Source organism: Pantoea leporis (genome assembly GCF_028048155.1).
In the GTDB taxonomy this organism is placed as follows: Bacteria; Pseudomonadota; Gammaproteobacteria; order Enterobacterales; family Enterobacteriaceae; genus Pantoea; species Pantoea leporis.
In genome coordinates this window covers 56,108-113,778 of record NZ_JALMEU010000003.1, presented here as the reverse complement: position 1 = coordinate 113,778, position 57,671 = coordinate 56,108, and the positions used below count along the sequence as shown (strand labels likewise).

Genomic DNA, 57,671 nt, shown 5'->3' with positions numbered 1-57,671 from the left:
ATCCACACACATTACGGTGGTGCCGTCTTCCAGCTCCAGCTCTTCTGGCTCGCTCACTTCGTAGCCCAGCTTGAAGGCATCAACCGCGACCTTCTCCAGCGAGTCGAAGTTGTTGCAGGAGAGATGATGCTCAATAGTGTAAAGCGCATCTGGATCGCTGCCGTCTTCCAGCAACTCTTCAATGATCAGTCGCGTCTCTTCGCGCTGTTCTTCCAGCAATGCTTCATATGCCATGGGTGTGTCCTCAAATATTCGGCTGAATTCAATTATTTTCCCACACTGCCTCGCGCGCCACTACACAAAACAACAAGTTTCTTAGCGCTGGGGTTGAAAATGCATATTCATACGGTTAGATTGAATTTTAATTCATTTAATGTAGGCATCCGGAGCGCTGTATGAGTCAGCTACATCAAAGACATTTCCTGAGATTGCTGGATTTCACCCCAGCCGAAATCGATTCTCTGCTGAGTCTGGCAGGTGAATTAAAACACGCAAAGAAAAATGCCAGCGAAACGCAGTACCTGAAAGGCAAAAACATCGCGCTCATCTTCGAAAAAGACTCGACTCGTACCCGATGCTCTTTCGAAGTTGCCGCTTACGATCAGGGCGCTAACGTCACCTATCTCGGCCCAAGCGGCAGCCAAATTGGCCATAAAGAGTCGATGAAAGACACCGCGCGCGTGCTGGGACGCATGTATGACGGTATTCAATATCGCGGCTACGGCCAGGAACTGGTGGAAACCTTAGCGGAATTCGCTGGCGTGCCAGTGTGGAACGGCCTGACCACCGAATTCCATCCCACGCAACTGCTGGCCGATCTGCTGACAATGCAGGAGCATCTGCCGGGTAAATCGCTGAATGAAATGACGCTGGTTTACGTCGGCGATGCACGCAACAACATGGGCAACAGCATGCTGGAAGCCGCTGCGCTGGTCGGCATGGATCTGCGTCTGGTGGCGCCAAAAGGCTGCTGGCCGGAAGCGGAACTGGTGGAGCAATGCCGCGTGGCCGCACAGCAAACCGGTGGCAAAATCACCCTGACTGAAGATATCGCTGAAGGGGTGCAAGGTGCCGACTTCATCTACACGGATGTGTGGGTGTCGATGGGCGAAGCCAAATCGGTGTGGGAAGATCGCATCGCCCTGCTGCGTCCTTATCAGGTTAATAGCGCGATGCTGGCGCTGACCGGCAATCCGCAGGTGAAGTTCCTGCACTGCTTACCGGCCTTCCATGACGACAAAACCACGCTGGGCCGTCAAATGGCCGAGCAGCACGGTTTGCACGATGGCATGGAAGTGAGTAATGAGGTGTTTGAATCTGCGCACAGCATCGTGTTCGATCAGGCTGAAAACCGCATGCACACCATTAAAGCGGTGATGGTCGCGACGCTCGGCAAGCTATGATTGGTGGCGCCGCAAACGTTTACCTCGCGCGCGATATTTGCTTGATGCAAATCAGTGAATGCGTATAATGCGGCCCAATTTGCCGGAGGAAACATGCAACAGCGCAGCGCACAATTTGACGCTCAACGACGCCTGACAGCGGGCGGCGCATCTGTTTCTTTCCGTCATCAATCGATCGTAAAAAAAGCCCCTTAAGCAGGGGCTTTTTTTTTGTCCGCAATCCGGCAGCGCAGAGGAGAACGCTATGGCCAACCCGCTATATCGCAAGCACATTATTTCCATCAACGATCTCAACCGCGACGAGCTGGAGCTGGTGCTGCATACCGCTGCCCAGCTGAAAGCCAATCCCCAGCCGGAGCTGCTGAAACACAATGTGATCGCCAGCTGCTTCTTTGAGGCTTCAACGCGTACGCGTTTGTCGTTTGAAACCGCGATGCATCGTCTCGGTGCGTCAGTGGTGGGCTTCGCCGACGGTAGCAACACCTCGCTCGGCAAGAAAGGCGAAACCCTCGCCGATACCATTTCGGTGATTGGGACTTACGTTGATGCCATCGTGATGCGTCATCCGCAGGAAGGCGCAGCGCGTCTGGCGACGGAATTCTCCGGCGGCATTCCGATTCTCAACGCCGGTGATGGCGCTAACCAGCATCCAACGCAAACGCTGCTCGATCTCTTCACCATCCGCGAAACGCAAAATCGCCTGGATAACCTGAATGTGGCAATGGTCGGCGACCTGAAATATGGCCGCACCGTGCATTCACTGACGCAGGCGCTGGCGAAGTTCGATGGCAATCGCTTCTTCTTTATCGCGCCGGATGCGCTGGCGATGCCGGCGTACATCACCGATATGCTGGATGAGCAGAACATTGCCTGGTCACGCCACGACACCATCGAAGAAGTGATGCCAGAACTCGATATTCTGTATATGACGCGCGTGCAGAAAGAGCGCCTCGATCCGTCGGAATACGCCAACGTTAAAGCACAGTTCATTCTGCGTGCCGCTGATTTAGCCGGTGCGCGCGACAACATGAAAGTGCTGCATCCGCTGCCGCGTATCGACGAGATCACCACCGACGTGGATAGCACGCCGCACGCCTGGTATTTTCAGCAGGCTGGAAATGGCATCTTCGCTCGCCAGGCGCTGCTGGCGCTGGTACTGAATCGCGAACTGGCACTGTAAGGAGAAAGCGATGACTCACGATAATAAATTGCAGGTTGAAGCCATCAAACGCGGCACGGTGATTGACCATATCCCGGCGCAGGTCGGCTTTAAGTTACTTTCGCTGTTTCGTCTGACCGAAACCGATCAGCGCATCACCATCGGCCTCAACTTGCCGTCGGGCGAGATGGGCCGTAAAGATCTGATCAAGATCGAAAATACCTTCCTGACCGATGATCAGATCAATCAGTTGGCGGTGTATGCGCCGCTCGCCACGGTAAACCGCATTGACGAATACGAAGTGGTGGCGAAGATCGCCCCCACCTTGCCGGATCGTATTGACCGCGTGCTGACCTGCCCGAACAGCAACTGTATCAGCCGTAACGAGCCGGTGTTCACCAGTTTTGCGGTGAAAAAGCGTGAAGATGATGTGCATCTGAAGTGCAAATATTGCGAGAAAGAGTTCGCGCGCCACGTGGTGCTCGGTCACTGGTAATCGCCCGCGTCGTCCCTATAATGGGACGATTCATTTCGCGGCGGACATCGGTCGGCCGCGCACTTTCAAGGAGAAACAATGTCTCGCGAAATCATTACTTCAAACGCACCCGCAGCGATTGGCCCTTACGTGCAGGGCGTGGATCTCGGCAGCATGATCATCACTTCAGGCCAGATCCCGGTTGATCCGGCCACCGGCGCCGTTGCCGACGATGTTTCCGCGCAGGCACGTCAATCACTGGAAAATGTGAAGGCGATTGTCGAAGCCGCCGGCCTGAAAGTGGGCGATATCGTGAAAACCACCGTGTTTGTGAAGGATTTGAATGACTTCGCCACCGTGAACGCGACCTATGAAGCGTTCTTCACCGAGCACAACGCCAGCTTCCCGGCGCGTTCGTGCGTGGAAGTGGCGCGCCTGCCGAAAGATGTGAAGATTGAGATCGAGGCGATTGCGGTACGTCGTTGATTTGGTTAGTGCTGGCTGTCCCCCTCCTCGGTCCTCCCCCATAAATGGGGGAGGAAGATGCTGCCACATGTCAGTATTGAAGCTGCATGTGGCAGCATCTCCTTCCCCCGCTTGCGGGGGAAGGCCGGGATGGGGGACAGCCAGCACAATATTTATTTAAACGATCGCAACAACTTCTCCAGCGGCCGCACCAGCGCCAGCACTGTTTCATCCTGCACCTGCGCTGCCGCATCCAGTTGCGTATGCATCTGCGCCACCTCACCTGCGCCATACGCCTGATTACGTTCCAGCGCATTGACCAAATCCAGTCCCATTCGGCTCAACTCTGCTACTTGCTGTACTTGCTGCTGCAGCGGCTTGAGCTGATAGCTGCCCAGAATTAGCGGCATCACCGCATCGCTGTTGTTCTGCCAGCGCTGCAATTGCTGACGGATGGCATGCGCCGCCGCATGATCGGCGCGATTGGCGATCAAGCGATCCACCTGCTTATCCAGCACACGCACCGCATTGCTCTCGGCCGGCAACACATCCGCCAAACGATTGAGCGGTTCAAAATAGTCGTAATGTCCCGCCTGAAATTTCAGATGCTGGCGCGTGTAGTATTGCGCTGGCTCCAGCACTTCGGCCAATATGCGCAGCGGCGTGATGTCACTGCTGTTCGCCAGTCGCATCATCTGCACTTCAGCCTGCTGATGCTGCTGCAAGCCGACAGAAACAGTGCTCCAGCGATCCACCGCGCTCAGGCGCTGATACATGTTATCGCTGTCGGTGACATCCTGCGCCGACCATAAACGCTCCGCCACCACAAAGGCGCGCGGCCACAGGCGTGTGTCGATTACCCGGCTGTTAACGTTCTCCGCCCACAGTGCCGCTTCGCCGCCAATCAGGTTGTTCTGCATCTGTTGCGGCGTCGGCAGCGATGGCGTAATGCCGGTTGGCACCTGAGGCAACTTGCTGCCTTCTGCGGGATAGCGCACGTTGCCCACCAGCATATAACCGGTCAGCTTGTCTTGCGTTAGCGTCACCATCGGCTGGAATGGCCCCATCCACGTATCGACGCTGAACGTCAGCTGTGTGGGCGACAGCCAGCGGATATCACTGACCATGCGACGCGCTTTGCCGCTGAAATCGATAAAGCCGCGCCAGCCGTTTTTCCCTTCTATCAGGGTAAAGCTGCCTTTCAGCGCGCTGCCTTTCAAACGCGGCATGGTGAATTGCCAGCTCTGCGCCTGCTCACCTGCCTGCACCTGATCCGCGCCGTTAAGCCCCTGCGGCCAGGGTTCATTGCGATAGTGATAGGCGGCGGTTTGCGGCTGATCGAGATAGAAACCGGTGGAGAGAATGCCGCGAAAGTCGTTTTTCGCCACCGTGCCCAACGCATCCTGTCCTTGCCACGATTGAATCAGAATGCTTTTAGGCAGATCAGGATGGTAAACCTCATCCCAGCCGATCATGCGGCGCTGATGCGCTTCGAGGATTTTCTCAACGCGCTGATTAAACCAGGCTTGCAGCGCATGCGTATCCTTTAAACCGTGGTCGCGCATAAACTGCTGAATGCGTGTGGAATCATTCCACTGGGTTGGATCAACCTCATCACCGCCAATGTGGATGTAGGGATCGGGGAAGATCGCCGTCACTTCGCCCATTAAGGTGTCGATAAAGCGAAATACCGCTTCGTTGCTGGGATCGAGCAGCGGCTTAAACACGCCCCAGCCGCGCTCCATCTGATACGGTCCCGGCGCGCTCATTAACTCCGGCATCGCTACTGCTATCGCCGACGCATGACCGGGCAGATCGATTTCCGGTACCACGCGTACGCCGCGCTGCGTGGCGTAGCGCACCACATCGCGCATCTGCTGCTGCGTGTAGTACAAGCCGTCACTGGCTTTCTCCTGCAGCTGCGGATAGTGGCTGGAGGCAAATCGCCAACCTTGATCGTCGGTTAAGTGCCAGTGAAACACGTTCATACGCGCGGCGGCGATGCCGTCGATTTGTCGTTTCACGGTTTCAATTGGCAGGAAGTGGCGCGCCGAATCGATCAGCACGCCGCGCCACGGAAAGCGCGGTTTGTCATCAATGGTGACGTAGGGAATTTCGGTGCCGTTTTCGGTGTTTTCAATCAGCTGCAGCACGGTTTCCATGCCGCGCATCGCGCCAAAGCGCGTGTTGGCTTCCAGCAAGACGCCATCGCTGTTAACCAGCAGATGATAACTTTCGTCGCTGTCTGGTTGGGGAAGCGGATCAACCGCCTGCGCGATTTGTACCTGAATGCTGGGATGATCGCTGGATGCGCTGGCCGGCAGCAGCGGCCAGCCGGTTTGCCGCGCAATGCGCGCGCGCCAGCGCGATTCAGCACCTTCCAGATGATCGCCCGAGATATGCAACGTGAGGTGCGGTGTTAACGCATACGCCCCGCCGCCGCCTGGCTGGACAACGCTTTGTGGCCACGGCATCAGCGGTAAATCTCCAGCCGGCGCGGCGAAGGCGGAAAAAGTCATGGATAAACAACAGGCAAGCAGAGTTCTTTGCAATGGCATCTGGGCATCCTTGTAAATGAAACAACGGACCAAAATGGGCAAAAGGCCCATTAAACCTGTTTCGCATTGCAAAGCAAGTGGCCGCAAACTGAAATCAAGGCGGGTTAATACTTTTGTATTTTAGCCAGATTAACCATTGCGCGGCTTTCATTCCTGGTTGTGGCTTCTTTGTTGTAGGTCAAACCGCCGGCGATTAATCTCAGCGCAAACACCACATATAGCGATTAAACTCCTTAAAATTATCTACATATAGTTTCATGGAGAAGAAATGGCGACGGTGGTGATTAAGCGTGACGGCTGCAGAGTGCCGTTTGATGCGCAGCGGATCGAGGCGGCAGTCAACGCGGCTGCAGTTGCGGCACAAATCGATGATACGGCGTGGTGCGCGCAAGTGGCGGCGCAGGTCAGCCAGCAGCTGGCTGAACAGGCTGAAGTGGATATCCGCGACATCCAGTGTGCGGTGGAAGAGACGCTAATGAGCGGACGCTGGCCGCAGTTGGCGCGTGCCTACATCGAATATCGCCATGACCGCGATTTAGCACGCGAGCAGCGCGGTAAACTGCATCACGCTATTCGCGGTTTAGTGGAGCAAACCAACGCCGCGCTGCTCAATGAAAACGCCAATAAAGACAGCAAAGTGATTCCCACCCAGCGCGATCTGCTGGCTGGCATCGTCGCCAAACATTACGCTCAGCAGCAACTCTTGCCACGCGATGTGGTGCTGGCGCATGAACGTGGTGACATCCACTATCACGATCTCGACTATTCTCCGTTCTTCCCGATGTTTAACTGCATGCTAATCGATCTGCACGGCATGCTGACCCACGGTTTTAAGATGGGCAACGCCGAGATCGAGCCGCCCAAATCAATCGCCACCGCCACGGCGGTGACCGCACAGATCATCGCGCAGGTCGCCAGCCACATTTACGGCGGCACCACCATCAATCGCATTGATGAAGTGCTGGCACCGTTCGTTACGCTCAGTCTGGAAAAACACCGCGCGGTGGCGCTGGAATGGCAGATTCCAAATGCCGAAGCCTATGCGCGCCTTCGCACCGAGAAAGAGTGCTACGACGCGTTTCAGTCGCTGGAGTATGAAGTGAATACGCTGCACACCGCCAATGGCCAGACGCCGTTTGTCACCTTTGGCTTTGGCCTCGGCACCGACTGGGCCGCGCGCCTGATCCAGCAATCCATTCTACGCAACCGCATTGCCGGGCTCGGCAAAAATCATAAAACCGCGGTGTTCCCGAAACTGGTGTTTGCTATCCGCGAAGGCGTGAATCGTCGGCCTGGCGATGTTAATTACGATATCAAGCAGCTGGCGTTAGAGTGCGCCAGCAAGCGCATGTATCCGGATATCCTCAACTACGAAAAAGTGGTGGAAGTGACCGGCTCGTTTAAAACGCCGATGGGCTGCCGTAGCTTCCTTGGCGTCTACGAGGAGAACGGCGAGCAGATTCACGAAGGCCGCAACAATATTGGCGTCATTAGCCTCAATCTGCCACGTATCGCGCTGCAAGCCAAAGGCGATGAAGCGCAGTTCTGGCGCTTGCTCGATGAACGTCTGGCGCTGGCGAAACGTGCCTTAATGACGCGTATAGCCCGGTTGGAAAAAACCAAAGCGCGCGTAGCGCCGATTCTCTATATGGAAGGTGCCTGCGGCGTGCGCCTGAAAGCGGATGACGAAGTGGGCGCCATTTTCCGCAACGGCCGCGCCTCAATTTCCCTTGGCTACATCGGCTTGCATGAAACGCTGAATGCGCTGAGCGGCAACCAAGTGCATCCGTATGACGCCGATTACCTGCGGGAAAAAGGCGTGGCGATTGTCACGCACCTGCGCCGCGCGGTGGATGCGTGGAAAGCGGAAACCGGCTACGGCTTCAGCTTGTACAGCACGCCGAGCGAGAATCTGTGCGACCGCTTCTGTCGCCTCGATGCCGCCGAATTTGGCGTGGTGGCCGGCGTTACCGACAAAGGGTATTACACCAATAGCTTCCATCTCGACGTGGAGAAGAAGGTCAATCCGTACGACAAGATCGACTTTGAAGCGCCCTATCCCGCCATCGCTAACGGCGGATTCATCTGTTACGGCGAATATCCCAATATCCAGCACAACCTCAAAGCGCTCGAAGATGTCTGGGATTACAGCTATCACCGCGTGCCCTATTACGGCACCAATACGCCGATTGATGAGTGCTACGAATGCGGCTTTAGCGGCGAGTTTAGCTGCACCAGCAAAGGGTTTACCTGCCCATGCTGTGGTAATCACGATCCGGCGCGCGTGTCGGTGACGCGCCGCGTGTGCGGCTATCTCGGCAGCCCGGATGCGCGTCCGTTTAACGCCGGTAAGCAGCAAGAAGTACAGCGGCGCGTTAAACATCTGGAGACAGGAAAACTGGGATGATGCGCATCCACGGCTATTATCCGGTTGATATCGTTAACGGGCCCGGCACGCGCTGCACGCTGTTTGTCGCGGGCTGCGAACATCAGTGTCGCGGCTGCTACAACCAAAGCACGTGGCGGCTGGATTCCGGCGTGCCGTTTACGCTGGAGATGGAAGAGCAGCTGATCGCCGATCTTAACGATCGGCGCATTGCGCGCCAGGGCTTGTCGCTGAGCGGCGGCGATCCGCTGCATCCGCACAACGTGCCGCATATACGTCGTCTGGTGAAACGCGTGCGGCGTGAGTGTCCGGATAAGGATATCTGGCTGTGGACCGGATATGAAATGGCGGAACTCAGCGCGGCGCAGCGCGAAGTGGTGGAGGAAATTGATGTGCTGATTGATGGACGCTTTATCGAAGCGGAGAAAGATGCGCGGCTGCTGTGGCGTGGCAGCCGCAATCAGAAGATTTGGTGGTTACGCCAGCCACAAGGCGAGCACGCCGAGCAGCATGCCGCTGCCTGCCACGCCGATCAGCGCGATCCACAGCGCCCGTGCGGGAAAGGCGCGATGCAGCATCAATAACGACGGCACACTCACGGCGGGCAGCGTGACTAATAACGCCAGCGCGGGCGCAATGCCCATGCCCGCCAGCATCATGGTCTGCACAATCGGGATTTCCGCGGCGGTAGGAATCACAAACAGGCAGCCGGCGATTGCCATCAACATCACCCAAAACAGCGTATTACCCACCGCGCCATCCGCGTGCGGGAACAGCCACACGCGCGCGGCGCCGAGCAATAATACCGCGACGATATACAGCGGAATGGTGTTGCAGAACAGTCGCCACATCACCCGCAGCCAGCGTGACAGAAACGGCTGCTCATCGCGGGCCGGGATAACGGGCGCGGTAACGGCTTGATCCGGCACGCTGCACTGCACCAGCCACGCGATGCCCAACACCATCATCAAACCTGCCACCAGCCGAATCGCCGCAAAATGCCAGCCGAGCACAAAGCCCATAAAAATCAGCGTGGCAGGATTGAGCAGCGGATTCGCCAGCCAGAACGCCATCGCCGCACCGCTGGAAACCTGTGACTGACGTAAGCCAGCGGTCACTGGTGCCGCACAGCAGCTGCACATCATGCCCGGCAAACCTAATCCAGTGCCCATCAGCGTCGAGCCAAAGCGTGAGCTGCCCATCAGACGCAGCAGCCAGGCGCGCGGAATCAGCACCTGCACCAACGATCCGAGGATCACCCCGAGCACGGCCGCTTTCCACACGGCGAGGAAATAGACCATGGCGTAATCAAGCGCCGCGCGCCACGGTGAGTCCGCCGCATTGGCCAGAATCGATTTACCGATCGAATGCGTTTCGGCAGCAGTAAAGGCTTTGCCGTAATAAGGCTGCCATTTGACATACCACAGGCCGATTACTACCACGGCGAGGAACAGCAGCGGTTTCCACCAGGCGAAGCGTGTCGCCGGGGCATGAGAAGTGAGTTGGGTCATCACGGAATTCCGTATTCAACTGAATAACGATGCCGCGTTAGGATACGCGGCGGAAAGGCCTTAGTGTCATTCAGGTCATTTCATTGCGCCATGTGGAAATCGCCTAAACTTGATCCGGCGCGGAAATTTACCTCCCGGAAGAATTGCCGGCTGGCTTGCTTTTTGCGACATGGCTACCAGGCTTGTTGGGTTAGAAGTGCAACGAACATAAGGTTCGTGATCAACAAGGAGGAAAAAGATGAGCAAGAAAATAGCGGTACTGATTACCAATGAATTTGAAGACTCAGAGTTTACCTCACCAGCAGAGGCTTACACTCAGGCGGGCCATGAAGTGGTTACCATCGAGTTTAAGGCCGGCAACATCGTTAAAGGGAAGCAGGGTAAAGCTGAGGTCAACATCGACAAGGCTATTGATGATGTGAATGCAGCCGAGTTCGATGCGCTGCTGCTGCCCGGCGGACACTCTCCCGATGCCCTGCGCGGTGACGATCGTTTCGTCAACTTCACCAGGGAGTTTGTCGCCAGCGGCAAGCCGGTGTTTGCCATTTGCCATGGCCCGCAGCTGCTGATCAGCGCGAACGGCGTGCGCGGCCGCAAAATGACCAGCGTAAAAGCCATCGCCATCGATCTGCGTAATGCCGGTGCGGATTTTTACGATAAAGAAGTGGTGGTGGATGATGACAAGTTAGTTACCAGCCGCACGCCTGAAGACCTGCCCGCGTTTAATCGCGAGTCGCTGCGGATTTTGAACGCGGCCTGATAGTTTTTCCTGCATTGGGGTCGCCGTGAATGGCGGCCCTAAGGCCGGGTCCAGTTAATCTTTTTGCCAAAGCCCAGCGCATTGTCGGTCATCTTCACTTCGTCGAGCACGATTTCCCACAATGGTGCGGTGACCTTCTTTGCCACTGGAAAACGCTTCTGATAGGCGTGACGCGCAATAACTTCCCTGTCTCCGCTTAGCAGCTGAATCACGCCGCGATACTGCACGCCTTTAATCAGCAGCACACTTTTGGGCTGGCCGTTCACCGTGCCCGCCACGCGCGGATTTGACTGGATTAATGCGCCATGGCGCGTGTCTGGTTCAGTCATCAGCCAGAACGCCATGTTCGCGGCATCAAATACATAAAAGCAGTTGGCACACCACAGATCGTCGCCATGGCTGGCAGATAAAGACAGCACGTGCTGTTTTTTTAAGTAGCGAATCAGATGAGCATGGTCGGACAAAATTGGACTCCGTGCGGCGAATAGCGATGCAGCCTGAAGCGCGCTACACTGCCTGCCAGCTAATTTTCGGGATAAGTATGATGGAACAAGGCTGGCAGCTTTATCTGCTACAAACCGCCGCAGGCATGCTGTATACCGGCATCACCACCGATGTTAATCGTCGGCTGCAACAGCATCAGCAGGGACGCGGCGCGCGTTCGCTGCGTGGCAAGGGCCCGCTGACGCTGGTGTTTCACTGCGATGCGGGCGATCGGGCGGCGGCGTCACGCCTGGAATATCAGGTGAAGCAGCTGAGCCGCGCGCAAAAGCTGCTGCTGGTTGCACAGCAGCCGCCCTGCTTAGTGGCCTGGTTTAGTCGAAACGGTTAAACGGCAGCGCGAATTCGATCAGCCCTTCTGCACCGACAAACGCATCGTCGGCCAGTTTGTAAACCTGAAAGGCCGCTTCACTGCCTAACCAGCGACAGTGCAAACCATGACGTGCCGCCGGTTCAAAGCCGAGTGGATTGTAGAACTCAGGATCGCCCAGCACCACCACGGCGCTGTAGCTGAACTCATTCAGTGAATCCAACCCTTCATACACCAGCCGTTTAGCAAGGCCCTGTTTGCGCACCGATTCATCCACGGCGAGCGGCGCCAAAGCGACCCAGTTGCGGTCTTCTCCCTGCAGGGTCACCGGACTGAAAGCGGCATAACCCAGCACCTGACCTTCATCATCTGTGGCAACTACACCGAGAGTCAGCAAGCCATCTTCGCGCAGTTGCTGTATCAGTTCCGCTTCGGCAGCGGTAGCAAAACTGCGCTTTAACAGGCTATCGATGCCTGCTGCATCAACGCCAATTTCAGTACGAATCAACATGAGATCCCCGCGCGCGCCTCAGCGGCCTTCGCGTCCTGTTTCATTCCTGCCTCAATAAAAGCAGCGAGCTGCTGCAATCCCGTGCGTAATGGCGTGGGCATGGCATCCAGTTCAATGGCATCCATCAGGTTTTTCACCTCAAGTCCTAGCTCAGTGTCACCTTCAATCACCAGACGGCGTTGAAAGAACAACATATCGGGATCCGCTTTGCGTGCTGCCACCAGCAACAGATCGTTGGCTTCACCGCGAAACCAGACATCAGCCTCGGTGTCGCGCGAAACGGTCAGGCGCCCTGCTTGCAGGGTGGTGATCCAGCGCAGATTCACATCGGCAACCTCAATCCCCAGATAACGCCCTTCCAGAAAGTCTAACTCACCTTCAGACAAAGCATGACGAAATTGCCAGTTTAGGAGTTGTTGCAGAATAGCTTTTTTTAGCGGGAAAGGGGTAATGGAAACAGGTAAAGCAAGGAATTCTGGCCCTTTTTCAACAATCAGACCGCGTAAGCGCGCAAACATCATCGTCATTCCCTTCAGAAAATTTCATCTATTTTGCCACATCTGACCGGCTTCGCCTCCACTGAGATCAAGGAAATCGCCGCCTGGCTGGACGAAAAATCTTCACTCCCGATCATCAATGCCGCTTTCACTGCCTTAAATCAACATTGCTGTCGGGTCAGTTATTTACACTCTTCGGCTTCAGAATCCGGGGAGGAAAATGTATGGAACTGCTGTGTCCGGCGGGGAATTTGCCTGCGCTGAAATCGGCGGTGGAGCATGGTGCTGACGCGGTGTATGTCGGCCTGAAAGACGATACCAATGCCCGCCACTTTGCTGGCCTCAATTTTACCGATAAGAAACTGGCTGAAGCCGCACGCTATCTGCATCAGCATCGGCGCAAACTGCATGTGGCAATCAACACCTTCGCCCATCCTGATGGCATCAATCGCTGGCAAAGCGCGATTGATGTTGCCGCTCAGAACGGCGCGGATGCGTTGATTCTGGCCGATATTGCCACGCTGGAGTACGCGGCAAAACACTATCCGCAGGTTGAGCGTCACCTTTCGGTACAGGCCTCCGCCACCAATCTGCAGGCCATCCATTTTTACCATCGTCATTTTCAACTCAGCCGCGTGGTGCTGCCGCGCGTGCTGTCGATGCATCAGGTCAAACAGCTGGCGCGTGAAACGCCGGTACCGCTGGAAGTGTTCGCTTTCGGTAGCCTGTGCATTATGGCTGAAGGCCGCTGCTACCTCTCTTCCTGGCTGACCGGCGAGTCGCCTAATAGCGCGGGAGCCTGCTCGCCGGCGAAATTTGTGCGTTGGCAGCAGACGCCAAAAGGCATGGAATCGCGCCTGAATGAGGTGCTGATTGACCGTTACGCGCCCGACGAGAGCGCTGGCTATCCCACCTTGTGCAAAGGCCGTTACGAAGTGGATAACCAGCTCTATCACGTACTGGAAGAACCTACCAGCCTGAACACCTTGTCGCTGCTGCCTGAACTGCTGCGCGCCAACATTGCCTCGGTGAAAATTGAAGGACGCCAGCGCAGCCCGGCCTATGTGGCGCAGGTAGCGAAAGTTTGGCGTCAGGCCATTGATCGCTGCATGGCATCGCCGGAACAGTATGCCGTGCAGGAACCCTGGATGCAGGTGTTGGGCGAGTTATCAGAAGGCAGCCAAACCACGCTCGGTGCTTATCACCGTGACTGGCAATAAGGAGATCACATGAAATACGCCATCGGGCCGGTGCTGTGGTACTGGCCAACTGCAACGCTGGAAACCTTTTATCAACGCGCCGCCGAGAGCAGCGCCGAGATCATTTATCTCGGCGAAGCCGTCTGCAGTAAAAGACGCGCCACCTCGTTCCATCAATGGATGGACATCGCGCGCATGCTGGCGCTGCAGGGCAAGCAAGTGGTGCTGAGTACGTTGGCACTGCTGCAGTCGCCATCGGAAGTCAAAGAGCTGCGCCGCTATGTCGAGAACGGTGAGTTCCTGCTGGAAGCCAATGATATCGGCACCGTGAATATGGCGGCGGAGCGCAAATTGCCGTTTGTCGCCGGCCCAACGCTGAATGTGTATAACGCGCAGACGCTGCAACTGTTGCTGAAAGAAGGCATGACGCGCTGGTGCATTCCGGTGGAGATGTCCCGCGACTGGCTGATTCAGTTGCTGCAACAGTGCGATGCGGCGGGTGTGCGCGAACAATTTGAGGTGGAAGTGCTTGGCTATGGTCATCTGCCGCTGGCGCTGTCAGCACGCTGCTTTACCGCACGCGCCGAGAATCGTGGCAAAGATGATTGCCAAACCTGCTGCATCAATTACCCAACCGGCCGTCGCGTGCTCTCGCAGGAAGGCCAGCAGGTGTTTGTGCTCAACGGCATTCAGACCATGAGCGGCTATTGCTACAACCTCGGCAATGACCTGAGCGGCATGCATAACTGGATCGACATTGTGCGTTTGTCGCCCCAGGGCGAAAGTACGCTCGCCGAAGTGGATCGCTTCCGCGCCAACGAAGCCGGTCAGGCACCGCTAATGATGGCGCGCGGCAGTGATTGTAATGGTTATTGGCGTCGCCTGGCGGGAATGGCACTGGAAGGCGGCAGGTAAAGGCACATTCCGGCTATATTCCTGCTGTTATTAGCAGTTTTAATATAGGTAACGATGAGTAATACTCACAAGCGCAGGTCCGACTAAACACCTGCGCCATCCCTATTTGGAGTGCCCATGTCTGAGAAAAAAACTGTTCGCCTGTCCGTGTTGGATCTGGCCCCTATTCCACAAGGTTCCACTGCACGCGACGCGTTCCATAATTCGCTGGCACTGGCCCGTCAGTCCGAAGCATTGGGCTTTCACCGCTACTGGCTGGCGGAACACCATAATATGACGGGGATTGCCAGCGCCGCGACGTCAGTGCTGATTGGCTATTTAGCGGCTAATACCGAAACGCTGCGCCTCGGTTCAGGCGGCATTATGCTGCCCAATCATGCGCCGCTGGTGATCGCCGAACAGTTTGGTACCCTCGAGTCACTCTATCCTGGGCGCATCGATTTGGGACTGGGCCGCGCGCCGGGTTCCGACCAACGCACCATGCTGGCGTTGCGTCGTCATCTTTCCAGCGGCCAGGCAGATAGTTTTCCGGAAGATGTCTCTGAACTGATTCGCTGGTTTGACGCCGAAGAGGGAGAACATCCGCCAGTACAACCGGTTCCAGGTTTAGGATTGAAAATTCCGGTGTGGCTGCTCGGTTCCAGCCTGTACAGCGCGCAACTGGCCGCTCAGCTGGGTTTGCCGTTTGCATTTGCCTCGCATTTCGCGCCGGATCTGCTGTTCCAGGCGCTGCATCTTTATCGTGAGAAATTCAAACCTTCCGCGCGTCTGGCGAAGCCGTATGCGATGGTGTGCGTCAACGTTGTCGCAGCCGATAGCGAACGTGACGCCCGCTTCCTGTTCACCTCGATGCAGCAGCAGTTTATTAACCTGCGTCGCGGCAAACCGGGTCCGCTACCTGCGCCGGTGGAGAACATGGATAATCTGTGGTCGCCGTCAGAGCAATATGGCGTGCAGCAGGCACTCAGCATGTCGATTGTCGGCGATAGCGATAAAGTCCGCAGCGGCCTCGCCGCGCTGATGCGTGAAACCCAGGCGGATGAAATTATGGTTAACGGCCAGATTTACGATTCGCAGGCGCGTCTGCGCTCCTTCGCGCTGGCAATGGAAGCAGCGCGCACGCTGTAAACCTCATTGCGGTGGGTTTAACCACTCTGGGCCCACCGCAAGGGTTCGCACGTCTCGCGCCGGTGACTGACCGTGAAAACGGCTGTATTCACGACTGAACTGTGAAGCACTTTGGTAACCCACCCGATAACCCGCCGTGCCGGCATCCAGCTTCTCAATCAACATCAAACGCCGCGCCTCGTTGAGCCGCAGCTGCTTTTGATACTGCATCGGCGTCATCGCCGTTACCGCTTTAAAGTGATGATGCAGCGACGAAATACTCATCCCTACGCTGCTCGCCAGAAAATCCATTTTCAACGGCTGATGAAAGTTTTCGCGTAGCCAACGCGCGGCGCGCGCCACTTTGTTGCCTGGCCGTTCCGTCAACGCCATGTTGAGAATGCGCGGCCCTTCGGGTCCAGTCAGCAAACGATAGAAAATCTCCTGCTCAATCAACGGTGCCAGCGCAGCAATGTCCTGCGGGTGATCCAGCAACTCGACCAAACGCATCACCGCATCCACCAACGGGGGCGCGACTTTATGCACGGCGATACCGCGCTCGCTCACCGCCGTGCTGCCGAGTTGATGGTGCGGAAAGTGTTCCAGATAACGCATCAGACGCGTTTCGTTGATGGTGATGCCCACACCAAGATTCGGTTTCTCTGGCGCTGCCATGACCACGCAGGATTGCACCGGCATATCAAGTGTCACCAACAGCAAATCGCCCGGCCCGTATTGCATCACTTCATCACCCATGCGCAGCGCTTTTTGCCCCTGCGCGATCAGGGCAAAGCTCGCCCAGGTCGCCACATGCGCCAAACTGGTGGGCTGAGAACTGCGGCCGAAAGAGAGAAAGTCGATTGGGCAATAGTGACGACCATCCTGCGGTGCGTGGCGAGCAATAATTGCCACCAACTGCTGCCATTGTTCCTGATGAATCATGCGCTCGGTGCTCCGCGGTAAGAAATCACTGAGTGGATATTCTCGCTTGTGGTTGGCGCTGCGACTAGTCCTTGAACAGCAGATTTGCAGGATCGTGCAAGAAGCTTGCAGGATTGCGCTACCACCCGATTGTATGGACAGCGCATGCTTTATTTTCCCCGAAATCTCAGGTGGAGAGACACGATGAAAACACTTGAAGGCAAAATTGCGCTGGTGACGGGCGCTTCGAAAGGCATTGGTGCCGCCATCGCCATGACTTTCGCGGCGGCCGGTGCTCGGGTGGTGGTGAATTATCTTCAGGACGAAGTGGGTGCGGCGGATGTGGTGACCGACATTCAGGCGCTGGGTAGCGACGCCATCGCCGTACAGGCTGATATTTCACGCGAGGCCGATGTGCAGCGCTTGTTCGCTAGCAGCATTGAGCAGTTTGGCGCGCCCGATATTGTGGTGAATAACGCCGGGATTTTTCACCACGGTGACTTTGCCGAGCTTAGCCTCAGCGAGATGCAGCAGCAGCTGAATGTGAATCTGCTGGGCACCTTGCTGGTGTGTCAGCAGGCGGCAAAACATTTCCCCGCACGCGGCGGTTCCATCATCAACCTTAGCGCTTTAAATAGCCAACGCAGCACGCCCGGCTCGGTGCTTTGGGCAGCAACCAAAGGCGCGATCGATACCTTAACGCAGGGCCTCGCACGCGAGCTTGGGCCACGTAATATTCGCGTCAATGCGTTAGCACCCGGCATTATTTTGACTGAAGGTTTACTGGCGGCGAAGAAGATGCACCCGGAGTTGAAAGCACAGCTGATAGCGGCAACGCCGCTCGGACGCTTTGGCTTGCCGGAAGATGTGGCGCAGGTGGCGCTGTTTCTGGCGTCAGAAGAGTCAGCTTACGTCAGCGGTGAACGCGTGCTGATTGCTGGTGGCGTGTAAAATTTACTTTCCACAGGCATAAAAAAAGGGACGCGTTAGCGTCCCTTTTTACTTTTCGCGTTTATCGCTTATGCGTCACGACGACGTGGTGCAGCAGCGCCTTCTGGACGCGGGCCACGACCACCTTCACGGCTGAAGCGTCCGCCTTCACGGCCACCTTCACGACGTTCGGAGAAGCGACGTGGAGCGCCTTCGCCACGTGGAGCACCATCACCGCGCGGTGCGCCATTGCCACGACGTTCGCCGCCAGCAGATGGACGACGTTCGCTACGCTCGTGCACTGGCGCATCACCCATCAGCTGCATATTCATCGGTTTGTTCAGAATACGCGTACGAGTAAAGTGCTGCAGCACTTCGCCCGGCATGCCTTTCGGCAGCTCGATGGTTGAGTGAGTACCAAACAGCTTGATGTTACCGATGTAACGGCTGCTGATGTCACCTTCGTTAGCGATCGCGCCAACGATGTGACGAACTTCAACACCATCATCACGGCCCACTTCAATGCGGTACAGCTGCATTTCGCCAACGTCACGACGTTCACGACGTGGACGATCGCCATCGCGGCTGTCACGGCTTTCGCGTGGACCACGAGAATCACGTGAATCGCGACGCTCACCACGGTCAGGACGATCGCTGAACTCGCGACGTGCTGGACGCGGTGCTTCTGGTGGCAGAATCAGTGGACGTTCGCCTTGAGCCATTTTCAGCAGTGCTGCGGCCAGCGTTTCGATATCCAGATCTTCGCCCGGCTGCATTTTGCTCAGCAGTGCGCGGTACTGATCCAGATCGCTGCTTTCCAGCTGCTGCTGTACTTTAGCCGCGAACTTAGCCAGACGACGCTCACCCAGCAGTTCTGCGTTCGGCAGCTCAACTTCTGGAATAGTCAGCTTCATGGTGCGTTCGATGTTGCGCAGCAGACGACGCTCGCGGTTCTCAACGAACAGCAACGCACGACCTGCACGACCAGCACGGCCGGTACGACCGATACGGTGAACGTAAGACTCTGCATCCATTGGGATATCAAAGTTTACAACCAGGCTGATACGCTCAACGTCCAGACCACGTGCTGCAACGTCGGTCGCGATCAGGATGTCGAGACGACCATCTTTCAAACGTTCCAGCGTCTGCTCACGCAGTGCCTGGTTCATGTCGCCGTTCAGTGCTGCGCTGTTATAACCGCTGCGCTCCAGCGCTTCGGCCACTTCCAGCGTGGCATTTTTGGTACGCACGAAGATGATGGCTGCATCGAAATCTTCCGCTTCCAGGAAACGAACCAGCGCATCAGTTTTACGGCCGTAAGCGGTCCAGTAAGACTGAGAAATGTCCGGGCGCGTAGTCAGGCTTGACTGGATGCGCACTTCCTGTGGATCTTTCATGAAACGCTTGGTAATACGACGAATCGCTTCTGGCATGGTGGCTGAGAACAGCGCGGTCTGATGACCGTCTGGAATCTGCGCCATAATGGTTTCAACGTCTTCGATGAAGCCCATACGCAGCATTTCATCCGCTTCGTCCAGCACCAGACCGCGCAGGTTAGACAGATCTAACGTGCCACGCTTCAGGTGATCCAGCAGACGACCAGGGGTACCGACAACAACTTGTGGTCCCTGACGCAGTGCGCGCAGCTGTACGTCATAACGTTGGCCGCCGTACAGGGCTACCACGTTAATGCCACGCATGTGTTTAGAGAATTCTGTGACGGCTTCAGCAACCTGTACCGCCAATTCGCGGGTAGGTGCCAGCACCAAAATTTGCGGTGCTTTAACAGTAGCATCAATGTTGTTTAGCAGCGGCAGTGAGAATGCCGCAGTTTTACCACTACCGGTCTGCGCCATACCCAACACGTCACGGCCAGCCAGCAGATGAGGAATACACTCAGCCTGGATTGGAGAAGGCTTTACGTAGCCCATACCGTTCAGTGATTCGAGGATGTCGGCGTTCAGGCCAAGGTCAGCAAAAGTGGTTTGAATATCAGTCATGTAGTACACGTGCCTCTTAGATTGCGGCGGCCAGTCTACATAACTCGTCGTGAAAACTTTCAGTCATTTTCATCAAAAAGTGTGAACCGGCTCAAATTAGAAGTTTTGACGAACAGAAAAGCCCTCATCTCTGAAGATGATGACTTTACAGGTATTCAGGCAATAAAAGTTCGTCAGCTATTGCTGGTCAGATTCTGATAAATCGTCTTGTGTCTGGCCGAGTTGCGCCAGTTCCAACAATGCGTATCGGTGCTCAACAAAGTTATTTACGTTGTTGGCCACCGCCAGTTTGAACAACGCTTTCGCGTCGTCCTTCTCCCCCAGACTTAGGTAATACTTACCTAAATAGAAGTTGGTTTCACTGAGATGTTCAGCGAGCGAGGTGTTATCCGTTGCGTCCGCCTTGAGACGTTCCATCAGCGTTTTTTCACTGATGTCGCCAAGGTAGAACTCGACAATATTCCATCCCCATTGATCGCGAACCGCTTTGTCATGACGCTGTCTCAGCGTAACTTTTGCCTTGTCGGCATCCATATCGCTTTCAACGAGATAGAGCCAAAGGCTGCGGAATGGATCGTTAGGATCGTCTTGATAAAACGCCAGCAGATCATCTTGCGCTAACTTGTATCGACCGCCGTAATAGAGGGCGATACCACGGTTTAAATGCGCATAGTTGTAAGTTGGATCAAGCTCAAGTACAGAATCAAACGCTTCATAGGCAGCATCAAAGTTGCCTGCCTGCGTTAAGTATATACCGAGATAGTTAAATACCTCAGGCATATCTGGTCTTATAGACAGCGCTTGCGAAAAATCGTTCCGCGCTAATGCCCTCAGACCCAAACTATCATACAACACTCCGCGCTCATATAATAGCTGTGCGCGTTCATCATCGGTCAGGGCACGACTGGCAAGAATTTGTTCCATTCGCGCCAGGATCACCTCTTGCTGCAGTGTGGGCTGCAAAGGTACTGCCAGAACTTCGTTCTTACGCCAATTGGAGTTGCTGCATCCTGCCAGCGTGATAGCTGTCGCAACAAAACACCAGCGCAAAAAAGGCTTCATTTCCCACTCCCGAATACAAACATTGGGACAACCATCCTGTCATCCTCCTGCTGTGCACAAGGATTCCCGCCCTCGCGATGATCTAAACACCTCTCCCCGCAAAGCAGGGAGAGGTAAATCGGTAAACGCTTACTCGGCGTCAGATGCATCAGATGCAGCGGTAGCAACTTCTTCCGCTGGTTTCTGCTCTGTCGCTTCTTTGATGCTCAGGCGTACACGGCCCTGACGGTCCACTTCCATGACTTTCACTGGAACTTCCTGGCCCATCTGCAGGTAATCGGTCACTTTCTCTACGCGCTTGTCGGCGATCTGAGAGATGTGCACCAAACCTTCTTTACCGCCGCCGATTGCCACGAAGGCACCGAAATCAACGATACGTGTCACTTTACCAGAGTAAACGCGACCAACTTCGATCTCAGCAGTGATCTCTTCGATACGACGAATGGCTTCTTTGGCTTTCAGGCCATCAGTAGCAGCAATCTTCACGGTACCGTCATCTTCGATTTCGATGGTGGTGCCGGTTTCTTCGGTCAGCGCACGGATCACTGAGCCGCCTTTACCGATGACATCTTTGATCTTGTCTGAACTGATTTTGATGGTGTAAATGCGCGGCGCGAACTCAGAAATTTCCTGACGCGGCGTGCTGATTGCCTGTTCCATCACGCTCAGAATGTGCAGACGCGCACCCTTCGCTTGGTTCAGAGCAACCTGCATGATTTCGCGGGTGATGCCTTCGATTTTGATATCCATCTGCAGCGCAGTGATACCATCGCGGCTACCCGCTACTTTAAAGTCCATATCGCCGAGGTGATCTTCGTCACCCAGGATGTCAGACAGAACCACAAAGTTGTCGGCTTCTTTAACCAGACCCATCGCAATACCGGCTACGGCAGCTTTGATCGGTACGCCAGCGTCCATCAGTGCCAGAGATGCACCGCACACGGAAGCCATCGAAGAAGAACCGTTAGATTCTGTGATCTCTGAAACCACACGCACGGTGTAGGGGAAATCAGCTTGCTTAGGCATTACTGCCAGCACGCCGCGCTTCGCCAGACGACCGTGACCAATTTCACGACGCTTCGGTGAGCCAACCATACCGGTTTCGCCCACGCAGTATGGAGGGAAGTTGTAGTGGAACAGGAAGCTATCGGTACGCTCGCCCATTAACTCATCCAGATTCTGCGCATCACGTGCGGTACCCAATGTTGCGGTAACCAGCGCTTGCGTTTCACCACGGGTAAACAGTGAAGAACCGTGCGTGCGTGGCAGTACGCCAGTGCGCACATCCAGGCCACGAATCATATCTTTCTCACGGCCATCGATACGCGGTTCGCCACGGATGATGCGGCTTCGAACAACACTCTTCTCAAGGTCGTGCACGATGTCAGCGATATCGCCAGCATCCAGCGTTTCATCTTCAGCCTGCAGTGCAGCGATGGTCGCGTCTTTCACTGCGCCAACCTGAGTGTAGCGCTCTTGCTTATCAGTGATGCGATAGGCGTCGCTGATGCCCGCTTCTGCCAATGCAGTAACGCGTGCGATCAATGCATCGTTAGTTGGCAGTGGCTGCCAATCCCAACGTGGTTTACCGGCTTCGGCAACCAACGCATTGATGTTTTCGATAACGATCTGCTGCTGGTCGTGGCCGTATACCACAGCGCCCAACATCTGCTCTTCAGTCAGGATGTCAGCTTCTGATTCCACCATCAGCACCGCGTTCTGGGTACCGGCAACAACCAGGTTCAGACGTGATTCATTGATTTCATCAGCAGTTGGGTTCAGTACGTACTGATCGTTGATATAACCCACGCGCGCTGCGCCGATTGGGCCATTGAACGGCAGACCTGACAGAGCCAGCGCAGCAGATGCGCCGATCATCGCAACGATGTCTGGGTTAACCTGTGGGTTAACAGAAACAACGGTCGCAATAACCTGGACTTCGTTAATGAAGCCTTCCGGGAACAGCGGACGAACTGGACGGTCAATCAGGCGTGAGATCAGGGTTTCGCCTTCGCTTGGACGGCCTTCACGACGGAAGAAGCTACCCGGGATACGACCAGCAGCGTAAGTACGCTCCTGATAGTTAACCGTCAGCGGGAAGAAATCCTGACCTGGTTTAGTTTTTTTCTGGCCAACAACGGTAACGAATACAGCAGTGTCATCCATGCTCACCATTACTGCAGCGGTAGCCTGGCGCGCCATCATGCCGGTTTCCAGCGTGACGGTATGCTGACCATATTGGAATTTGCGTACGATCGGGTTCAGCAAAATTTAAGTCCTTAAATTCAGAGGCGCAGCCATTCTGGCGCGCCGGGGATTACCGATCTTCAGTTGCATCCTCGCGACTAATGACAACCTTAACCGCCCATGCGGTAAAGCCTCTCATTAGCCGCGCGAACCTCTGCAAGCAAAGATCACTCTCTGCAACAATACATGAGTTTGGTCCGGATTGCTGCGGATTGCTCGAAAAAAGGGGCCATAAAGGCCCCCTTTTCGCGAAACTCGCACAAATCTGATCGTCAGATGCGTTTTTTTGCATGGTGCATGCGCTACATCCTTGATCAGATTCTTCAGACTTAGCGACGCAGACCCAGGCTTTCGATCAGACCGGTGTAGCGAGCAACGTCTTTACGCTTCAGGTAGTCCAGCAGCTTACGACGCTGGGATACCATGCGCAGCAGACCGCGACGGCTGTGGTGATCTTTCTTGTGCTCAGAGAAGTGACCCTGCAGGTGGTTAATCTGAGCAGTCAGCAGAGCAACCTGAACTTCAGTTGAACCGCTGTCGTTGGTACCACGACCGTATTTAGCAACGATCTCTGCTTTAGCTTCTACGCTTAGAGACATAATAAACTCCGTTGGATAATGAATGTATGGGTGCCGATCTCTAATTCAGCAGCCCGCTTTTAAAGCCGCGCCATTCTACTCTTCGCCTGATAGCAACGCAAATGCGCCGTTAGGTCAAATGCGGGAGGCTTGATTACGCAGGAAATTCTACCACCAGACGACGCGGCGCCACGCGTCCATCGTCGGCGATTTCGGCCATACCAATGAATTTTTGCTCATCACCTTCCGTCACGCGCACCAATCCCTGTTCCGGCGCATCCGCCACCTGAACCGGCATACCTTGTTTGAAATAAGCCGCCACCGTAGGCAGCAAATTCACCATCGGGAACTCTTCTGCCGGACTATCCATCGGCAGCAATAACGCATCGAGCGCACTGTAATCCGGCGTTTCCGCCATGTTGACGGTGGCCGCCACTTCCTGCAGCTGCTCCAGCGTCACCATTCTTTCGATCGGATAACGCGCCACCTGCAGACGACGCAGCATGATAACGTGCGCACCGCAGCCAAGCCGTTCACCGAGATCGTCGATGATAGTGCGGATGTAAGTGCCTTTAGAGACGTGAATCTCCAGCTCCAGTTCATCACCTTCCCAGCGAATAAACTGCAGCTCAAACACTTTGATCGGGCGCGCTTCACGCGGCACAGTTATGCCTTCACGTGCGTACTCGTATAGCTTGCGTCCCTGATACTTCAGCGCGGAGAACATGGTCGGCACCTGCATGGTGTCGCCACGAAAATAGTCCAGCGCTGCATTCAGTGCCGCCTGATCAAAAGTAATTGCACGCGTCTCAACAATATTACCGTCGGCATCAGACGTATCGGTGCGTTCACCCAGGCGAGCAATGACGCGATAACGCTTGTCCGAATCGAGCAGATACTGCGAAAACTTGGTGGCTTCGCCGAGGCAAATCGGCAGCATGCCGGTCGCCAGGGGATCGAGGGCGCCGGTGTGGCCCGCTTTGTTCGCGTTGAACAGACGTTTTACTTTCTGCAGCACATCATTGGAAGATGCGCCTTGGTGCTTATCCAGCAGAAACACACCGTGGACGTCGCGACCGCGACGACGAGGACGACTCATTAGTCCTCCTTGTCATCTTCCGCCGGGCTATCGCCACGACGCTCAACATCGCTCTTAATAACGTTGCTGACCAGGTTCGACATGCGCATACCTTCGATCAGCGAGTTGTCGTAGAAGAAGGTTAGCTCCGGCACGATGCGCAGGCGCATCGCTTTACCTACCAGCGTGCGGATATAGCCAGAGGCTTCTTTCAGCGCCTTCAGGCCGTTTTGCACTGCTTCTTCATCTTTATCATTCAAAAAGGTCACAAACACCTTGGCATAGGCAAGATCGCGCGACACTTCGACGCCCGAAACCGTCACCATCATACCGAGACGTGGATCTTTAATTTCGCGCTGCAGGATAATTGCGATCTCTTTCTGCAACTCCTGAGAAACGCGCTGTTGGCGGCCAAATTCTTTTGCCATTATTCTTTCTCCCAAATAATTCGGGAGGCCAGAGGCCTCCCAAATTGCAACACATCAAATGATGATCAATCGATGGTGCGTTTAATTTCAATCACTTCGAACACTTCGATCATATCGCCAACGCGAACGTCGTTATAGTTCTTCACGCCAATACCACATTCCATGCCGTTACGAACTTCGTTAACGTCATCTTTGAAGCGACGCAGTGATTCCAGTTCGCCTTCATAGATAACCACGTTGTCACGCAGTACACGGATTGGGTTGTGACGTTTGATGATACCTTCAGTGACCATACAGCCCGCGATGGCACCAAACTTCGGTGATTTGAACACGTCACGTACCGCAGCCAGACCGATAATCTGCTGTTTGAACTCTGGAGCCAGCATACCGCTCATCGCAGCTTTCACTTCGTCGATCAGATTATAGATGACGGAGTAATAACGCAGGTCAACGTTTTCAGCGTCAATCACGCGGCGAGCAGATGCATCAGCACGCACGTTGAAGCCGAGAATGATGGCGTTGGATGCTGCAGCCAGCGTGGCGTCGGTTTCGGTGATACCACCCACGCCTGAACCGATAATGCGTACTTTCACTTCGTCGGTAGAGAGTTTCAGCAGCGAATCAGAGATGGCTTCGACAGAACCCTGTACGTCAGATTTCAGCACGATGTTCAGCTCAGACACTTCGCCTTCAGTCATGTTGGCGAACATGTTCTCCAACTTAGACTTCTGCTGACGCGCCAGCTTAACTTCACGGAATTTGCCCTGACGATACAGTGCAACTTCACGCGCTTTCTTCTCATCACGTACTACAGTCGCTTCATCACCCGCAGCCGGCACACCGGACAGACCGAGGATTTCGACTGGAATGGATGGACCCGCTTCCATTACTTCACGACCCAGTTCGTCACGCATCGCACGTACACGGCCATATTCGAAGCCGCACAGTACGATATCGCCTTTATTCAGCGTTCCTTCACGTACCAGCACGGTAGCAACCGGGCCACGACCTTTGTCGAGGAACGATTCAATCACTACGCCGCTGGCCATACCTTCACGGATAGCAGACAGTTCCAGAACTTCAGCTTGCAGCAGAATCGCATTCAGCAGGTCGTCGATACCGGTACCGGCTTTCGCAGAGACGTTAACGAACATGTTCTCACCGCCCCACTCTTCCGGAAGAATTCCGTATTGGGTCAGTTCGTTCTTAACGCGGTCTGGATCAGCATCTGGCTTATCAATTTTGTTAACCGCAACAACCACTGGCACACCGGCTGCTTTCGCATGCTGGATAGCTTCAACGGTCTGAGGCATCACGCCATCGTCAGCAGCCACAACCAGGATAACGATATCCGTGGCCTGCGCACCACGAGCACGCATTGCGGTAAACGCGGCGTGTCCAGGGGTATCGAGGAAGGTGATCATACCGTTGTCAGTTTCAACGTGGTAAGCACCAATATGCTGGGTAATACCGCCCGCTTCGCCTGATGCCACTTTCGTTGAACGAATGTAGTCAAGCAGCGAGGTTTTACCGTGGTCAACATGACCCATGATGGTGACGACTGGCGCACGGCTTTCCTGCGCAGCATCGGTGTCACGATCGTCCATTACCGCTTCTTCCAGCTCATTCTCACGGCGCAGGATCACTTTGTGACCCATCTCTTCCGCAACCATCTGAGCGGTTTCTTGATCGATAACCTGGTTGATGGTCGCCATGGCGCCCATCTTCATCATCGCTTTAACGACCAGAGAACCTTTGATCGCCATTTTGTTAGCCAGTTCAGCAACGGTGATGGTTTCACCGATTACAACATCGCGGTTAACCGCCTGAGCTGGCTTGTTAAAGCCCTGCTGCAGGGTGCTTGGCTTACGATGCTTACCGCCTTTGCCGCCACGCACCTGAGCACGCGCTTCTTCGCGATCGGTTTTAGCTTCAGAGTGCTTGTTGCCTTTCTTAACCGGACGAGCCGCTTTGGTGGTGCGGGCACGTGCACGGCCAGCTTCTACCTGGCGATCGTTCTCGTCTTCTGCCTGGCGGGCGTGAGTAGAGGTAGTGACGTGATAATCGCCTTTATCCTCTTCTTCAGGTTTTGCCCATTCAGCGCCTTTCTCTTCAGCCAGGCGGCGGGCTTCTTCAGCCACGCGGCGCGCATCTTCTTCCAGCTTACGGCGTGCTTCTTCTTCTGCTTTACGTTTCAGTTCGGCAGCTTCTGCTTCACGACGGGCTTTATCAGATTGCGCAGCCTTGGCTACTACATCGGTAGGTTGATTAGTCAATTTCTCTTTTTCCGCTGCTTCACGTTTAGCCTTGTCAGCGGCTTCGCGCTTGGCTTTGTCTTCGGCTTCACGTTGCGCTTTCTGTTCAGCTTCGCGACGGGCTTGTTCTTCCGCCTCGCGACGCGCCTGCTCTTCCGCTTCACGCTGCGCCTCGGCTTCCGCTTCTGCCTGAGCTTGCTCAGACTCTGCATCGCCTTTCACGTATGTGCGCTTTTTGCGGACTTCGATTTGTACCGACTTACTTTTACCCCCGGTGACGGGAATATTCAAGGTGCTGCGCGTCTTGCGCTGCAAAGTCAGCTTGCTTGAACCGGTCTGACCGTGCTCACGATTCAGGTGAGACAGTAAGGTTTCTTTCTCTTGCTGGGATACCGCATCGTTTTCAGACTTACGAATCCCTGCATCAGCAAATTGCTGTACCAGGCGATCGACCGGGGTCTGAATTTCGGCGGCCAGCGATTTTACGGTTACATCTGTCATGCTGTTCCTTCCTGTTATTACGCGTCATCGCCGAACCAGCAGATATTACGTGCAGCCATAATCAGCGCACCGGCTTTCTCGTCATCCAGCCCTTCAATATCTGTCAGATCGTCAACACCTTGCTCAGCGAGATCTTCCAGCGTGCAAACGCCTTTCGACGCCAGGCGATACGCCAGCGCACGATCCAAGCCCTCAAGATTCAGAAGATCCTCAGCGGGCTCCTGATTACCAAGGCTCTCTTCTTTCGCTAATGCCAGGGTGGTTAACGCATTTTTTGCTCGTTCACGCAGGGCTTCAATGGTCTCTTCATCGAGGCCGTCGATTTCCAGCAGCTCGTTGATTGGCACATAAGCCAATTCTTCCAGCGAAGAGAAGCCCTCTTCCACCAGAATGGTGGCGAACTCTTCGTCGATGTCGAGATGTTTGGTGAACATATCGATCGCTGCATGGGCTTCAGCTTGGTGCTTAGCCTGCAGATCATCGACGGTCATCACGTTTAGTTCCCAACCGCTCAGTTGGGAAGCCAGACGCACGTTTTGGCCGTTACGGCCGATCGCCTGAGCCAGATTGCCGGCTTCAACAGCGATATCCATGGTGTGATTGTCTTCATCCACCACAATTGACGCCACATCGGCTGGCGCCATAGCGTTGATAACGAACTGCGCCGGGTTGTCGTCCCACAGCACAATGTCGATACGCTCGCCACCCAGCTCGCTCGAAACCGCCTGGACACGCGCACCGCGCATACCGACGCAAGCGCCCACTGGATCAATACGTTTATCGTTGGTCTTCACCGCGATTTTGGCGCGTGAACCCGGATCGCGCGCTGCCGCTTTGATCTCGATAACTTCTTCGCCAATTTCTGGCACCTCAATGCGGAACAACTCGATCAGCATTTCTGGTTTAGAACGGGTGACGAACAGCTGCGCGCCACGCGCTTCAGGGCGAACGGCATACAGCACACCGCGGATACGGTCACCTGGACGGAAGTTTTCACGCGGCAGCATGTCTTCACGCAAAATCACCGCTTCAGCATTGCTGCCGAGGTCCAGTGAAATGTTGTCACGGTTCACTTTCTTCACCACGCCGGTGATGATTTCGCCTTCGTGTTGACGGAACTGATCAACCACCATTGCACGCTCAGCTTCACGTACTTTTTGTACGATAACCTGCTTAGCAGTTTGGGTGGTGATACGGTCGAAGGTGACAGATTCAATCTGATCTTCGACAAATTCGCCCAGATTGAACGCTTCGTCTTCATAACGGGCTGCATCCAGCGTGATCTCGCGAGTCGGCTGCGTGACTTCTTCTACAATCTGCCAGCGACGGAAGGTGTCGAAATCGCCGCTGCGGCGATCGATGCTGACACGCACTTCGATCTCTTGCTCATACTTCTTTTTGGTCGCAGTGGCCAAAGCGCTCTCCAGCGCTTCGAAGATTTTCTCACGCGGCAGGGCTTTTTCGTTAGAAACGGCTTCTACTACAGCTAAGATCTCTTTGTTCATCCTGGTTAGCCTCAATCCGGACTTTTAAAAGTGGGGGACCAGGTTCGCTTTCTGAATGTTGCTCAGCGCGAACACTTCATCGTTACCCTCAACGGTCACCGTGATCATCTCGCCTTCAACAGACTTAATGATACCCTGCCATTTACGGCGGTTTTGTACGGCCATGCGTAGTACCAGGCTCACCTCGTCACCGACAAAACGTGCATAGTGTTCAGCAGTGAAAAGAGGACGTTCGAGACCCGGCGAGGAAACTTCAAGGTTGTAAGCCACGGTAATTGGATCTTCCACATCCATTACTGCGCTAACCTGGTGGCTAACATCGGCGCAATCATCAACATTGATACCCTCTTCACTATCAATATAGATGCGCAGGGTTGATGTGCGACCACGAATAAACTCAATACCCACTAATTCGTAGCCAAGCGCTTCTACTGGAGCAGAGATCAACTCTGTCAATTTTTGCTCTAATGTGGACAAGCCCACCCCCAAGACATAAAAAAAGGGCCTATAGCCCAGTGTTTCGATTTCCTGATAACAAAAAACCCCGAATATTCGGGGCTTTTTGTGACTGGACCCTGTACGCCGCATAGCGGCTTCGGAGCACAATCCAAAAGAATTTTTTTCAAAAATCACTGAGATTGCGTCCGTCGATGCATACAGTATATTTGAAAAAGAACTCTAAGGGAAAGTGGTTGCGGGGGCCGGATTTGAACCGACGACCTTCGGGTTATGAGCCCGACGAGCTACCAGGCTGCTCCACCCCGCGTCCGAAAACGTGGCGAATAATACGCCGACCTTGCAAAAAATGCAAGTTAAACTGAGATTTGGTACCGAGGACGGGACTTGAACCCGTAAGCCCTTTCGAGCACTACCACCTCAAGGTAGCGTGTCTACCAATTTCACCACCTCGGTACATCACTAGACTGCGACGTTGTTTTATCGCACTACAGCGTTGACGATCTTACTGCGGGATATCATTGCCCGGTGTTGCCGGTTTAGCTGGCTGAGTCTGCTGTTCAGACTGCGCCGGCGCAGTGAGGTTATCCCACTCGCTACCTTTGGCTGTTTTATTACTGTTCAGGTTACCCAGAACCAGGCTGATGATGAAGAACAGCGTAGCCAGTACCGCGGTCATACGAGTCATAAAGTTGCCAGACCCATTTGAACCAAACAGCGTACCAGAAGCGCCTGCACCGAATGAGGCTCCCATATCAGCGCCTTTGCCTTGCTGCAGCATGATCAAACCCACGAGGCCAATCGCTACAATAAGGAAAACAACTAACAGAGCTTCGTACATAATCAACCTGTTTCCTTGCGCGTATCTGCACAGTTAAAGCTTCAACCAATATCGATGGGGAGTCTCGTCATCACCCATCAGAAGCGGGTGTGAATACTAACCAAAGGCACATACCTCTGCAAGTGCAATTTTCACCATCGCTTTCGATTGCGGAAAAAAGCACCATCCCGGTGATTTTGCAGGCGGAAAGTTTAAAAACTCCCCGCCTGAAAACTTACACCGCTTTTACTGCATCCGCGATTTTATGCGCCAGCGCACTGACCTGCGCCTCATCTTCACCTTCCACCATCACACGAATCAGGGGTTCAGTGCCGGATTTGCGCAGCAACACGCGACCGCGTCCCGCCAGCGTTTTTTCAGCTTCCGAAGTCACAGCTTTCACGCTTTCGCTTTCCAGCGGATCGTGCTCGCCAGCGAAGCGCACATTGACCAGAATCTGCGGCAGCATTTTCATGCCGCTGCACAGGTCATGTAGCGTCATATGGTTGCGTACGATTGCAGTGAGCACTTGCAAACTTGCTACGATGCCGTCGCCGGTGGTGGTTTTATCAAGCAGAATGACGTGACCGGAGTTTTCGGCTCCTAGACGCCAGCCCTTCTCCTGCATTTTTTCCAGCACATAGCGGTCACCCACTTTCGCACGGGTAAACGGAATACCCAGCTGTTTCAGTGCCAGTTCCAGACCCATGTTGCTCATTAACGTGCCCACCACGCCACCGCGCAGCTGGCCCTGACGCAGCCCTTCACGCGCAATGATGTAGAGAATTTGATCGCCATCGACTTTGTGACCTAAATGGTCAACCATCATGATGCGGTCGCCATCACCGTCGTACGCCAGTCCGAGATCGGCCTTCTCTTCCAATACGCGATGCTGCAGCAAACGCAGATCGGTCGCACCGCAATCTTTGTTGATGTTCATGCCATCCGGCTGCACGCCGATAGCAATCACATTCGCACCCAGCTCACGCAGCACATTAGGCGCAATGTGATACGTCGCGCCATTCGCACAATCGACCACAATCTTTAGCCCATTCAGGCTCAGCTCGCTTGGGAAAGTCCCTTTGCAGAATTCGATGTAACGACCAGCAGCATCGACAATGCGACTGGCGCGGCCCAGTTCAGCCGACTCTACGCAGGTGATCGGCTTTTCCATCTCCAGTTCGATGGCTTCTTCAACTTCGTCCGGCAGCTTGGTACCTTCAGCCGAGAAGAATTTAATGCCATTGTCGTCAAAGGGATTGTGAGAAGCTGAAATCACAATGCCCGCTTCCGCGCGGAAAGTACGGGTCAGATAAGCAATTGCAGGTGTCGGCATCGGGCCGGTGAAAGCCGCCGACAATCCCGCCGCCGCCAGGCCCGCTTCCAGTGCCGATTCCAGCATATAGCCTGAAATACGCGTATCTTTACCAATCAATACTTTGCGTGAACCCTGGCGCGCCAGCACCTTACCGGCCGCCCAGCCTAACTTGAGGACAAAATCAGGGGTAATCGGTGCTTCACCGACTTTGCCGCGAATCCCATCTGTACCGAAATATTTACGATTACTCATGCTTTATCCTTTTGCTCTCCGTGTCGCTTCGACGACGCGCATTGCTTCGACAGTCTCTTTCACATCATGCACGCGAATAATTTGCGCCCCTTGCATGGCGGCAATCACCGCACAGCTGAGGCTTCCGGTCAGACGCTGGGCCGGACCGACATTTAACAACTGTCCAACCATCGACTTGCGCGACATTCCTACCAACAGCGGTAAGCCGTAGTGGTGGAAATGGCTGAGGTTGGCCAGCAGTTCATAGTTGTGGCTGAGATTCTTACCGAAACCGAAGCCAGGATCGAGCATCAGATTATCTTTTTTGATGCCGGCGGCTTCACATCGCGCAATCTGTGCAGCGAAGTAAGCGTCCACTTCGCTCACGATGTGGCTATATTCCGGTGCCTGCTGCATGGTGCGCGGTTCACCTTGCATATGCATCAGACACACCGGCAAGCCTGTTTCTGCCGCCGCCGCCAGCGCGCCCGGTTCGGACAAAGAACGAATGTCATTGATAATGTGAGCACCCACTCGCGCCGCTTCACGGATCACTTCTGGCTTGGAAGTATCGACCGAAATCCACACCTCAAAACGCTGCGCGATGGCTTCCACCACCGGAATAACGCGTGCCAGCTCCTCTTCCACGCTAACTTCATCAGCGCCCGGACGCGTTGATTCACCGCCCACATCAATAATGGTGGCACCGGCATTCACCATTTCATTGGTGTGCGTCAGCGCATCGACCAGCGTGTTGTGACTTCCACCATCAGAGAAAGAGTCCGGCGTGACATTCAAAATACCCATCACATGGGGAAAAGAGAGATCGAGATGGGAATCACGGGCGAACAACTTCATGGCGAGAATCTCCTTGAGGAATCACTGAATCGCGGAATGTAAAAAACCCCGGACTGGCCGGGGTTTGCATTGTAACAAGTATTGCGGGAGAGAGAACTGGCGGTGAGCAACGCATCCCGCCAGAGTGCCATCACATGATCTTGTCTGAACCCGGTGTTTTCGGGTCATCAACAGGACGTGGAGCCTGCGTAGAGTCGCCGTTACCCACAGCAACTTTCGCCTCTTCCCAACCTGCTGGTGGACGCACTTCGCGGCGTGCCATCAGATCGCTGATCTGCGGTGCATCGATGGTCTCATACTTCATCAGCGCGTCTTTCATCGCGTGAAGGATGTCCATGTTTTCATTCAGAATACGGCGTGCACGCTGGTAGTTGGTATCGATAAGGTGTTTAACTTCCTGATCGATAATGCGCGCCGTTTCATCTGACATGTGTTTTGCTTTCGCCACTGAGCGACCGAGGAACACTTCGCCCTCTTCTTCAGCGTAAAGCAATGGACCCAGCTTCTCAGAGAAGCCCCACTGCGTAACCATGTTGCGTGCTACGCTGGTCGCCATTTTGATGTCAGATGAAGCACCGGTAGAAACATAGTCCGGACCATAAATGATCTCTTCCGCCAGACGTCCGCCGTAAGCCACAGAAATACGGCTTTCCAGCTTCTGACGGTTGGCGCTGATCTCATCGCCTACTGGCAAGAAGAAAGCCACACCCAGAGCACGACCACGCGGAATGATGGTGACCTTGTGCACCGGATCGTAACCCGGAACCAGCGTACCCACGATCGCGTGACCCGCTTCATGATAAGCCGTCGATTCTTTCTGCTCTTCGGTCATCACCATGGAGCGACGTTCCGCACCCATCATGATTTTGTCTTTGGCTTTTTCAAACTCAACCATTGAAACAACACGCTTGTTGCCGCGAGCAGCAAACAGCGCAGCTTCGTTGACCAGGTTAGCCAAATCCGCACCGGAGAAACCAGGCGTACCACGTGCGATAACTGATGGATCCATATCGGTTGCCAGCGGCACACGACGCATATGGACTTTCAGAATCTGCTCACGACCACGCACGTCTGGCAGACCCACCACAACCTGACGGTCGAAGCGGCCTGGACGCAGCAGCGCCGGGTCAAGAACATCTGGACGGTTAGTTGCCGCGATAACGATGATGCCTTCATTACCTTCAAAGCCATCCATCTCAACCAGCATCTGGTTCAGCGTTTGTTCACGTTCATCGTGACCACCGCCTAAACCGGCGCCACGCTGACGGCCAACCGCATCGATTTCATCGATAAAGATGATGCACGGTGCCGCTTTCTTCGCTTGTTCGAACATGTCACGCACACGAGATGCACCGACACCGACAAACATTTCCACGAAGTCAGAACCGGAAATGGTAAAGAACGGGACTTTGGCTTCACCAGCAATCGCTTTCGCCAGCAGCGTTTTACCGGTACCCGGAGGGCCGACCATCAGGACGCCTTTCGGAATTTTACCGCCCAGCTTCTGGAAACGGCTCGGCTCACGTAGATACTCAACCAGCTCACCAACTTCTTCTTTGGCCTCATCACAACCGGCCACGTCAGCAAAAGTGGTTTTGATCTGATCTTCGGTCAGCATGCGGGCTTTGCTCTTGCCGAAGGACATCGCGCCCTTGCCGCCGCCGCCCTGCATCTGCCGCATAAAGAAGATCCACACGCCAATTAGCAGCAGCATTGGGAACCATGAGATGAAGATGGAAGCCAGCAGGCTTGGTTCTTCAGGCGGTTCGCCAACGACTTTGACGTTTTTGGTCAACAGGTTATCGAGTAACTTAGGATCGTTGACGGGGATATAGGTGGTGTATTTATTGCTGTCTTTTTTGACAACGTTAATCTCACGCCCGTTAATTCGTGCCTCGCGGACCTGATCTTGGTTCACTTCCGATAGGAAAGTTGAATAATCAACCCTACGGCCATTCGACTCGCTGGGCCCAAAGCTCTGGAATACAGACATCAGCACGACCGCGATGACTAACCAGAGAATCAGGTTTTTCGCCATGTCACTCAAGGGATTAACCTCATATTACAACGATGTTAACAGACAGCGTAGGGTACTATAGATCCTTCATACCTGGAATCGCAGTGCGGATGATTTTGCTTGTTTATCCTGAAACTCAGAATTACACATCAGAGTAAACGCATTGGTCGTCTTGCTTTGATTCCGGCAATTCGGGCTAAAGTTTGCGCCCCGTCGCCACAATGTACACTTCGCGCGAACGTAATCGCGAAGCGTCCGGCTTACGAATTTTTACTTTCGTAAACAGGGAGCGAATTTCCCGCAGGTATTCATCGAAGCCATCTCCCTGAAACACTTTCACGACAAAACTGCCGCCTGGGGCCAGGATATCCCGACACATTTCCAGCGCCAATTCTACCAAATACATCGAACGTGGAATATCAACCGCAGGTGTACCGCTCATGTTGGGTGCCATATCAGACATCACCACCTGCACCTTTTGGTCGCCAACGCGCTCCAGTAAGGCGTTAAGTACCGCCTCATCACGAAAGTCGCCCTGCAAAAAATCAACGCCGACAATCGGATCCATTGGTAACAGATCGCAGGCGATGATACGACCACTTGATCCGATAAGCTGAACCACATATTGCGACCAGCCGCCGGGTGCCGCACCGAGATCAACAACCGTCATCCCGGGTTTGAAAATCTTGTCACCCTGCTGAATTTCTTCAAGTTTAAACCAGGCACGCGAACGTAACCCTTTTTTCTGTGCCTGCAGCACATATTTATCGCTAAAGTGTTCCTGTAGCCAGCGACTGGAACTGGCCGAACGCTTTTTACCCGTCATAATTTTTCCAATTAAATCGTCATCGTAGCGATAAATCAGCACGCAATGGTCGCGTTGATTTGGCGATATACCCGAGATGGCGGTAGAATGAACCGTTTTCAATCCCTGAGTAAGCAAAAAATACGATGAATCTGAGTACCAAACAAAAACAGCACCTGAAAGGCCTTGCCCATCCGCTTAAGCCGGTTGTCATGCTGGGCGGAAATGGCCTGACCGAAGGCGTGCTTGCCGAAATCGAACTGGCGCTCGAGCATCACGAATTGATCAAGGTAAAAATTGCCTCGGAAGATCGTGAAACTAAGCAGCTGATCGTGGACGCTATCGTGCGTGAAACTAAAGCAGGCAACGTACAGGTAATCGGCAACACGCTGGTGCTGTATCGCCCTGCCAAAGAGCGTAAAATTACTCTTCCGCGTTAATCATGCCTTTAAAGGCGGCGACGGGCAAAGAAAGTGCCACGCTCGTGCATGTGATAAAAGGCCGCAATGCGGCCTTTTTCCTTTCTTTACAAAATGCAGCGACATATTGCAAAGCGTAGCAATATCTTAAAGGTATTCCACCTTCAGGACTTCATATTCCACATCCCCGCCTGGGGTTTTCACAATCGCGACATCGTCGGCTGATTTTCCAACCAATCCACGCGCCATCGGCGAATTCACTGAAATCAGGTTTTGCTTGAAGTCAGCTTCATCGTCACCCACGATGCGGTAGGTGAATTCTTCATCCGTATCCATATTGAGAATGGTCACGGTAGCGCCAAAAATCACGCGACCGGTTTTCGGCATGGCAGTCACATCAATGACTTGCGCATTAGAAAGCTTGGCTTCAATCTCCTGGATACGCCCCTCGCAGAAACCCTGTTCTTCGCGAGCCGCATGATATTCGGCATTCTCTTTCAAATCGCCGTGCTCACGGGCCGTGGCGATGGAGGCGATGATGCGCGGACGCTTCACAGTTTTCAGTTCGTTCAGCTCTTCGCGCAGCTTCTCAGCGCCTTTCAACGTCATCGGAATCTGATTCATTTTGGCTCCTCGTCATCTATCCTGGTTAACGGCGTCATCCTGACCGGTGACAGCAGAAAACAGCTTCTGCAGCGCGTTACCTCTTTTCACAAGCAAAAGAAGCCTGACCCGGAAAGCTTTCCGGGTCAGGTTCGGTTTTGCATTTTGATACGTATTTTACCCCAGAGTTCCCTGTGGGTCATCGTTTACTTTGCACCGTCCGGGGACGTAGTATTGACGCCCTCACCCGTCAGTTACCGCGAGATTATGCGATTTTCACGACTTGTTACCGGATTAACCTGTGCGTTTATGCTGCAGGCACAAGCAGCTCCCGTTGAAGAATACATGCAGTATTTGCCAGACGGCGCAAACCTGGCGCTGATGGTACAAAAAGTGGGCGCATCCACCCCGATAATCGATTATCACGGCAAACAGATGGCGTTACCGGCCAGCACCATGAAAGTGGTGACAGCGCTGGCGGCTTTATTAGAGCTCGGGCCCGATTTTCGTTTCCAGACCACAATGGAAACCAAAGGAGCGGTCAATGATGGCACCCTGAATGGCGATTTAGTGGCACGATTTGGCGGCGATCCTACGCTGAGCCGCCAGGATCTGCGCAACATGGTCACGGCGCTGAAAAAGCAGGGCATCACCCATATTAAGGGCAATCTGGTGATCGACACCTCGGTGTTCGCCAGCCACGATATGGCGCCAGGCTGGCCGTGGAACGATTTGACGCAGTGCTTCAGTGCGCCACCGGCAGCGGCCATCGTCGATAAAAACTGTTTCTCAGTATCGCTGTATAGCGCCAATACGCCGGGCGAAAACGCCTTTGTGCGTATCGCCTCCTATTATCCGGCCCACATGTTCAGTCAGGTGCGCACCATTGGCCGCAACAGCGGTGACGGACAATATTGCGAGCTGGATGTGGTGCCAGGCGAGCTCAATCGTTACACCTTAACCGGCTGCATGCGTCAACGTTCAGAGCCGCTACCGCTGGCCTTTGCCGTGCAGGATGGTGCTGCGTGGGCCGGTGAGATACTTAAAGCCGAGCTGCGCGCCGCCGATATTGATTACAGCGGTCATCTGGTTCGCCAGGCGCAAGTGACGTCGCCGGGTACCGTGTTGGCTTCAACGCAATCAGCGCCGCTGCACACGCTGCTGCACACTATGCTGAAGAAGTCGGACAACATGATTGCCGACACCGTGTTCCGCACCATCGGCCATCATTACTTCAATGTGCCGGGCACCTTCCGCGCGGGTTCAGATGCGGTACGTCGCATTCTGCGCGAAAAAGCCGGGGTCGATCTGGGCAACAGCATTCAGGTTGATGGTTCCGGACTGTCGCGTCATGACCTGATCGCGCCAGAGACCATGATGCAAGTGCTGCAATACATTGCGAAAAATGATTCGACGCTGAATTACATTTCGATGCTGCCGCTGGCCGGTTACGACGGCACGCTGCAATATCGCGGCGGTCTGCATGAAGCAGGCCTGGATGGCAAAGTCTCGGCGAAAACCGGTTCGCTGCAGGGCGTCTATAATCTGGCAGGATTCATCACCACCTCCAGCGGCGCGCGCGTCGCCTTTGTCCAGTTCCTGTCCGGTTACGCGGTACCGCCGGAAAATCAGAAAACGCGCCGCATTCCGCTGGTACGTTTTGAGAGCCGCCTCTATACGGATATCAACAAGAACAACTGATGAAACTGCTAATCGTTGAAGATGATGCGCTGTTGCAATCGGGCCTCGCGCAGGCATTAAGCTCGCAAGGCTACGCCATCGACTGCGCCAGTACCGCCGCAGAGAGCAACGCGCTGCTGCGTAGCGGTCAGTACAGCCTGATCGTGCTCGATCTCGGCTTGCCGGATCGCGATGGCGCATCACTGCTGCGACAATGGCGACGCGACGGCATTGCGGTGCCGGTACTGATCCTCACGGCGCGCGATGCGCTGGAGGATCGCGTTGATGGTCTGGATGCCGGCGCTGACGATTATCTGGTGAAGCCGTTTGCATTGGTTGAACTGCAGGCACGCGTGCGGGCGCTCATCCGCCGTTATCAGGGCCACAGCGATAACCTGCTGCAACAGGGCGATCTGACACTCAATCTCAGTTCACAACAGGTTCTGCTGGAAGATCAGCCGCTGGAGATCACGCCCAAAGAGTTCGCACTGCTCACCCGCTTACTGATGCGCGTGGGGCAAAACGTACACCGCGAAACGCTGCAACAGGATCTCTACAGCTGGAATGACGATCCCGGCTCCAACACTCTCGAAGTTCACATCCACAATTTGCGTCGCAAGCTCGGAAAAGATCGCATCAAAACCGTGCGCGGCGTCGGTTACCGTCTGGAAATCCGCGAATGAACAGCATGCGTCAGCGGTTATTGATTATGCTGGCGCTGATTCTCCTCACCTGTCAGGTGATGAGCGCCATCTGGCTGTGGCATGAAAGCCGCGAGCAGATCAGTTTTTTAGTCAACGAAACGCTCTCTGCGCAGGCGCGCAACGATCGGGTAGAAAACGAGATCCGTGAAGCCATTGCCTCGTTGCTGCTGCCTTCCTTAGTCATGGTCGCCCTCACCTTGCTGCTGTCGTTTTGGGCGATTAACTGGATTATTCGTCCGCTGAAATCGCTGCAGGACAGCCTTGCGCATCGTTCAGCGGATAATCTGACACCGTTGCCGATCTACTCCGAAATGGATGAGATCGTGGCGGTAACCACCTCGATCAACCAACTGTTTTCACGCCTCGATCACACGTTGCAGCAGGAACGCCTGTTCACTGCCGATGCGGCGCACGAGCTGCGCACGCCGCTGGCCGGATTGCGCCTGCATCTCGAGCTGCTCCACCAGCAGAACGTGCCGCAGAGCGAGATGCTAATTGAACGTATCGATCAGTTGATGCACACCGTGGAACAGCTGTTGATGTTATCGCGCGCCGGGCAAGCGCTGGCGGGCGGTCACTATCAGCAGTTGCAGTGGCAACAGGACATCATGCAGCCGCTGGAGCCAGAAATGACCGAGCTGTATCAACAGCGTCAGCAAATCCTGCACTGGCCGCAGAACGACGATGTGCCGCAGCAAGGTGAAGCGGTACTGCTGCGCCTGATGCTGCGCAATCTGCTGGAAAACGCCTCGCGCTACAGCCCGGAAGGCAGCGAAGTCATGGTGAAGATGCAGCAGGACCAGCAGCAGGTGATTATCGAAGTGTGGGATCAAGGCCCGGGTATTGAAGCCGCCGCTGCGGAAGAGCTAACACAGGCGTTTCGTCGTCGCGATCAGCGTTATGGCGGCAGCGGTTTGGGTTTGAATATCGTGCTGCGCATCGTGCAGATGCATCGCGGCAGGCTGGAGCTGGTGAACCGTGAAGATCGCAGCGGGCTGATTGCCCGCTGCTATTTACCGCATCAACTGATTGGCTAAGCGCCGTTAGAAGTGGGTATTCAGGCTCATAAAGTAAGTACGACCAGATTCGTTGTAGGTATTCGCACCCGCTCCATACAGATAAGAGTTGGTGTTGGCGTTACCGGTGGTTTGCGCATTACCTTCGCGATAGTGACGTTTATCGAACAGGTTATCGATGCCCACCGTGACGCTGGCGTACTTGTTGATATCGTAGGTACCGCTCATACCGATAATTGAGTAAGGACTCACTTTATCCGTTGCGCTGCCGGTCGAAAGATTCCCTTTGTAATCATACTTCTTCGGCGTCTGCGTGCCGTACCAGGTCAGCGTGGTTTGCAGCGACAGATCCTGCGTCGCCTGCCAGCTCAGCGTCGAATTCAGCGTGTATTCCGGAATCACCGATAAACGATCGCCGGTCTCTTTGTTCTTACTCTGCAGCATATAGGTGAAGTTGTTATTCCACATCACGCTGTCGGAGAACGGCACGTTGACGGTGCCTTCCAGCCCTTCCACCACCGCTTTCGGTACGTTTTCCCACTTATAAATATCCGTGGTGCCATTGGATGCTTTGCTCACAGGCGAGTAACCAGCTTCGATCTTGTTGCGATAATCGTTGCGGAACCAGGTTAAACCGGCCTGATAACCTTCGTGTTTCCACTCCAGACCAATCTCTTTGTTGATGCTGTTTTCCGCTTTCAGGTCGCTGTTACCCTGCAGATAACAGGCGCCGGTGCTGGCCGCACAACCCTGACCGTTGCTGTACAACAAGTAGTTCGGGTTGGTCTGATACAGGCTCGGCGCTTTATAGGCGCGACCAATCCCCATCTTCAGCGTGAAGTCATCGCCCAAACCTTGTGACAGGTTGAGCGACGGGCTCCAGTTATTGCCAACAATCGAGTGATGATCGAAACGCAGGCTTGGCGTCAGCATGGTGCTATCGGTCAGCTCCATGTTGTCTTCCGCAAACAGCGAGAAAATCTCTGCCTGGGAATACGGGCTGCGACCGGTGTTATCGATGCCCGGCACCGCACCGTAGCTCGCCGCCTGCGTGTTGGAAGAGCCATCCTTCATGCGCTGCTGGTTCCATTCGGTACCCAGCGTCGCCGTTTGGTTAAACAGCAGCTCAAACGGAATGCTGACTTCGCTATGCAGCAGCACGTCATCCAGCTGAATGGTGTTGAAACCGCTGTTAGAGAAGATGCCTTCGGTGCCGCCAGCCAAACCTTCATTGATACGCGAGTTGCGGGTTTTCTCATAGCGCGCGTAGGTATTGGTGCTGACGCCGTTATCCCATGCGCCGGTCCATTTTAATGAGACGTTCTGGCGATACAGGCGGTTAGTTTCATCACCGTACAGACTTTTCACCAGCGCGCTGGTGTTGGTATTCTGCGTATCACCCGCATACAGGTTGCCCTGACGGCTGTAACCGGCCTGCAGCTCCAGCGTCTGCATCGGTGCAAACGCCCAGCTCAGCAAGGCATTGATATCTTTATTCACCGAACCTTCACGACCCGCCGGATAGCTGCCCGCATAGCTGCCGGTGCGCGCCGCCGCATGCCCTTCGTTGATGTCATAGGCATCGGCCTGGGTTTTGGCTAAACCACCGTACAAACGGAAGTTAAAATCATCGCCCAGCGGCCCTTCGAGACTGAAGTTAGTGCGTTTGGTGGCGCCTTCCGCTTTATGTTCCGGCACGTTGTAGTAGGTATTCCAGGAACCGTGCCACTGCTGGTCGGTCTGTTTTTTGGTGATGATATTCACCACACCGCCCGCTGCGCCGTTACCGTAACGCACCGCCGCCGGTCCGCGAATCACGTCGATGTGATCGATCATCTCCGGCGGCACCCAGTTGGTGTCGCCACGCGTATCACGCTCGCCACGCCAGCCAAGGCGCACCGAGTTGCGGCTGGTGATCGGCATACCGTCCACCATGATCAAGGTGTTTTCCGGGCCCATACCACGAATATCGATCTGGCGATTGTTACCGCGCTGGCCGCTGGTGGAGTTGCCGGTCAGGTTAACGCCAGGCATGGTACGGATAATTTCAGACACATCACGCGCGGGCGGATGTTTTTTGATTTCGTCGGCGGTAATGGTTGAGACGCCCGGCGCTTGCAGGTTCTGCTGCTGCGCGGTGACCATCAAGGTGCCGCCGTCCATTGATTGTGCGTCAGTCGTGCTGGCAGAGGTTTTGCTGGAGGAAGTCTCTGCTGCCCAGGCGCTGCTGGAAAGCAGTGAGGCGCTGAGCCCCAGTTCAATCAGAATGGCTAACGATAACCGTGAGTAATTTTTCATTTTATACGTTCCTGGATGGCCAGCAAAAAGCCGTTGAATGCTTAACTGGCGAGCCGGTGAGAAGATCCCTGTCCATATCGCGCCCAGTTCCAGACCCTTCAAACCATCCGTAGCGCAACCTTACCGAACGGTAAGCCTCTGGCGGAACAGGCGTGCTCATTTTTGAGCGCAGTCACCCTATTGCAAATGCAAATTATTATCAATAGTATTATTCATCAGGCTTATGTAAATCTCCGCGTAAACACCGACTGGCAGCCCTATGACCTGGCGAAATGATGTAACCGGCAGTGCGGCCTGGTGGCAGGCGCAACAATCCCAAGGCATTCCCCGCATTGAGTTAGTAGACGATGGCCAATGTCAGGTCACTTTCTTCTGGCGTGATCCGCAAGGCGATGAGACGCAATCGTCGACCCAGCGCGTGTGGATTAACATTACCGGCGTGACCGATCACCACCAGCGCCGCCCGCCGCAGTCGTTAATGCGTGTGGCGGGCACCAACGTCTGGTATTGGCAGACCTCGCTGCCCGCCAACTGGCGCGGCAGTTACTGTTTGATGCCCGATGAACAGGCCACGGACTTCACTGGCGTTGCCGACATGTCCACGCTGCGCAACTGGTGGCGCGACAAATTTCCGACGGCGCAGGCCGATCCTTTGAACAGCTTACGTGGCTGGTCCGGTGGTCGCGGCATGGGCGTCTCGCCGCTGCATCTGCCTCACGCGCCCGATCAACAGCTGTGGCAAGCGGTGGATAACGGCACAGCGCCAACCATTGAACTGCAACAGCAGCAATGGGATAGCGCGCTATTAGGCAACAGCCGCAAGGTGTGGATTTACGCCACCGGCGCAGCCAATCCCGCACAGCGTCCGCTGGCCATCATGCTTGACGGGCAATTCTGGGCGCACAGCATGCCGATTGCCGGACCGCTGCAGCAGCTCACTGATGCCGGTTCTTTGCCGCCAGCGGTGTATCTGTTTATCGACATCATTGACCGCGAACACCGCAGCCGCGAGCTGCCGTGTAACGCGCAGTTTTGGCAAGCCATTCAGCAAGAACTGTTACCGCAAGTTGCACAATCAACGCCTTATCGCCAGCAGGCGGACAGTACCATCGTCGCCGGACAAAGCTTTGGCGGCCTGGCGTCGGTGTTTGCCGCGCTGCACTGGCCGGAAACCTTTGGCAACGCGCTCAGCTTATCGGGCTCCTTCTGGTGGCCGGAACGCGGCAATCCGCACGGCTGGCTGCTGCAGGCGCTGGATAACGGTCTTGCACCGCGTCAACCGCTGCGTTTCTGGCTCGAAGCGGGCAAACGCGAAGGCTTGATTCTGCAAGCTAATCAACAACTTCAACAGCAGCTTAGCGCTGCCGGCTATCAGGTGAATTACCTGCCGGTGGAAGGCGGCCATGACGCGCTCTGTTGGCGCGGCGGCCTGCTGAATGGCCTGCAAGCGCTGTGGAGCAAACCGGAGCATCCATGTCCGAATCCCTGATGAATAAGCCTATGACCGACCAACAAACCTTGCCGTTAGTCGCGGCACAGCCCGGCATCTGGATTGCCGATCAGCTGTCACCTCATCACAACGCTTACGCGGTGGCGCACTTTGTCGAACTGCGCGGTGAGATTGATAGCGCCCTGTTGGCGAAGGCGATCGTTGCGGGCATGCAGGAAGCCGACACGCTGAATATGGCCTTTGGTGAGGTGGAAGGCGAAGCGTTGCAGTGGCCGCAGCCACACGCCTTTAGCCTGCCGCAGATTGTCGATTTGCGCGCTGAGGCCGATGCGCCTGCCAAAGCGCGCGCGCTGATGCGTGACGACATGAATGGCGATCTGCGCGTATTGAGCGGCGCAAAGCTGTGGCATCACCGCCTGTTCCGTCTCGACGATCAGCATTGGTTTTGGTATCAGCGCTACCATCATTTGGTGGTGGATGGCTTCAGCTTTACCGCGCTGACGCGCCGCATCGCCAATCTCTACAGCGCGGCCGTACGTCAGCAAGCCGCTGAACCGACGCCGTTTATTCCGTTTAGCGAAGTGGTGGACGAGTATCAGCGCTACCGCGAATCCTCCTCTTTTGCGCGTGACAGCCAGTTCTGGCGCGAAAAAGGGGCGGCGCTGCCCTCACCGGCTTCGCTCTCGCCGCTGCCGCTCGCCGGACAACATGCCAGCACCGATCTGCTGCGCCATAGCGTTACGCTGGATCGCAGCACCTTCCAGACGCTGGTGCAGCAGCATCCGCACGCCAGCGCGGCCGATCTCGCCTTTGCGCTGGTGGCGCTGTGGCTGGCACGTCTCAGCGGGCAAAACGACTTTGCCGCTGGCTTCATCTTTATGCGCCGCATCGGCTCGGCCGCCTTGTGCGCCACCGGTCCGGTGATCAACGTATTGCCGATGGCAATCCATTACGATCCGACGCAGCCGATCGGCGCGCTCGCCGCCCAGCTGGCGGGTGAAGTGAAAAAGATGCGTCGTCATCAGCGCTATGACGCCGAACAGGTGCAGCGCGATCTCGGCCGCCTCGGCGATGGTGACCCGCTGTACGGTCCGGTGATCAACCTGAAGATGTTTGACTACCAGCTCGATTTCGCTGGCGTGGAAGGCATCACCCATCAACTGGCGTCCGGGCCGGTGCGCGATCTGGAGATCGCCATTTACATCAGCGAGCACGGTGAACTGACGCTGGAGCTGCTGGCCAATGCCGAACGCTACAGCGAACAAACTTTGCAGCGTCATGCCAGCCGCTTTGCCCTGCTGCTCGATCAGCTGGCGCAACAGCCGCAGCAGCCGTGCGGCGAACTCGATCTGCTCACTGCCGAAGAGCATGCGCAGATTGCCGCAATCAACCAAACCGCCTATCCGCTGCCAGCAGAAACGCTGGCGTCACTGTTAGCGCAGCAGGCGGCACGCACCCCCGATGCACCGGCGCTGGCCGATGCGCAGCATCAGCTTAGCTATCGCTCGATGCAACAGCAGGTGTTTGCGCTGGCCGCCGATCTCAGCGCCGCCGGCGTGCAGCGTGGCGATATTGTCGCCGTGGCGCTGCCGCGTTCAGTGCAGCTCTCCCTGGCGCTGCAGGCGATTGTTTCGCTCGGCGCTGCCTATTTACCGCTCGACACCGGTTATCCGGATGACCGCTTACAGCTGATGCTGGAAGACGCCGCGCCAAAAACGCTGATCACCTGCGCAGCGCTCAGCGCGCGCTTCAGCGCCATCGCGTCGGTCAATCAGCTGCATTTTGATGTGCTGTATCACAATGCCCATGCACCGCAGCCGGCCAGCGCGCCGACGCCGCAGGATGGCGCCTACATCATTTACACCTCAGGTTCGACCGGTCGCCCTAAAGGCGTGCTGGTGGGGCATGAAGCCATCGTCAATCGCCTGTTGTGGATGCAGGATCGCTATCCGCTGCAAGCCGATGACGTGGTGCTGCAAAAAACGCCGAGCAGCTTCGACGTTTCGGTGTGGGAATTCTTCTGGCCGCTGCTGGTCGGTGCGCAGTTGGTGATGGCACCGCCAGAAGCCCATCGCGACCCGGAAGCGCTGCAGCAGCTGTTTGCCCGCTACCAAGTCACCACCACGCATTTCGTCCCCTCAATGCTGGCGGCCTTTGTCGCGGCGCTGGATGATCAACCGGCAATTGCCTGCTGCGCCAGCCTGCGTAACGTGTTCTGCAGCGGTGAAGCGCTGCCGACGGATTTATCGCGCGAGTGGGAAAAACTGACGCGCGTGCCGCTGCACAATCTGTATGGCCCAACCGAAGCGGCGGTGGATGTCAGCTGGTATCCGGCGTTTGGTGCTGCCCTGGCCGCCGTCGAAGGTGCCAGCGTGCCGATTGGTTTCCCGGTGTGGAATACCGGCCTGCGCATCCTTGATGCCCGCATGCAGCCGGTGCCGCCGGGCGTGGCGGGCGATCTCTACTTAACCGGCGTGCAGCTGGCGCATGGCTATCTCGGCCGTCCCGATCTTACTGCCAGCCGCTTTATCGCCGATCCTTTCATGCCTGGCGAGCGCATGTATCTTACCGGCGACGTAGCGCGCTGGCTGGATAACGGCGCAGTGGAATATCTCGGTCGCAGCGACGATCAGCTGAAGATCCGCGGTCAGCGTATCGAACTGAATGAGATCGATCATGTGCTCAGCGCGCAGCCCGGCATTGAGCAGGCGGTCACACACGCGGTGGTGCTTGGCGGCACGGCAGCGCAAGGTGATGCGCGTCAGCTGGTTGGCTACGTGATTGCCGGGCAGCCGGTTGATAGCGACGCGCTGCGTCAGGCGCTGGCGCAACGCTTGCCCGCGCATATGGTGCCGGTAGCCATTGTGCAGCTCGATGCCTTCCCGCTCAGCAGCAATGGCAAGCTGGATCGCAAAGCGCTGCCGTTGCCCGCATCCGCCGGCGCCAGTGCGGGACGTGCACCGCACGCTGGGCTGGAAACCACGCTGGCAAACGCTTTCTGTCAGCTGCTGGCGCGCGAGGAAATCAGCGCGCAGGATGACTTTTTCGCCCTCGGCGGCCATTCGCTGCTGGCGATGCGCTTAGCGGCGCAGCTGCGCCGTGAGCTGCAACAGCCGGTGTCGGTGGGACAAATCATGGTGGCCTCCACGGTGGAGAAGCTGGCAACGCTGCTCAGTGATACGCAGTCACATCAGCAAGCCGGTTTCGAAGCGGTGCTGCCGCTGCGTCAGGGCAACGGACCAACGCTGTTCTGCTTCCATCCGGCGTCAGGGTTTGCCTGGCAATTCAGCATCCTGCAGCGTTATCTCGATGCGCGCTGGTCGCTGGTCGGCATTCAGTCGCCGGATATCAGTAGCCCGCTGAACCAAAGCGCGCATCTGGATGACGTGTGCGACGCCCATCTGCAAACCCTGCGCGACGTGCAGCCGCACGGACCTTACTATTTCCTCGGCTATTCGCTTGGCGGCACCCTGGCGCAAGGCATTGCGGCCCGGCTGGAAGCGGCCGGTGAAGAGGTGGCGTTCCTCGGCCTGCTGGATACCTGGCCACCAGAAACGCAAAACTGGGATGAGAAACGCGGCGAGAACGTGCTGGATCCGGCGGTGCTGGAAGAGGTGAACCGCGAGCGCGAGCAGTTTATCGCCGCGCAGCGCCATCAGGCCGGCGAAGAGATGCGTGCGATGTTCGATACCATCGAGGCCAACTACGCCAGTTCGGTGCGCCTGCTGGCGACCGCACGCAGCGCGCGTTTCAACGGTCGCGCCACGCTGTTCCTCGCCGAACAGACGCAGCAGCCAGGACAAGATGCGCGCCGCGCCTGGGCACCCTATGTTGGTGAACTGGAAGTGTGGCCGATGGATTGCGCCCACGTGGAGATCATTTCACCGCAGATGTTTGAGCAGATTGGACCGTTGTTGCAGCGGTTGTTGGGATAGCGATCTTTCCCTCACCCTAACCCTCTCCCGCAAGCGGGAGAGGGAACAATCAGGAGCCGCTGACGGGAGAGGGAATGTTTAGGTGTGGTAACGGGTGTAACATACAAGCTGGGTCGGCCCCTTCTCCCGCTTGCGTGAGAAGGCTGGGATGAGGGCCCGCGCGCACCGTGTTTAATTATCCCCCGCGCCCCAGCGGCACAATCATCGGCGTATGCGCCACCGGATCGTCCACAATCACGCAGCGCAAGCCATACACCTGCTCGATCAACGCGGGCGTCACAATCTCCGACGGCTTCCCTTCGGCGACAATCCTGCCGTCACGCATCGCAATCAAATGCGTGGCATAGCGACAAGCGTGATTAAGATCGTGCAGCACCACCACCAGCGTTCGCCCATGCTGTTGATTCAGCTCCTGCATCAATTCCAGCAGCTCAATTTGATGGGTGATATCCAGCCAGGTGGTCGGTTCATCCAGCAGCAGCAGCGGCGTTTCCTGCGCCAGCACCATGGCAATCCACACGCGCTGACGCTGACCGCCCGATAACGTATCCACCGACTGCTGGGCCAAATCGGCCACGCCGGTGGCGCGCATCGCGTTCTGCACCGCCGCTTCATCTTCCGCACGCCAGCGACCAAACAGCGCCTGATGCGGATAACGTCCGCGCGCCACCAGCTCGGTGACGCTGATGCCCGCCGGCGCGTTGGAACTTTGCGGCAGCAAACCCAAACGCCTCGCCACTTCTTTGGTGGGATAGCTGGCAATGGCCGCGCCATCCAGCAACACTTCACCTTTCAGCGGCGTATGCAGGCGACTCAACGTGCGCAGCAGCGTCGATTTTCCGCAGGCGTTAGGGCCGATAATCACCGTCAGCTCACCTTGCGGAATCGCTACCGACAGATTCTCTGCCACCACCTTTTTGTCATAGCCCAGCGTCAGGCTATCGCCGCGCAGACGTGAAGGGATATCGGTCATTGGCGTCGCGCCTCCCGCACCAGTAAAGCAATCAGATAAAGTCCACCGAGAATGACGGTTATCACGCCAACCGGTAATTGATATGGCAGGAACAGATGCTGTGCGGCGAAGTCTGCAGCAATCAGCAACAGCGCGCCGCACAGCGCCGCCAGCGGCAAGGCACCTTTAACGCCGCCGCCGAGACGCCGGGCAATCTGCGGCGCCAGCAGCGCGACAAACGAAATCGGCCCGACCAGCGCGGTTGACGCCGCCGTGAGAACCACGCCAATCAGCATCAGCCACATGCGGCTGCGCTCCACCGGCACGCCAAGCGCGCAGGCGGTATCGTCGCCCATCTCTAGCAAACGCATCCGCCGCGCCAGCAGCGCCATCAACAGTAACGCCAGCAGCAGCACCGCAATCACCGGCGGCGTTTTCGCCCAGGTAATGCCGTTGAGCGATCCGGCGCTCCACAAACCCGCACTCAGCGCCGACTCCAGCGAGGCGCTGATAATCAGCCAGGAATTCAACGCCATCAGCAGCGCGCGCACGCTGATGCCGACGATAATCAGCCGGAAGGTCTCTACGCCGTTGCGCCAGGCAAACAGATAGACCAGCGCCGCCGTGGCGATGCCGCCAATCAACGCTGCGCCGGTCATCGCCGTGACGCTTTGATTAAATAGCACCAGCGCCACCAGCACGCCGCTGTAAGCGCCGGTGTTGAAACCGAGAATGTCCGGGCTGCCAAGCGGATTACGCAGCAGCGACTGGAAAATCGCGCCGCTGATGCCTAACGCCGCACCAATCAGCAGCGCCATTAGCACGCGCGGCAAGCGCCATTCCAGCACGATCAGTTTGACGTTGCTGGCGCCCTGCCCGAGCAGAATTTGCCAGGTTTGATCACTGCTGATCTGCAATGCACCGCGCGTCATCGCCAGATAAGCCAGCAGAGCGCAGGCGCACAGCAGCCAAAGCGTATGTAACCCGACACGACGCGTCATAGTGCACCCCGGCCCAATTTACGGCGCACCAGCACAATCAGCATCGGCGCACCGAGCATCGCCGTGACGATGGAAACCCGCAGCTCACCCGCCACCAGCAGGCGGCCAAGAATATCGGCGGCGAGCAGCAAAATCGGCGTGATTAACGCGGTCGCAGGCAGCATCCAGCGGTGATCGTTGCCCACCAGCCAGCGGGCAAAGTGCGGCGTCATCAAACCGACAAAGGCAATCGGGCCCACCGCTGCCGTGGCTGCGCCGCACAGCAGCGCAATCGCCAGCAGGCCCAGCAGCTGGGTGCGCGCCACCCGCGTGCCGAGCGCGGTCGCCATGTCGCCGCCCATACTCAAACTGTTCAGCGCCTGCGATAGCGCAATGGCGACCACACTGCCGATCAGCACTGCTGGGAACAGCGTGCGCAGCGTAGTGAAATTGCGAATATCCAGCGAGCCGCTGTGCCAGAAGCGCAGATGATCGTAGATGTCGGGATTGAGCAGCGACAGGCCAGAAGTTAATCCTTCCAGCACCGCGCCCAGCGCCACGCCGGCCAGCGTCAGACGCACCGGATTGACGCGCCCGCCGCCAATCGCGCCGGTCATCGCCACCAGCACGGACGCCAGCAGCGCGCCGCCAAAGGCGAAGCCGAGCCAATCCACCGGCGAGTCAGCACCGAACAGCGCAATGCCAATTACCACCGCGAAACCTGCTCCGGCGTTGACGCCAAGAATGCCGGGATCGGCCAGCGGATTGCGCGTCAGGCTCTGCATCAACGCACCAGCGAGGCCGAGCGCCACGCCCGCCAGCAAACCGGCCAGCGTACGCGGCAGGCGCGCATCACGCACAATGACGCACTCCGCGCTGTGACAGGAGGTGGTAAGCGAATGATAAACATCGGGAAGCGGTATTGATTTTGCCCCCAGCATTAAGCTGAGCGCGATGAGGAGCAAGAGCAGAATCCCTGAGCCTGCTAATGCACGAATCTGGCGCATAGCGTTCTAAACCTTCACTGTTCAACGTCGTCGCATGCGCGATGTAACTTGATAATGGTTATCGTTATTACTCGCGTTTAGCTATGTTACCATGACTCGCCTCGCGGACGATGAGGAAAATTGGTGCAATAAGGCGAACACATGAACAAATCTTCCCACTTTATCGATCTCTCGCTGCTGAAAACCCATCCGGCTTTTCGCGCGGTGTTTATCGCGCGTTTTATCTCGATTGTCGCGCTCGGCATGCTCGCCGTGGCGGTGCCCGTGCAGATTCAGCACATGACCCATTCACCGCTGCTGGTGGGCTTGGCGGTGACGCTGGCCGCTGCCGGCATGTTTATCGGCCTGCTCACCGGCGGCGTTTTGGCGGATCGCCATGAACGCAAAAAGCTGATTTTGTTTGCCCGATCCACCTGCGGCTTAGGTTTTATCGCGCTGGCCATTAACGCCGCGCTGCCAGAACCCTCTCTGATCGCGGTTTATCTGCTGGGTTTCTGGGATGGTTTTTTCGGCGCGATTGGCGTCACCGCGCTGCTGGCGGCGACGCCCGCGCTGGTCGGTAGGGAAAACATTATGCAGGCGGGCGCTATCACCATGTTGACGGTGCGCTTCGGCTCCATTTTATCGCCCGCGATTGCCGGTCTGGTGATTGCTCACGGCGGCGTGACGTGGAACTACGCACTCGCTGCCTTTGGCACCTTACTTACCGTGTTAACGCTGCTGAAATTGCCCACTTTGCCGCCGCCGCCACAACCGCGTGAACATCCGTTGAAATCCCTCGCCGCTGGCGTGCAGTTTCTTTTCGCCAGTCCGATTGTCGGCATGGTGGCGCTGATTGGCGCATTAGTCACGCTGGCCAGCGCGGTGCGCGTGCTCTATCCGTCGCTCGCGCCGCATTGGTCTGTAAGCGCTGACCAGCTTGGCCTGATGTATGCCGCCGTGCCGCTCGGCGCAGCTATCGGCGCGTTCACCAGCGGTAAACTGAAACACGCCGCGCGTCCCGGACAGCTGGTGCTCGGCAGTGCGATTGCAGCGTTTGTCGCGTTGGGTTTGTTTAGCCAGATGCCGAACCTGCCGCTGGCGTTAGCCTGTTTAGTCGCTTTCGGTTACTTCAGCGCCATCAACAGCCTGGTGCAGTACGCGATGATTCAGGCATTAACGCCAGATCATCTGTTAGGCCGCATCAACGGCTTGTGGACCGCGCAGAACGTGACCGGCGATGCGATTGGTGCGGCGGTGATTGGTGCGATGGGTTCATGGTTGCTGCCACCGCAGGCCGCCGCGGTATTTGGCTTTACGGCGGCGCTGCTCGGCATCGTGATGTGGTGGGTGATGGGCCGTTTACGTCGTTACCATCCGCCAGCACCGGAGCTGACGGAACAGGCATCATGATTTAACGAACAGCTTCTCCAGACGCGCCAGCAGATTGCTGGCGCTGTAGTAATCAAGGCGGAAGGAATCGACGCCCAGCTCGTAAACCTGCTTGCCCTGCACCGCCGCGTTTTGTGCAAGGAAAGGATTGTTCAGCACCGATTGCGTGGTTTTATCGTCAGCGGCGAACAGCAGGAAGGTTTTACCGGTCAGGCCGCTGGCAACGTTTTCGCCCGACAGCTGAATGATGTCTTTGCGCTGTCCCATGCTGTGTCCCTGCTCAACCGTCGCCGGTGGCGTTGCCAGGGTGAAGCCAAGTTGTTCCAGCAGCTTGCCCTGCGCCGAAGCCGCGGTCCACACATTGACTGCGCGTCCGCCGCCGTTCCATACCATGGCGGAGACCGGCTGCGGTGGCAGCGTGATGGCTTTTTTCAGCGCCGCTTCACGATCGTCGAAAGCTTTAATACGTTGCGCCGCCTGCGCTTCATGCCCGGTCGCCTGGCCTAACTGCGTGACGACCTCCTGCCAGCTTTTGTCGTCGTAATTGACCACCAGCGTCGGTGCAATAGCCGAAAACTGTTCGGCGAGCTTGATGGCAGAATCGTTGCCGGTGGCGCTGACGATAATCAGATCCGGCGCTTGCGCGGCAACCGCTTCGGCATTCGGCTCACCGATGTACAGGCGTTGAAGATGTTGCTTTTTGGCAACATCGCTCCACTGGCGGAAGAAACCCTGATCGTCGGCCAGGCGACTGTTCGGCGCAGTCGCGCCGGAAGCAATCACCGGCGCATCAATGGCCAGCAGCGATCCGGTCAGCGTGACGCTGGTCGAGACAATGCGCTGCGGCGCGTGATTGAGCGTGATCGATCCGTTGGCACCATGAACGGTACGCGGCCAACCTTGTTCGGCATGAGCGACGCTGGTGAAAATCTGGAAAACACCTATAAGGGCTGCAATGCCCCAAAAACCGCATTTATTCATAAGTTTTGGTCCACTTTTTAGCATATTGCCCTGCTGAGCGTCAGCGCCTGATTACGGCTAAACGCAGCTGAAATCCCGCGAATGGATTGACACTTTTGCCCAATCGACGTAGGTTACAGGCCCATAATAAAAATGATAATCATTCTTAATAATCTTATCATTTATAGGTGAAAATTATGGTGGAATCTTCCACGTTTGAAAATGCCTGGCTGAAGGATTATTCCGCGCTAAGCCGTGGTTTCCTCTTTACCTCGCCGTGGCGTAGTTTGGCAACGCAAGGATGCTATACCACCGTTACCGCGCCGGTAGATGACGCCGCGTCGCTGGACGGTGATTTCCAACAACAGTTACGTCAGCATTTTGCCGCGGCGAAAAAACAGGGCATCGACAATCCGATTTTGGTCGGGGCGATCCCGTTTGACGTCAGCCAGCCCGCCGCGCTGTTTATTCCTGAATCCTATCAGACGTTTAATCGCGCTGACCTGCAAAACGCGTTGCCGGAAAACGTCAGCGATCTGCCGCAGGTGCGACGTCGCACCGCAGTGCCGGATCACGATGTGTTTACCACGATGGTGGCAGATGCGGTGGCGGCCACGCAGCGCGGCGATCTGGATAAAGTGGTGCTGTCGCGTCTGATGGATATCGTTACCGAACAGCCGGTTGATACCGCAGCGCTGATGCAGCGCGTGATTGCGCAGAACCCCAACAGCTACCATTTCCATCTGCCGCTGCCGCAAGGCGGTGCGCTGATTGGTGCCAGTCCGGAGCTGATGCTGCGCAAACAGGGGCGCGATTTTAGCTCTTGTCCGCTGGCGGGCTCAGCGCGGCGCAATCACGACGATGCCCAGCAGGATCGTGCCGCTGGCGATACGCTGATGGATTCCGGCAAAGATCGTCATGAGCACAAACTGGTGACCGACGCGATGCGCGACACCTTGCAGCCGCGCAGCCGTTTGCTGTCGGTGCCGACCATTCCGTCGCTGATTACCACCGCCACGCTGTGGCATCTCGCCACGCAAATCGACGGCGAAGTGCAGGATGAGCGCGAAAATGCGCTGTCGCTGGCCTGCCTGCTGCACCCGACGCCTGCGTTGAGCGGTTTCCCCCATCAGCGCGCGCAGCAGCTTATTCAGCAGCTGGAACCTTTTGATCGCCAACTATTTGGCGGCATCGTCGGCTGGTGCGATAGCCAGGGCAATGGCGAATGGGTGGTCACCATCCGCTGCGGCACCGTGCATGGCACGCGGGTGCGCCTGTTTGCCGGCGCGGGCATCGTGGCCGACTCCCAACCCGAATCAGAATGGCGTGAAACCGGCGTGAAGCTGGACACCATGTTGCGCGCCTTTGGACTGCAATAAAGGAAAGAACATGAGCATTCCCTATACTCGCTGGCCGGACGACCTGGCTGCGCGCTATCGCGAAAAAGGTTACTGGCTGGATGTGCCGATGACCGACATTCTGACGCGTCATCAGCATAATGATGCCATCGCGGTGATTGATGGCGATCGTCAGATCAGCTATCGCGAAATGGACGTGCTGAGCAGCAACCTGGCCGCCGCGCTGCAGCGCCGTGGCCTGCAAAATGGCGATACTGCGCTGGTGCAGCTTGGCAACGTGGCCGATTTTTATGTCACGGTATTTGCGCTGTTTAAGCTCGGCGTAGCGTCAGTATTTGCGCTGTTCAGCCATCAGCGCACCGAACTAAGCGCCTATGCGGCGCAGATCGAACCTAAACTGCTGATTGCCGATCGCACTCACACGCTGTTTGCTGATGATAGCTTTATCAACGCGCTGTGCGCCGCGCAGCCTTCGCTGCAGCAGGTGATTCTGCGTAATGACAACCAGCCGGAAAACACGCTGGAAGCGCTGATGGCGGAAGCCGCGGGTGATTACCTCGCCACACCAACCGCCGCTGATGAAGTGGCGTTTTTCCAGCTCTCCGGCGGCAGCACCGGCACGCCGAAGCTGATTCCGCGCACCCACAACGACTATTACTACAGCATTCGCGCCAGTGATGAGATTTGTCAGGTGACCGCCGATACGCGTTATCTCATCGCCCTGCCCGCGCCGCATAACTTTGCCATGAGCTCCCCGGGTTCGCTCGGTGTGTTTTATGCCGGTGGTCAGGTGATTCTGGCTGCCGATCCCAGCGCCACGCTCTGCTTCCCGCTGATTGAGAAGCATCAGGTCACCGATACCGGTTTGGTGCCGCCGGCGGTGAGTTTGTGGCTACAGGCGATTCAGGAATGGGGCAGCAATAAACAGCTGGCTTCGCTGCAACGCATTCAGGTGGGCGGCGCCAAGCTGGGCGAAACCCTTGCGGCACGTATTCAGCGTGAAATTGGCTGTCAGCTGCAGCAGGTTTTCGGCATGGCCGAAGGTCTGGTGAACTACACGCGCTTTGGCGACGATGAGAACATCATTCTCACCACGCAAGGCCGCCCGATCTCTGAAGATGACGAAGTGTGGGTCGCTGACGAGCACGGCAACGCGCTGCCAACCGGCACCATCGGTCGCCTGATGACGCGCGGCCCCTACACCTTCCGTGGCTATTACAAGAGCCCGGAACATAACGCCGCCAGCTTCGACGCCAACGGGTTTTACTGTTCGGGCGATCTGATTGAGATCGACGCGCAGGGCTACATCACCGTGCAAGGGCGCGAAAAGGATCAGATCAATCGCGGTGGCGAGAAGATCGCCGCGGAAGAGATCGAAAACTTGCTGCAACGCCATCCGGATGTGATCCACGCCGCGCTGGTGTCGATGAACGACGAATTGATGGGTGAAAAGAGCTGCGCCTTTATCGTTGCCAGCCAACCGATTAAAGCGGTGGCCTTGCGTCGTCACCTGCGAGAACTGGGCGTGGCCGAGTTCAAATTACCTGACCGTATTACCTGCGTCGATGCCCTGCCGCTGACGCCTGTCGGCAAGGTGGATAAAAAACGTTTACGCCAACAGCTTGCCGACCAACAAGCGCAAGCCTGACCTGTTCCGGAGATTGTAATGGCTATTCCAAAACTGAACGCTTACGCGCTGCCCGCAGCGACTGAACTGCCAACCAATAAAGTAAAGTGGACGCTTGAGCCTCAGCGTGCCGCGCTGCTGATTCACGATATGCAGGCTTACTTCCTTAATTTCTGGGGCGAAAACAGCCCGCTGGTTAATCAGGTGGTGGAAAACATCGCTCGCCTGCGCGCTTACTGCAAAGCGCAGGGCATTCCGGTGTTCTATACCGCTCAGCCGAACGAACAGAGCGATGCCGATCGCGCACTCCTTAACGACATGTGGGGACCGGGCCTGAACAAACATCCGGATCAGCAGAAGATCGTGGATGCGCTGGCGCCGGATCAGGACGATCAGGTACTGACCAAATGGCGTTACAGCGCCTTCGTGCGCTCACCGCTGGAATCGATCCTGCAGGAGATGGGCCGCGATCAGTTGATCATCACCGGCGTGTATGCGCACATCGGTTGCCTGACCACCGCGACTGACGCCTTTATGCGTAATATCCAGCCGTTTATGGTGGCGGATGCGCTGGCCGACTTCACGCGCGAAGAGCACATGATGGCGCTGACTTACACCGCAGGTCGCAGCGGTAAAGTAGTGATGACCGCCGACCTGATGCCGCTGCCGTTGAGCAAAGACGATCTGCGTACGCTGATTCTGCCGCTGCTGGAAGATGACGATGTACCTGCAGATGACGAGAACCTGATCGATTACGGTCTGGATTCAGTACGCGTGATGGCGCTGGCGGCGCGCTGGCGTCAGGTGCACAGCGACATCGATTTCGTCAGTCTGGCAAAAAATCCGACCATCGATGGCTGGTGGGCGCTGTTATCACGGGTGCCAGCTAAATGAGTGCAACTTTCGATTTCAGTGGAAAAATCGTCTGGGTAACTGGCGCAGGCAAAGGGATTGGTTACCACACCGCGCTGAGCTTCCATCAGGCGGGCGCGCAGGTTATCGGCTTCGATCTGCGTTTCGAACAGGCCGACTATCCTTTCACCACGCAGGTGCTGGATGTGGCGAACGCCGCCGAGGTGAAAGCGGTTTGTCAGCGTTTGCTGGCAGATCAGCCGCGTCTCGATGTACTAGTGAACGGTGCCGGCATCCTGCGTATTGGCAACACCGATGAACTGTCGTTCGACGATTGGCAGGCGTGTCTGGCGGTGAATGCCGGCGGCGCGTTCAACCTGTTCCAGCAAACCTTGCCAGTGTTTCGCCAGCAGCGTGCGGGTGCGATTGTGACTATCGCCTCTAATGCGGCACATGCGCCGCGCCTTGGTATGTCCGCTTATGGCGCTTCCAAAGCGGCGTTGCGCAGCTTGTGTCTGACCGTGGGTTTAGAGATGGCGCCTTACGGCGTGCGCTGCAATATCGTTTCTCCGGGTTCCACCGATACCGATATGCAACGCAGCCTGTGGCATACGCCAGAAGCCGAGCAGGAGATGATCAATGGTTTCCCGGATCAGTACAAGCTGGGGATCCCGCTGCGTAAGATCGCTAAA

General features: G+C 56.1%; 51 protein-coding genes and 2 tRNA genes (2 of these 53 running past the window's edge). 23 read left to right on the top strand and 30 right to left on the bottom strand.

Going from position 1 to position 57,671, the window contains the following annotated elements:
• A protein-coding gene (gene rraB / locus MWH02_RS11435) for a ribonuclease E inhibitor RraB (RefSeq protein ID WP_008104254.1) crosses the window boundary here: on the bottom strand, positions 1-234 show its 5' portion. 189 nt of this gene lie to the left of the window's left edge; the window shows 234 of its 423 coding nt (coding positions 1-234); the start codon lies at positions 232-234; its stop codon lies beyond the left edge, outside the window.
• A gap of 161 nt (positions 235-395) precedes the next feature.
• On the opposite strand from rraB, the gene argF reads away from it, so the two are divergent.
• The 4 genes from argF to ridA all read left to right on the top strand — a co-directional run bounded on the left by argF (position 396) and on the right by ridA (position 3,523).
• Positions 396-1,403, top strand: a complete 1,008-nt coding sequence (gene argF / locus MWH02_RS11430) for an ornithine carbamoyltransferase (RefSeq protein WP_217549204.1) — start codon at positions 396-398, stop codon at positions 1,401-1,403.
• A gap of 244 nt (positions 1,404-1,647) precedes the next feature.
• Entirely contained in the window at positions 1,648-2,583 is a 936-nt protein-coding gene (gene pyrB, locus MWH02_RS11425) for an aspartate carbamoyltransferase (protein ID WP_137385077.1), read from the top strand.
• 10 nt (positions 2,584-2,593) lie between these two features.
• Positions 2,594-3,058, top strand: coding sequence for an aspartate carbamoyltransferase regulatory subunit (gene pyrI, locus MWH02_RS11420; protein ID WP_007886734.1), 465 nt, complete (start codon positions 2,594-2,596; stop codon positions 3,056-3,058).
• 78 nt (positions 3,059-3,136) lie between these two features.
• Positions 3,137-3,523: a 2-iminobutanoate/2-iminopropanoate deaminase gene (ridA, locus tag MWH02_RS11415; RefSeq protein WP_271460661.1), complete on the top strand. Its 387-nt coding sequence runs from the start codon at positions 3,137-3,139 to the stop codon at positions 3,521-3,523.
• Positions 3,524-3,675: 152 nt separating this feature from the next.
• On the opposite strand, the gene MWH02_RS11410 is transcribed toward ridA, so the two are convergent.
• Positions 3,676-6,060, bottom strand: a complete 2,385-nt coding sequence (locus MWH02_RS11410; RefSeq protein ID WP_271460660.1) for a beta-N-acetylhexosaminidase — start codon at positions 6,058-6,060, stop codon at positions 3,676-3,678.
• 268 nt (positions 6,061-6,328) lie between these two features.
• Here MWH02_RS11410 and nrdD point away from each other — a divergent pair, with 268 nt between their 5' ends.
• Together nrdD and nrdG are read left to right on the top strand one after the other, a co-directional pair.
• Positions 6,329-8,467: an anaerobic ribonucleoside-triphosphate reductase gene (nrdD, locus tag MWH02_RS11405; RefSeq protein ID WP_271460659.1), complete on the top strand. Its 2,139-nt coding sequence runs from the start codon at positions 6,329-6,331 to the stop codon at positions 8,465-8,467.
• Positions 8,464-9,030, top strand: coding sequence for an anaerobic ribonucleoside-triphosphate reductase-activating protein (gene nrdG, locus MWH02_RS11400; protein WP_101762236.1), 567 nt, complete (start codon positions 8,464-8,466; stop codon positions 9,028-9,030). Before nrdD ends, nrdG begins: the two co-directional genes overlap by 4 nt.
• Here nrdG and MWH02_RS11395 read toward each other — a convergent pair.
• Positions 8,923-9,957 carry a permease gene (locus MWH02_RS11395; RefSeq protein ID WP_271460658.1) on the bottom strand — a complete coding sequence of 345 codons (1,035 nt, stop codon included), beginning with the start codon at positions 9,955-9,957 and terminating at the stop codon, positions 8,923-8,925. The two genes, nrdG and MWH02_RS11395, sit on opposite strands and share 108 nt — an antisense overlap.
• 238 nt (positions 9,958-10,195) lie before the next feature.
• Here MWH02_RS11395 and MWH02_RS11390 point away from each other — a divergent pair, with 238 nt between their 5' ends.
• Positions 10,196-10,717 (top strand): type 1 glutamine amidotransferase domain-containing protein, encoded by a 522-nt coding sequence (locus MWH02_RS11390; protein WP_271460657.1) that lies wholly within the window; start codon positions 10,196-10,198, stop codon positions 10,715-10,717.
• Positions 10,718-10,755: 38 nt separating this feature from the next.
• On the opposite strand, the gene MWH02_RS11385 is transcribed toward MWH02_RS11390, so the two are convergent.
• Positions 10,756-11,181, bottom strand: coding sequence for a YhbP family protein (locus MWH02_RS11385; RefSeq protein WP_271460656.1), 426 nt, complete (start codon positions 11,179-11,181; stop codon positions 10,756-10,758).
• Between the two features lie 80 nt (positions 11,182-11,261).
• Here MWH02_RS11385 and MWH02_RS11380 point away from each other — a divergent pair, with 80 nt between their 5' ends.
• Complete coding sequence (locus MWH02_RS11380; protein ID WP_101762240.1) at positions 11,262-11,549, top strand: GIY-YIG nuclease family protein; 288 nt, start codon at positions 11,262-11,264, stop codon at positions 11,547-11,549.
• Here the strand turns inward: MWH02_RS11380 and MWH02_RS11375 are convergent.
• Both MWH02_RS11375 and ubiT read right to left on the bottom strand, forming a co-directional pair.
• Positions 11,533-12,039 carry a GNAT family N-acetyltransferase gene (locus MWH02_RS11375; RefSeq protein WP_101762241.1) on the bottom strand — a complete coding sequence of 169 codons (507 nt, stop codon included), beginning with the start codon at positions 12,037-12,039 and terminating at the stop codon, positions 11,533-11,535. The two genes, MWH02_RS11380 and MWH02_RS11375, sit on opposite strands and share 17 nt — an antisense overlap.
• A complete protein-coding gene (gene ubiT, locus MWH02_RS11370; RefSeq protein WP_036648365.1) occupies positions 12,033-12,557 on the bottom strand; it encodes a ubiquinone anaerobic biosynthesis accessory factor UbiT in 525 nt (174 codons plus the stop codon). The genes MWH02_RS11375 and ubiT overlap by 7 nt, the downstream gene beginning before the upstream one ends.
• Positions 12,558-12,760: 203 nt before the next feature.
• Between ubiT and ubiU the strand changes: the two genes are divergently transcribed.
• The 3 genes from ubiU (at position 12,761) to MWH02_RS11355 (ending at position 15,778) form a co-directional block, all read left to right on the top strand.
• Positions 12,761-13,756, top strand: a complete 996-nt coding sequence (ubiU, locus tag MWH02_RS11365; RefSeq protein WP_271460655.1) for a ubiquinone anaerobic biosynthesis protein UbiU — start codon at positions 12,761-12,763, stop codon at positions 13,754-13,756.
• 9 nt (positions 13,757-13,765) lie between these two features.
• Entirely contained in the window at positions 13,766-14,650 is an 885-nt protein-coding gene (locus MWH02_RS11360; protein WP_101762243.1) for a U32 family peptidase, read from the top strand.
• A gap of 117 nt (positions 14,651-14,767) precedes the next feature.
• Positions 14,768-15,778 carry a luciferase-like monooxygenase gene (locus tag MWH02_RS11355; protein ID WP_137385066.1) on the top strand — a complete coding sequence of 337 codons (1,011 nt, stop codon included), beginning with the start codon at positions 14,768-14,770 and terminating at the stop codon, positions 15,776-15,778.
• Between the two features lie 3 nt (positions 15,779-15,781).
• On the opposite strand, the gene MWH02_RS11350 is transcribed toward MWH02_RS11355, so the two are convergent.
• The gene (locus MWH02_RS11350) at positions 15,782-16,699 is read right to left on the bottom strand and encodes an AraC family transcriptional regulator (protein WP_271460654.1); all 918 of its coding nucleotides are present in this window, start codon (positions 16,697-16,699) and stop codon (positions 15,782-15,784) included.
• 183 nt (positions 16,700-16,882) lie between these two features.
• Here MWH02_RS11350 and MWH02_RS11345 point away from each other — a divergent pair, with 183 nt between their 5' ends.
• The gene (locus tag MWH02_RS11345; protein ID WP_192412495.1) at positions 16,883-17,629 is read left to right on the top strand and encodes an SDR family NAD(P)-dependent oxidoreductase; all 747 of its coding nucleotides are present in this window, start codon (positions 16,883-16,885) and stop codon (positions 17,627-17,629) included.
• A 68-nt stretch (positions 17,630-17,697) separates the two neighbouring features.
• On the opposite strand, the gene MWH02_RS11340 is transcribed toward MWH02_RS11345, so the two are convergent.
• The 17 genes from MWH02_RS11340 to rlmE all read right to left on the bottom strand — a co-directional run bounded on the left by MWH02_RS11340 (position 17,698) and on the right by rlmE (position 35,788).
• Positions 17,698-19,608, bottom strand: coding sequence for a DEAD/DEAH family ATP-dependent RNA helicase (locus tag MWH02_RS11340; protein ID WP_101762247.1), 1,911 nt, complete (start codon positions 19,606-19,608; stop codon positions 17,698-17,700).
• 16 nt (positions 19,609-19,624) lie between these two features.
• Positions 19,625-19,681: a protein YrbN gene (gene yrbN / locus MWH02_RS23090; protein WP_098053093.1), complete on the bottom strand. Its 57-nt coding sequence runs from the start codon at positions 19,679-19,681 to the stop codon at positions 19,625-19,627.
• 104 nt (positions 19,682-19,785) lie between these two features.
• A complete protein-coding gene (gene nlpI, locus MWH02_RS11335; RefSeq protein ID WP_008104288.1) occupies positions 19,786-20,670 on the bottom strand; it encodes a lipoprotein NlpI in 885 nt (294 codons plus the stop codon).
• 129 nt (positions 20,671-20,799) lie between these two features.
• Entirely contained in the window at positions 20,800-22,938 is a 2,139-nt protein-coding gene (gene pnp, locus MWH02_RS11330) for a polyribonucleotide nucleotidyltransferase (RefSeq protein WP_101762248.1), read from the bottom strand.
• A 308-nt stretch (positions 22,939-23,246) separates the two neighbouring features.
• A complete protein-coding gene (gene rpsO / locus MWH02_RS11325; protein WP_036620269.1) occupies positions 23,247-23,516 on the bottom strand; it encodes a 30S ribosomal protein S15 in 270 nt (89 codons plus the stop codon).
• Positions 23,517-23,649: 133 nt separating this feature from the next.
• The gene (gene truB / locus MWH02_RS11320) at positions 23,650-24,594 is read right to left on the bottom strand and encodes a tRNA pseudouridine(55) synthase TruB (RefSeq protein WP_101762249.1); all 945 of its coding nucleotides are present in this window, start codon (positions 24,592-24,594) and stop codon (positions 23,650-23,652) included.
• The gene (gene rbfA, locus MWH02_RS11315) at positions 24,594-25,001 is read right to left on the bottom strand and encodes a 30S ribosome-binding factor RbfA (protein ID WP_101762250.1); all 408 of its coding nucleotides are present in this window, start codon (positions 24,999-25,001) and stop codon (positions 24,594-24,596) included. Before rbfA ends, truB begins: the two co-directional genes overlap by 1 nt.
• Positions 25,002-25,066: 65 nt before the next feature.
• Complete coding sequence (gene infB / locus MWH02_RS11310) at positions 25,067-27,757, bottom strand: translation initiation factor IF-2 (protein ID WP_271460653.1); 2,691 nt, start codon at positions 27,755-27,757, stop codon at positions 25,067-25,069.
• Positions 27,758-27,774: 17 nt separating this feature from the next.
• Positions 27,775-29,262, bottom strand: coding sequence for a transcription termination factor NusA (nusA, locus tag MWH02_RS11305; RefSeq protein WP_101762251.1), 1,488 nt, complete (start codon positions 29,260-29,262; stop codon positions 27,775-27,777).
• A 24-nt stretch (positions 29,263-29,286) separates the two neighbouring features.
• Positions 29,287-29,739: a ribosome maturation factor RimP gene (gene rimP / locus MWH02_RS11300; protein WP_137386838.1), complete on the bottom strand. Its 453-nt coding sequence runs from the start codon at positions 29,737-29,739 to the stop codon at positions 29,287-29,289.
• 212 nt (positions 29,740-29,951) lie between these two features.
• Positions 29,952-30,028 (bottom strand) — tRNA-Met (locus MWH02_RS11295).
• 59 nt (positions 30,029-30,087) lie between these two features.
• Positions 30,088-30,174: transfer RNA gene (locus tag MWH02_RS11290), tRNA-Leu, on the bottom strand.
• A gap of 49 nt (positions 30,175-30,223) precedes the next feature.
• The gene (gene secG / locus MWH02_RS11285; protein WP_007886689.1) at positions 30,224-30,559 is read right to left on the bottom strand and encodes a preprotein translocase subunit SecG; all 336 of its coding nucleotides are present in this window, start codon (positions 30,557-30,559) and stop codon (positions 30,224-30,226) included.
• Positions 30,560-30,773: 214 nt separating this feature from the next.
• On the bottom strand, positions 30,774-32,108 hold the full coding sequence (gene glmM, locus MWH02_RS11280; protein ID WP_192412499.1) for a phosphoglucosamine mutase: 1,335 nt from the start codon (positions 32,106-32,108) through the stop codon (positions 30,774-30,776).
• Between the two features lie 3 nt (positions 32,109-32,111).
• A complete protein-coding gene (folP, locus tag MWH02_RS11275) occupies positions 32,112-32,945 on the bottom strand; it encodes a dihydropteroate synthase (protein WP_101762254.1) in 834 nt (277 codons plus the stop codon).
• A 130-nt stretch (positions 32,946-33,075) separates the two neighbouring features.
• Positions 33,076-34,983, bottom strand: coding sequence for an ATP-dependent zinc metalloprotease FtsH (gene ftsH, locus MWH02_RS11270; protein ID WP_036620266.1), 1,908 nt, complete (start codon positions 34,981-34,983; stop codon positions 33,076-33,078).
• A 175-nt stretch (positions 34,984-35,158) separates the two neighbouring features.
• Positions 35,159-35,788 (bottom strand): 23S rRNA (uridine(2552)-2'-O)-methyltransferase RlmE, encoded by a 630-nt coding sequence (gene rlmE, locus MWH02_RS11265; protein ID WP_007886684.1) that lies wholly within the window; start codon positions 35,786-35,788, stop codon positions 35,159-35,161.
• Positions 35,789-35,913: 125 nt separating this feature from the next.
• Here rlmE and yhbY point away from each other — a divergent pair, with 125 nt between their 5' ends.
• On the top strand, positions 35,914-36,207 hold the full coding sequence (yhbY, locus tag MWH02_RS11260; RefSeq protein ID WP_007886683.1) for a ribosome assembly RNA-binding protein YhbY: 294 nt from the start codon (positions 35,914-35,916) through the stop codon (positions 36,205-36,207).
• A 126-nt stretch (positions 36,208-36,333) separates the two neighbouring features.
• Here the strand turns inward: yhbY and greA are convergent, their stop codons facing one another.
• Positions 36,334-36,810, bottom strand: a complete 477-nt coding sequence (greA, locus tag MWH02_RS11255) for a transcription elongation factor GreA (RefSeq protein WP_222211615.1) — start codon at positions 36,808-36,810, stop codon at positions 36,334-36,336.
• Between the two features lie 246 nt (positions 36,811-37,056).
• Here greA and dacB point away from each other — a divergent pair, with 246 nt between their 5' ends.
• Genes dacB through pmrB form a run of 3 tightly spaced genes read left to right on the top strand, consistent with a single transcriptional unit; the run spans position 37,057 to position 40,210 of the window.
• Positions 37,057-38,490: a serine-type D-Ala-D-Ala carboxypeptidase gene (dacB, locus tag MWH02_RS11250; RefSeq protein ID WP_137386837.1), complete on the top strand. Its 1,434-nt coding sequence runs from the start codon at positions 37,057-37,059 to the stop codon at positions 38,488-38,490.
• Positions 38,490-39,152, top strand: a complete 663-nt coding sequence (gene pmrA / locus MWH02_RS11245; protein WP_101762257.1) for a two-component system response regulator PmrA — start codon at positions 38,490-38,492, stop codon at positions 39,150-39,152. Before dacB ends, pmrA begins: the two co-directional genes overlap by 1 nt.
• The gene (pmrB, locus tag MWH02_RS11240; RefSeq protein ID WP_271460652.1) at positions 39,149-40,210 is read left to right on the top strand and encodes a two-component system sensor histidine kinase PmrB; all 1,062 of its coding nucleotides are present in this window, start codon (positions 39,149-39,151) and stop codon (positions 40,208-40,210) included. The genes pmrA and pmrB overlap by 4 nt, the downstream gene beginning before the upstream one ends.
• Positions 40,211-40,216: 6 nt before the next feature.
• Here the strand turns inward: pmrB and MWH02_RS11235 are convergent, their stop codons facing one another.
• Positions 40,217-42,487, bottom strand: coding sequence for a TonB-dependent siderophore receptor (locus tag MWH02_RS11235; RefSeq protein WP_110868070.1), 2,271 nt, complete (start codon positions 42,485-42,487; stop codon positions 40,217-40,219).
• A gap of 259 nt (positions 42,488-42,746) precedes the next feature.
• Here MWH02_RS11235 and fes point away from each other — a divergent pair, with 259 nt between their 5' ends.
• Together fes and MWH02_RS11225 are read left to right on the top strand one after the other, a co-directional pair.
• Complete coding sequence (fes, locus tag MWH02_RS11230; protein ID WP_271460651.1) at positions 42,747-43,976, top strand: enterochelin esterase; 1,230 nt, start codon at positions 42,747-42,749, stop codon at positions 43,974-43,976.
• On the top strand, positions 43,961-47,872 hold the full coding sequence (locus MWH02_RS11225) for an enterobactin synthase subunit F (protein ID WP_271460650.1): 3,912 nt from the start codon (positions 43,961-43,963) through the stop codon (positions 47,870-47,872). The genes fes and MWH02_RS11225 overlap by 16 nt, the downstream gene beginning before the upstream one ends.
• A 175-nt stretch (positions 47,873-48,047) precedes the next feature.
• Here MWH02_RS11225 and MWH02_RS11220 read toward each other — a convergent pair whose 3' ends face one another.
• The 3 genes from MWH02_RS11220 to fepD are packed head-to-tail and all read right to left on the bottom strand — an operon-like array spanning position 48,048 to position 50,811.
• Positions 48,048-48,845: an ATP-binding cassette domain-containing protein gene (locus MWH02_RS11220; protein ID WP_210080944.1), complete on the bottom strand. Its 798-nt coding sequence runs from the start codon at positions 48,843-48,845 to the stop codon at positions 48,048-48,050.
• Positions 48,842-49,825 carry an iron-enterobactin ABC transporter permease gene (fepG, locus tag MWH02_RS11215; protein WP_271460649.1) on the bottom strand — a complete coding sequence of 328 codons (984 nt, stop codon included), beginning with the start codon at positions 49,823-49,825 and terminating at the stop codon, positions 48,842-48,844. Before fepG ends, MWH02_RS11220 begins: the two co-directional genes overlap by 4 nt.
• A complete protein-coding gene (gene fepD, locus MWH02_RS11210; RefSeq protein WP_192235870.1) occupies positions 49,822-50,811 on the bottom strand; it encodes a Fe(3+)-siderophore ABC transporter permease in 990 nt (329 codons plus the stop codon). Before fepD ends, fepG begins: the two co-directional genes overlap by 4 nt.
• A 141-nt stretch (positions 50,812-50,952) precedes the next feature.
• Here fepD and entS point away from each other — a divergent pair, with 141 nt between their 5' ends.
• Positions 50,953-52,203, top strand: coding sequence for an enterobactin transporter EntS (gene entS / locus MWH02_RS11205; protein ID WP_192412528.1), 1,251 nt, complete (start codon positions 50,953-50,955; stop codon positions 52,201-52,203).
• Here entS and fepB read toward each other — a convergent pair.
• Positions 52,198-53,163 carry a Fe2+-enterobactin ABC transporter substrate-binding protein gene (gene fepB / locus MWH02_RS11200; RefSeq protein ID WP_271460648.1) on the bottom strand — a complete coding sequence of 322 codons (966 nt, stop codon included), beginning with the start codon at positions 53,161-53,163 and terminating at the stop codon, positions 52,198-52,200. The two genes, entS and fepB, sit on opposite strands and share 6 nt — an antisense overlap.
• A gap of 176 nt (positions 53,164-53,339) precedes the next feature.
• Between fepB and MWH02_RS11195 the strand changes: the two genes are divergently transcribed.
• The 4 genes in view from MWH02_RS11195 to dhbA are tightly spaced (at most 18 nt apart) and all read left to right on the top strand, a layout consistent with a single transcriptional unit that may run on beyond the window.
• Complete coding sequence (locus MWH02_RS11195) at positions 53,340-54,521, top strand: isochorismate synthase (protein ID WP_137385051.1); 1,182 nt, start codon at positions 53,340-53,342, stop codon at positions 54,519-54,521.
• 10 nt (positions 54,522-54,531) lie between these two features.
• Positions 54,532-56,148, top strand: a complete 1,617-nt coding sequence (locus MWH02_RS11190) for a (2,3-dihydroxybenzoyl)adenylate synthase (protein ID WP_271460647.1) — start codon at positions 54,532-54,534, stop codon at positions 56,146-56,148.
• Between the two features lie 18 nt (positions 56,149-56,166).
• Positions 56,167-57,021, top strand: coding sequence for an isochorismatase (locus MWH02_RS11185; protein ID WP_271460646.1), 855 nt, complete (start codon positions 56,167-56,169; stop codon positions 57,019-57,021).
• A protein-coding gene (gene dhbA / locus MWH02_RS11180) for a 2,3-dihydro-2,3-dihydroxybenzoate dehydrogenase (protein ID WP_271460645.1) crosses the window boundary here: on the top strand, positions 57,018-57,671 show its 5' portion. The gene runs 105 nt beyond the window's last position; only the first 654 of its 759 coding nucleotides appear in the window; the start codon lies at positions 57,018-57,020; its stop codon lies beyond the right edge, outside the window. The genes MWH02_RS11185 and dhbA overlap by 4 nt, the downstream gene beginning before the upstream one ends.

Bases quoted from the DNA above. Each gene is read 5' to 3' on its own strand.
- MWH02_RS11380 (WP_101762240.1), top strand. From the start codon at position 11,262: ATGGAACAAGGCTGGCAGCTTTATCTGCTACAAACCGCCGCAGGCATG.
- MWH02_RS11235 (WP_110868070.1), bottom strand. From the start codon at position 42,487: ATGAAAAATTACTCACGGTTATCGTTAGCCATTCTGATTGAACTGGGG.
- MWH02_RS11195 (WP_137385051.1), top strand. From the start codon at position 53,340: ATGGTGGAATCTTCCACGTTTGAAAATGCCTGGCTGAAGGATTATTCC.
- fes (WP_271460651.1), top strand. From the start codon at position 42,747: ATGACCTGGCGAAATGATGTAACCGGCAGTGCGGCCTGGTGGCAGGCG.
- MWH02_RS11355 (WP_137385066.1), top strand. From the start codon at position 14,768: ATGTCTGAGAAAAAAACTGTTCGCCTGTCCGTGTTGGATCTGGCCCCT.
- pyrB (WP_137385077.1), top strand. From the start codon at position 1,648: ATGGCCAACCCGCTATATCGCAAGCACATTATTTCCATCAACGATCTC.
- nlpI (WP_008104288.1), bottom strand. From the start codon at position 20,670: ATGAAGCCTTTTTTGCGCTGGTGTTTTGTTGCGACAGCTATCACGCTG.
- nrdG (WP_101762236.1), top strand. From the start codon at position 8,464: ATGATGCGCATCCACGGCTATTATCCGGTTGATATCGTTAACGGGCCC.
- MWH02_RS11395 (WP_271460658.1), bottom strand. From the start codon at position 9,957: ATGACCCAACTCACTTCTCATGCCCCGGCGACACGCTTCGCCTGGTGG.
- secG (WP_007886689.1), bottom strand. From the start codon at position 30,559: ATGTACGAAGCTCTGTTAGTTGTTTTCCTTATTGTAGCGATTGGCCTC.
- MWH02_RS11220 (WP_210080944.1), bottom strand. From the start codon at position 48,845: ATGACCGATATCCCTTCACGTCTGCGCGGCGATAGCCTGACGCTGGGC.
- MWH02_RS11345 (WP_192412495.1), top strand. From the start codon at position 16,883: ATGAAAACACTTGAAGGCAAAATTGCGCTGGTGACGGGCGCTTCGAAA.
- MWH02_RS11390 (WP_271460657.1), top strand. From the start codon at position 10,196: ATGAGCAAGAAAATAGCGGTACTGATTACCAATGAATTTGAAGACTCA.
- truB (WP_101762249.1), bottom strand. From the start codon at position 24,594: ATGAGTCGTCCTCGTCGTCGCGGTCGCGACGTCCACGGTGTGTTTCTG.
- MWH02_RS11375 (WP_101762241.1), bottom strand. From the start codon at position 12,039: ATGTTGATTCGTACTGAAATTGGCGTTGATGCAGCAGGCATCGATAGC.
- ridA (WP_271460661.1), top strand. From the start codon at position 3,137: ATGTCTCGCGAAATCATTACTTCAAACGCACCCGCAGCGATTGGCCCT.
- pyrI (WP_007886734.1), top strand. From the start codon at position 2,594: ATGACTCACGATAATAAATTGCAGGTTGAAGCCATCAAACGCGGCACG.
- glmM (WP_192412499.1), bottom strand. From the start codon at position 32,108: ATGAGTAATCGTAAATATTTCGGTACAGATGGGATTCGCGGCAAAGTC.
- MWH02_RS11350 (WP_271460654.1), bottom strand. From the start codon at position 16,699: ATGATTCATCAGGAACAATGGCAGCAGTTGGTGGCAATTATTGCTCGC.
- nusA (WP_101762251.1), bottom strand. From the start codon at position 29,262: ATGAACAAAGAGATCTTAGCTGTAGTAGAAGCCGTTTCTAACGAAAAA.
- dacB (WP_137386837.1), top strand. From the start codon at position 37,057: ATGCGATTTTCACGACTTGTTACCGGATTAACCTGTGCGTTTATGCTG.
- MWH02_RS11340 (WP_101762247.1), bottom strand. From the start codon at position 19,608: ATGACTGATATTCAAACCACTTTTGCTGACCTTGGCCTGAACGCCGAC.
- MWH02_RS11360 (WP_101762243.1), top strand. From the start codon at position 13,766: ATGAAATACGCCATCGGGCCGGTGCTGTGGTACTGGCCAACTGCAACG.
- MWH02_RS11190 (WP_271460647.1), top strand. From the start codon at position 54,532: ATGAGCATTCCCTATACTCGCTGGCCGGACGACCTGGCTGCGCGCTAT.
- argF (WP_217549204.1), top strand. From the start codon at position 396: ATGAGTCAGCTACATCAAAGACATTTCCTGAGATTGCTGGATTTCACC.
- rlmE (WP_007886684.1), bottom strand. From the start codon at position 35,788: ATGACGGGTAAAAAGCGTTCGGCCAGTTCCAGTCGCTGGCTACAGGAA.
- rpsO (WP_036620269.1), bottom strand. From the start codon at position 23,516: ATGTCTCTAAGCGTAGAAGCTAAAGCAGAGATCGTTGCTAAATACGGT.
- pmrB (WP_271460652.1), top strand. From the start codon at position 39,149: ATGAACAGCATGCGTCAGCGGTTATTGATTATGCTGGCGCTGATTCTC.
- MWH02_RS11225 (WP_271460650.1), top strand. From the start codon at position 43,961: ATGTCCGAATCCCTGATGAATAAGCCTATGACCGACCAACAAACCTTG.
- MWH02_RS11410 (WP_271460660.1), bottom strand. From the start codon at position 6,060: ATGCCATTGCAAAGAACTCTGCTTGCCTGTTGTTTATCCATGACTTTT.
- fepD (WP_192235870.1), bottom strand. From the start codon at position 50,811: ATGCGCCAGATTCGTGCATTAGCAGGCTCAGGGATTCTGCTCTTGCTC.
- entS (WP_192412528.1), top strand. From the start codon at position 50,953: ATGAACAAATCTTCCCACTTTATCGATCTCTCGCTGCTGAAAACCCAT.
- ubiT (WP_036648365.1), bottom strand. From the start codon at position 12,557: ATGTTTGCGCGCTTACGCGGTCTGATTGTTGAAAAAGGGCCAGAATTC.
- greA (WP_222211615.1), bottom strand. From the start codon at position 36,810: ATGAATCAGATTCCGATGACGTTGAAAGGCGCTGAGAAGCTGCGCGAA.
- infB (WP_271460653.1), bottom strand. From the start codon at position 27,757: ATGACAGATGTAACCGTAAAATCGCTGGCCGCCGAAATTCAGACCCCG.
- ftsH (WP_036620266.1), bottom strand. From the start codon at position 34,983: ATGGCGAAAAACCTGATTCTCTGGTTAGTCATCGCGGTCGTGCTGATG.
- MWH02_RS11185 (WP_271460646.1), top strand. From the start codon at position 56,167: ATGGCTATTCCAAAACTGAACGCTTACGCGCTGCCCGCAGCGACTGAA.
- fepG (WP_271460649.1), bottom strand. From the start codon at position 49,825: ATGACGCGTCGTGTCGGGTTACATACGCTTTGGCTGCTGTGCGCCTGC.
- ubiU (WP_271460655.1), top strand. From the start codon at position 12,761: ATGGAACTGCTGTGTCCGGCGGGGAATTTGCCTGCGCTGAAATCGGCG.
- pmrA (WP_101762257.1), top strand. From the start codon at position 38,490: ATGAAACTGCTAATCGTTGAAGATGATGCGCTGTTGCAATCGGGCCTC.
- fepB (WP_271460648.1), bottom strand. From the start codon at position 53,163: ATGAATAAATGCGGTTTTTGGGGCATTGCAGCCCTTATAGGTGTTTTC.
- yhbY (WP_007886683.1), top strand. From the start codon at position 35,914: ATGAATCTGAGTACCAAACAAAAACAGCACCTGAAAGGCCTTGCCCAT.
- folP (WP_101762254.1), bottom strand. From the start codon at position 32,945: ATGAAGTTGTTCGCCCGTGATTCCCATCTCGATCTCTCTTTTCCCCAT.
- rbfA (WP_101762250.1), bottom strand. From the start codon at position 25,001: ATGGCAAAAGAATTTGGCCGCCAACAGCGCGTTTCTCAGGAGTTGCAG.
- nrdD (WP_271460659.1), top strand. From the start codon at position 6,329: ATGGCGACGGTGGTGATTAAGCGTGACGGCTGCAGAGTGCCGTTTGAT.